The following is a 53058-nucleotide window of genomic DNA, read 5'->3' on the forward strand; positions in this document are numbered from 1 at the left end:
TAAGGCACCAGGTTTTGATCCTGGCATCCCCAGGTTCGAATCCTGGTACCCCAGCCATCTATTATCCTACCAAGTAGTAAAATCACACAGTAAAGAAAATACAATGGCTATGTAGCTCAGTTGGTTAGAGCACAACACTCATAATGTTGGGGTCACAGGTTCGAATCCCGTCGTAGCTACCATTTCTTTTTTGTTGTTGGGGTATCGCCAAGCGGTAAGGCACCAGGTTTTGATCCTGGCATCCCCAGGTTCGAATCCTGGTACCCCAGCCATCCTCTTCTGTATTCATCATCAAAAAACACTCTCAAAACAATTTAAAAAATTAAGTAAATAAACTTAATGCGTTATTTATTTAATGCTTTTTAAAACTATCATCCTGCCTTTAAATTTTCTTTTAACCTTTTAAAAAACATTTAACACATCCCATTTACCTTTACGCAACCTTTATATCGGAAGTGTGATATCAGTCATTTTCATGTAACCAAATAAAGTGGTAATCTTGCGGCGAATTGTAGTTAGATTAGATTAGTAATACGTAAGCCCCCTTTCGTCTTAAATTATCAGTCCAACTTTCCAATCCATCTCTGCTTAGTTGTTTATAAAAACAATGTTCTAAAAAACCAATAATTATAATTGCTCTAACACAATATTTTTACAGAGAAAACTTATGCGAAACATAATAAAACAACCACTATATAAAATTTTATATGTGCAGGTCATTGTCGCCATCACTCTCGGTATTGCTCTTGGGCATTTTTTCCCAGACATCGGAGAGTCATTAAAACCGTTGGGTGATGCGTTTATTAAAATCGTGAAAATGATTATTGCTCCCGTCATTTTCTTAACGGTTGTAACTGGTATTTCAGGCATGACCAACATGAAAGCCGTCGGTAGTGTTGCTGGTAAAGCGATGCTGTACTTCATCACGTTCTCAACCGTCGCCCTGATTATTGGTTTAATCGTCGCCAACATCATCCAGCCTGGTTCTGGACTGAATATCGACCCTGCAACCTTAGATAATGCGAAAGTTGCTGGTTATGTCGAAAAAGCGCACGAATCTTCCATCGTTGGCTTCTTCATGAATATTATTCCTGACACCGTGATTAGCCCATTGGTGAACGGAAACATTCTGCAAGTCCTATTTATTTCGGTGATTTTTGGTTTAGCATTGGCAGCAACCGGTAAACACGGTGAGCCTATCGTTAAACTGCTGCAAAACTTCTCTGAACCAGTATTCAAAATGGTTGCTATGTTGATGAAACTGGCACCTATCGGCGCATTTGGTGCGATGGCATTTACCATTGGTAAATACGGTATTTCGTCTATTGGCAACTTAATGATGCTGATCATGACGTTCTACATCACCTCACTGCTGTTCATTTTGGTGGTGCTGGGCGCAGTGGCAAAATATAACGGCTTCTCGATTATTGAACTGATCAAATACATCAAAGATGAATTATGGTTAGTGCTGGGTACCTCTTCCTCTGAAGCGGCATTACCAAGCTTAATGAGAAAAATGGAACATGCGGGTTGTGAAAAATCCGTCGTTGGATTAGTGATCCCTACCGGTTATTCATTTAACCTCGACGGCACCAATATCTATATGACGATGGCGGCACTGTTTATTGCTCAAGCGACCAATATTGAATTAACACTTTGGGAGCAAATTTCCCTGCTGTTAGTTGCGATGATCAGCTCTAAAGGTGCGGCAGGTGTAACCGGTGCAGGCTTCATTACTTTAGCGGCAACGCTGATGGTGGTGCCAAGCATTCCTGTTGCAGGTATGGCACTGATTCTGGGTATCGACCGCTTTATGTCTGAGTGCCGTGCACTGACCAACTTAGTCGGTAACGCTTGCGCCTGTATCGTGGTTGCACGTTGGGAAAAAGAGTTAGATACCGAAAAACTAGCTCATGCATTCTCATCCAAAGGTGAATCGTTAGATTCAATCATCACGGAAGAAGATGTAGTACAGCCAACGACATCTGTCGATATTGCAAATAATAAGTAATTTATTACCCTTATAACGAAAATAAGCCGCAATCGCGGCTTATTTTTTTACCAAAAAAATTAAAGCTCAGTGACTATTTCATTCAATGGACGGCGCACTTTCGGTAAAGCAGAATTAAAATCATCTTCAGTTTTATAACCCAGCGCAACCACGGTCACCGCATTTAGCCCTTTCTCATTCAAACCAAACTCATCATTAAGAATTGAAAAATCGAGACCTTCCATCGGCAGGGCATCAACCCCTAAAACCGCCGCACCTAATAATAAAGCTCCCATATTCAAGTAAACTTGTTTTTCTATCCAATGCGGCAAATCCTTCAATTCATTCTTATGTAAATTCACAAAAAATGAACGAGCCATATGATTCTGCTCTTTAAATTCGCTTTTCAGATATCGCCCTTCTTCATCTTCGAGATCTAAAAGATGCAGTAAATAATCCTCAGGCAACTCTGTTTTTCCACACATCACAATGACATGAGATGCATTGCGAATTTTTTCCTCATTGAATGAGTACCCGCCAGCCGTCGCATTGATGATTTTTTGTTTTGCTTCAGGGCTACTTACCATCAAGAAATGCCAAGGTTGCACGTTGACACTCGAAGGGCTTAATTGGAGCAACGCTTTTATCTCAGTCAGAGTTTCATCAGAAATCGTTTTATTCGGGTCAAAGCTTTTCGTTGCATAACGGGTATTTAAAACATTAATTAAGTTCATGGGATCCTCTAAGTTAAATAAACTGTATTGAATTTTGAACATCCTAATGTTAAAAGTACAAACAGACAAGTACGCACATTAATGGCATATACTATACAAATGGATACTATCAAAAAAAGACGCTACACAAACTACACCTACGATGGATGCCCTGTAGAAGCCTCATTAGAGCTAATGGGAGGAAAAGGGAAAGGCGTGATCCTGTATCATTTACAGGGAAAAACGCTGCGATTTAATGAAATAAAAAGGAAATTAGTTTTCATTACACCGCGCATGCTGACCAAACAATTACGAGAACTCGAAAATGACGGGCTAATTACTCGTCATGTCTATCCCGAAGTACCGCCTAAAGTTGAGTACTCAATGACCCCTGCGGGTGAATCTTTAAGTGCGGTGATTAATGCACTGCAAGAGTGGGGAGAAAAATATGGGATCCCGCTATTGGATAAGAGAGAGCAAGGCTTAAATACCGAAGAAGATAGTGAATAACGGGAAAGTTACCCAGACAAAACATCTGGGTAACGGATTATGATACAGAAATTAATACCATAAACGGGTTAGGCTACAGCCCAAGCGCATATTTCAGGGCTAATTTCTTCGCCTCGCCTGCACGCTGCGCGGTCATCAAGCCAAAGTTTCTCAGCATTTTCAAACCCGGTAAATTCTCGCTGAACGCCATATAGAAAATATCCATTCCCGCCTGCATCACTAGGTTGTCAGGTAAACGGCGTCGCTGATAGCGCTTAAGCACATCCAAAGACTCCCATGCCTCAACACACTCACGCGCTTGGTAAATGACCTTCAATAACACATCCACATCGCGATAACCGAGGTTTACCCCCTGACCTGCTAACGGGTTGATAGTATGCGCCGCATCACCAATCAGCACCAAACCATCCATCACATAGCGGCTTGCATGGTGGCGAGTTAAAGGAAATGCGCCCGATGCGATGGCTTTTACTGCACCGAGTCGCTCTGGGAACGCTTCCGAGATAGCACCAGTAAGTTGCTCCATAGATAGACTTTGCAAACGGCGAATCTTAGCAGGGCTGTCATACCACACAAGGGATGCCCAGTTATCATACAGCGGTAAAAATGCCCTTGGGCCTGATGGGAAAAACTGTTGCCATGTACGGTCTTGCTGCGGCGTATCCGTTTGGATAGTGATCAGCATACAAGATTGGCGATATTGCCAACCTCGGCTTCCAATACCCGCCATTTTACGCACTTGAGAATTAGCACCATCCGCGCCAACTACCAGTTTGGTTTCCAGAACGCGCCCATCTTCCAAGTCAACCACCCAGTGTTTTTGCCCATGAGGTTGATGTAAATTCACCAACGTCGCAGGGCAGACTAACTCAAGGTTGCTGTACTGTTCGCACTCTCGCCACAATGCCAACTGTAAAACGCGGTTTTCCACCATAAAGCCAAGCTCAGGTAAGCCTAAACTTTTGGCATCAAAAATCACATTGCTGCCCGGCTCTTCCCAAGTTTCTAATTCACGATAAGGCGTGCTGCGCATCGCTTCTACATGTTTCCATGCCCCTAATTGCTTTAGCAATTCAATAGAGGCACTGCTGATGGCCGAGATACGCACATCTGGCGTACTGCTCCCATCAAATTCGGTAGGCTGGGCTTTCTCAAGTAAAGCCACTTTCATCCCTTCTTGGGCGAACCCTAATGCCGCTGCGGCACCGGTCATTCCCGCACCAACCACAACAACATCATAAAATTCAGTTAGTTTATTCATCATGATAGCTACTATTAACTGTTTGATTTATTTAGTATACCGAAAAATTCTTACCCCCGCAGGCAATATCTACGCTCGGGCTCTGGTCACTGATGCCTCAAATGAATACAATACTCGTCAATCTTTAAAACAATAGGCAAATAGCCTGCCCTTAAGTATTTGGTGATGATATTATTTTAGCATGTTATTACTGGGTGATTTTTGCATTTAATCCAATACAGAACGCTGTTCTTAATCAAAATGCGGTGAATTTCCCCATCATCATAGGGTAGGACTTTGGATTTACAACGCGTTTCGAAGTCCCCATTTTAGACCTCGAAAACACCGGATACACGACATGTCGACAAATAAAAAGTTATATATGAAAACTTGGGGCTGCCAGATGAACGAATACGATTCATCTAAAATGGTCTCTTTATTAGAAAGCACCCACGGCTATCAACTGACTGAAATTGCTGAAGAAGCAGATCTGTTGTTATTAAACACTTGTTCGATCCGCGAAAAAGCCCAAGAAAAGGTGTTCCACCAGCTTGGTCGTTGGAAATTCTTCAAAGACAAAAACCCTGACATCATCATTGGTGTCGGTGGCTGCGTCGCATCCCAAGAAGGCGATTTTATTCGCCAGCGCGCACCTTGCGTTGATATCGTTTTCGGCCCGCAAACTCTGCACCGTTTGCCGGAAATGATTAACCAAATTCAAGGTAACCGCAGCCCAATTATTGATATTAGCTTCCCTGAAATTGAAAAATTCGACCGCCTGCCAGAACCTCGCGCTGAAGGCCCAACCGCGTTCGTTTCTATCATGGAAGGCTGCAACAAATACTGTACGTTCTGCGTTGTGCCATACACACGCGGCGAAGAAGTTAGCCGCCCTTGTGACGACATCCTATTTGAAATTGCACAGTTAGCGGCGCAAGGCGTACGTGAAGTGAATTTACTGGGTCAAAACGTTAACGCCTACCGTGGCGAGACGTTCGACGGTGAAATCTGCTCATTTGCCGAATTATTACGTTTAGTGGCCTCTATCGATGGTATTGACCGCGTACGCTTCACCACTAGCCACCCAATTGAATTTACCGATGACATCATCGAAGTGTATCGCGATACCCCTGAGCTAGTAAGTTTCTTACACTTACCAGTCCAAAGTGGCTCTGACCGCGTACTCACCATGATGAAACGTGCGCATACTGCATTGGAATATAAGGCGATTATCCGTAAATTACGTGAAGCGCGCCCGGGTATTCTGATCAGCTCCGACTTTATTGTTGGCTTCCCAGGGGAAACCAACGATGATTTCGAAAAAACCATGAAGCTGATTGCAGACGTGAATTTTGATATGAGCTACAGCTTCGTCTACTCCGCACGTCCAGGTACGCCAGCGGCGGATTTACCGGATGATGTTAGCGAAGACGAGAAAAAACAGCGTCTGTATCTGCTGCAACAGCGCATTAATCAGCAAGCAATGAGCTTCAGCCGTGCCATGCTGGGAACAGTACAACGTATTTTAGTGGAAGGTACTTCACGTAAAAATGTGATGGAGCTTTCAGGTCGTACCGAAAATAACCGCGTAGTGAACTTTGAAGGCACTCCGGACATGATCGGTAAATTTGTTGATGTCGAAATCGTCGATGTTTATACCAACTCTTTACGCGGTAAAGTGATTCGTACCGAAGATCAAATGGATCTGCGTGTTCATGAGTCCCCAGAATCCGTGATTGCACGTACCCGTAAAGAAGATGAACTTGGCGTTGGTAACTTCCAACCCTAAAGATAGGATACTCAGTGACCGATAACAAACCTTTGCAAGTCGCAACACAAGAGATTTTCTTAGAGCCCGCAGATAATCAGCGTTTAATGAGCCTCTGCGGGCCATTTGACGACAATATTAAGCAATTAGAGCGTCGTCTCGGTATTGAAATCAATCGCCGAGACAACCGTTTTAAGCTTTCGGGTAAAGCACTTAATATCCAAGCTGCCAGTAAGATTTTACGCCAGCTGTACGTTGATACCGCGCCAATCCGCGGTGTGATCCCTGACATTGATCCTGAAAATATTCACCTTGCCATTGTCGATAGCCGAGTGCTTGAGCAATCCGCAGAAAGCGTACCTGACTATGGTAAAGCCGTGAATATCAAGACCAAGCGCGGCGTGATCAAACCTCGTACCCCAAATCAAGCGCAGTACATTGCCAATATCTTAGATCACGATATTACATTTGGGATTGGTCCTGCGGGAACGGGTAAAACTTACCTTGCTGTTGCAGCAGCCGTCGATGCATTAGAACGCCAAGAAGTGCGCCGAATTCTACTCACCCGCCCTGCGGTTGAAGCTGGCGAAAAACTGGGTTTCTTGCCGGGTGATTTAAGCCAGAAAGTGGACCCTTATTTACGCCCGCTATACGACGCGCTGTTTGAAATGCTCGGTTTTGAAAAAGTTGAAAAACTGATTGAACGTAATGTGATTGAAGTCGCCCCACTGGCTTACATGCGCGGTCGTACACTGAACGATGCGTTTATCATTTTAGATGAGAGCCAAAACACCACCATCGAACAGATGAAAATGTTTTTAACCCGTATTGGTTTTAACTCTAAAGCCGTCGTCACTGGGGATATTACTCAGGTCGACTTGCCAAGAGGCAGCAAATCCGGTTTAAGACACGCCATCGAAGTGTTGTCGAACGTGGATGATTTAAGCTTTAATTTCTTCCATAGCGAAGACGTGGTGCGTCACCCTGTCGTGGCAAAAGTTGTCATGGCTTATGAAGCATGGGAAGAACAAGACAGCAAACGTCGCCAGCAACTGAAAGAAGAAAAAGAGCAACAACGTGAGCTTGAAAAGCAGGAAAATCACTAAATGAGCGATGTTATTCTCGATTTACAAATAGCGAGCGAAAATACCGACGGTTTACCCTCTGAAGCGATGTTTCAACGCTGGGTCAATGCGGTATTACCCAAGTTTCAAGCTGAAAGTGAAGTCACTATCCGTATTGTTGACGAAGCCGAAAGCCATGAATTAAATCTGACTTACCGTGGAAAAGATAAACCGACTAACGTGCTGTCATTCCCATTTGAAGCGCCACCTGAAGTGGAGCTCCCGTTGTTAGGAGATTTAATTATTTGCCGCCAAGTTGTGGAACAAGAAGCCGCCGAGCAGCAAAAAAGTGAAGAAGAACATTGGGCGCACATGGTGATTCACGGTTGCCTGCATTTACTCGGTTATGATCATATTGAAGATGATGAAGCTGAAGAAATGGAAGGATTAGAAACCGAGATCCTCGCAGAAATGGGTTATGCCGATCCGTATCTTGCGGAAAAAGAGTGAGCTCTCTATAATTTTTAACGTTAACAAGCATTTTTAGACGTAAAACGATGTCTGTAAACGTAAAGAATATGCTTCAACGCTAACCCATAAATTGTTTCGCTAAACAAAATGTTTTAAGCTAAACAATTCATACCTAACTCTATGGGTTAGCGATTTTTCTAATTAACTGAGGAATAATAAATTAAACGCCATGAGCGACGATAACTCTTCGAGTAGTGACAACCCTGGGCCTAAGAAAGGTTTTTTTGCATTGCTAAACCAACTTTTCCATGGTGAACCTAAAAACCGTGATGATTTGGTCGAATTAATTCGTGATTCTGAACAAAACGATTTAATTGACCCGGATACCCGTGAAATGCTGGAAGGCGTCATGGATATTGCTGATCAACGGGTACGTGACATCATGATCCCTCGCTCTCAAATTGTTACCTTAAAACGTAACCAAAGCCTTGATGAGTGCCTCGATGTCATCATCGATTCTGCCCACTCTCGCTTCCCTGTTATCAGCGAAGATAAAGATCATATTGAAGGGCTATTAATGGCAAAAGATTTACTGCCATTTATGCGTACCGATGCAGAACCATTCAGTATTGATAAAGTGTTACGTCAGGCCGTTGTTGTTCCTGAAAGTAAACGAGTAGACCGCTTACTCAAAGAATTCCGTTCCCAGCGTTACCACATGGCCATCGTGATTGATGAGTTCGGCGGTGTCTCTGGTTTAGTGACTATTGAAGATATTTTAGAGCTGATCGTCGGTGAGATTGAAGACGAGTATGACGACCAAGATGATGTGGATATCCGCCAGCTGAGCCGTCATTCGTACTCTGTTCGCGCCTTGACTCAAATCGAAGACTTTAATGACGCCTTTGGCACGCATTTTAGTGATGATGAGGTAGATACCGTTGGGGGCTTAGTCATGCAAGCCTTTGGTCACTTACCATCCCGTGGTGAAACCATAACCATCGATAACTACCAGTTTAAAGTTTCCATGGCGGATAGCCGTCGAATTTTACTGCTTCAAGTGAAAATTCCTGACGATGCCCCAGTGCCTACTTTGGATGAAGAACAGAGTTAATGAACTTATCCTCTACTTATCAAAGCCAGTGGCTACGCCTGCTGCTGGCTTTACTATTCGGAGCCAGTGGTACACTGGCTTTTTCGCCTTTTGACTTCTGGCCTGCCGCTCTCCTTTCTATTTTCTTTCTCCAGCTATTAACCCTACACAGAACCGCCAAGCAAGCTTTTGCTATCGCGTTCGCGTGGGGATTTGGCTTATTTGGCAGCGGTGTCAACTGGGTATATGTCAGTATCGCCGATTTTGGCGGGATGCCGGATGCGGTTAACGTATTTATCGTTATCTTACTGGCTGCCTATCTGTCGCTGTACCCCGGCCTATTTGGTCTGCTGCTCAATAAACTCACCCCCAACGCCAATGTTTGGCGCTTAGTCTTGATGGCGCCTGCACTGTGGCAAGTAACAGAGTTTCTGCGTGGTTGGGTACTGACTGGCTTCCCATGGCTGCAATTTGGTTATACCCAGATTGATGGGCCGATGAAATCATTAGCACCAATTTTTGGTGTTGAGATGATAACCCTGCTGCTATTTAGTATCAGTGGCTTACTCGTTCTGGCAGCCATTCGCCGCCGCTTTATCCCTCTGGCTTGCGCTGCTGCGCTGTTGCTGGTTCCACTGTTAGCTAAAAACGTCCAGTGGTTCACACCTCTGAATGATAAAACCATGGAAGTGGCATTGGTACAGGGAAATATCCCTCAATCGATGAAATGGGAAGCGGGCTTTTTGCAGCAAACCAAAGATCGCTATATCAAGCTTTCCAGCCCTTATATTGGCAAAGCCGATATGATTATTTGGCCTGAATCAGCCATTCCCGTGGTGGAATTGGAAAATCAGCCGTGGCTCAAAGCGCTGGACACATTACTGAATGAAACTAAGACGCGGTTAATTACAGGTACTGTCGATGCTAAACCCGTCAATGGCGATTCGGTATTCTATAACTCCATCATTGTACTGGGAGATAGAAAACCTTACCTTTACCCAACTAAAAATCGCTATAACAAACATCACTTAGTCCCATTCGGTGAGTTCGTCCCATTGGAAGATTTATTGCGTCCACTTGCGCCATTCTTTAATTTACCGATGTCAGGCTTTAGCCGTGGAGACTATCAACAGCCTCAATTAGCGATTGGTAATATTCATCTAACAGCAACCATTTGCTATGAAATTATTCTGGGTACTCAAGTTAGAGATAACTTCAAACCTGACAGTGACTACTTACTGACAATTTCAAATGATGCTTGGTTTGGTGAGTCGATTGGCCCTTGGCAGCATTTCCAAATGGCAAGAATGCGCTCATTAGAGCTTGGTCGCCCGCTATTACGCGCCACCAACAATGGCGTAACGGCGGTCATTAATGCGGATGGTTCCATTCAAGGTATCCTGCCACAATTCCAAGATGCGGTACTGGCTGCAGAAGTCACACCAACAACGGGATTAACCCCTTATGCTCGTTGGAGTAACTGGCCGATGTGGGGTCTGGTCGCTATATTTGGTATTGTCGGATTTACCCTTAATCGTCGTCAAAAACGCCATTAATTAACGCGTTAAACTGATTAAAAATCCCCGACATCTCGATTGATGATTCGGGGATTTTTTTTAATCTAACCAATTAATAACCCCTGCGTTTCTGCTATCCCAATTGAGGCAATACAACCTGCGTTGAAATTCAAATAATCATCTTCAATACCATCGGAAAAAATTACGCCATTTTCAGGCATTAAAGACTCTAATTGTAATGGCGAGGTTTGCTCAATGGTACCAAACACTAATTCTGTTCCTGTCGTTCGGCTGCGAAAAGGTTCCCTTACGCTGAACTGTAACCGTTTTTCATCCCAACCAAATCCCTGCGATAACGGATGAGAGTGAGTCCCTGCTATCGCCTGAGCCCCTGCAATAATAGATTGAAACCATCCCGTTGACCCCAGTCCTGTCGAGACAATAATCCCTGATGACGATTGAAATTCTTGCTGCCCTTGCCATTTCACTCTATAGCGTGCGGATGTATGGCTTTTAGGGCCTATAAATAGGTCGTTAACGGCTAATAGCGTTTGTCCATCGTTGGTTGTAGCTTGCGCAAAAGTAACAGATTTTTGATTCACTTTTCCAGTTAGTGTACGCGTCACCACCTCGGATAACTGTCCAATTTCAAAGGGCAGTAATTTACCATCCCAGCGTGTCGGTTCTGGGTTTATGGCGATCACCGGCTGTCCATTAAGGTATTTGAGGGTATTTGCCACTAAACCATCTTGCCCTATAACTACCACGATATCTCGTGCTGAAAACTGGTAGCTAGGTAACAGTTTTCTTTCCAGTAATTGAAAGCGCCCTATCCCTTTTAGCACCGACTCGGCTTGGATTAACTGCCGCTGATACACATCATGTTCAAGTAGGTAATCACTCACTTCAACATCATTATGTTCAAGGTAAAATTTTGCTTGTGACCAGGTATTGAAACGCTCAATTAACTCCTGCATACGGGTTTTTCGCATCACCAACACAAAACGAACATCATCATGCTGACTCATTGTTTGGCTCCTTTTTTCATCAATTGACCAAATAAATCTGGCGAGAAGTTAATTTCACCAATTTTACCTGCGTTTTGAGCCAAGGATTCAAACGCCATCGCCATCAACTGCTCTGGGTTCATTTTCGCCAATGCCATCGCCTTCAAATTCTCCACCGGCAATTGACTATAGGCTTTCATTTTGGCTTCAATGGCATAAGCATCCGCTTCTGATTGAGTACGTTGGTTTTCAACACTCAGCGCCACCAGCTCGTTACGTTTAGCTTCCAAGTTAACCTGAGCTATCAACTCTTCTTGTTCAATTTCAGCACGTTCACGCAGCAATGTGCGCTCATTATCCAATCGGGCTTCTTCAATTTGCTGCTGCTTAGCTTGTACTGATAAATCTGTTTCTAATTCAGCCTCTTTAATGGTTCTTTCCTGCTCAACGGAGAATTTGCGTCTCGCATAAATCGCATCATCAGCTTCTTTCAAAATCGATTCCCGAGCTTGAGCTTCCAGCGCTTTGAGCGTTTCAGGAGACGGTGTAATAGCTGAAATAGCCACATCCAAAATTTCTATACCTAACAATTCAAGAGCAGGATGCTCAGACAGTTGTTGAGAAACCAACATCACCAATGGTTGCCCCATGAGTAATGCATCTCGCAAATCGGTACTTTGCGTTTTTGCTTGGATGACAGTTTGCGCACTACGAACCACCCTATCACTCAGCTTTAAAGGGTCTTCTGACGCATAAGATTTACCATCTTGAGCAAGGTTAAAATTCAAGACATCCGCTGTTTTTTCTGGGTATTTCACCTGAAATGAAATTTGTCCTTGAATACGTAAGCTTTGGAAATCCGCCGTCTGTAGATTAAAAATAAATGGCGCTTCTTGGGCGCTCAAAGGTAATGCCGCAATGGACGTTTTATCTGCGTTATACCAAAAACTTAATCCTTTACCTTGCTTACGTACTGCCCCATTGATGGATTGAATAATGAATGTCGATGAATCTGATTTGAAGTATTTAAAATTTAACATGTCCTACCCCGCTTAGTGTCTTTGTGAAATCAATTAGTGTCTTTATGACCTTAATTAATTATTGTCCTATAGACATAAATAAGTCAACGCATAAATGTCTTAATGACACTAAATAAATTTTCGCGTATGATTTAACGCAAGACTAAAAACAGGGGAAAGGATCTTAATCACATGACAGAAAAAGAGTTTTTATCGAATTATGATCGGAAAGATTATTTAACTCCTTTGCTCACGGTGGATACCGTATTATTCACTTATCATGAAAACACCTTAAAAGTGCTGCTTGTGGAACGCGCTAATTACCCGCAAAAAGGTCAATGGGGGTTACCGGGTGGGTTTGTTGATGAAAATTGTGATACCACGTTAGACGATACGGTATATCGCAAACTAAAAGAGAAAACGGGGGTTGTTCCTCCTTATATCGAGCAGTTATGTACTGTAGGAAATTCAGAGCGAGATCCTCGCGGCTGGTCCGTAACAGTCTGCTATACTGCACTTATTGCTCACCAAGCCTGCGAAGCGCACATTGAAAGTGTTCATTCCGTTAAATGGGTCTCCATCGAAGAAATTGAAGGCATGACACTGGCTTTCGATCACCGCCAGCTTTATTTACAAGCCCGCGAACGTTTACGCCAGAAATCCCTTTATTCCATTGTGCCGGGATTTGCGCTACCGGAAGTATTCACCTTAGCCGAGCTGCAACATGTTCATGAAGTTTTAATCGGCAAAGCCATACAGAATAAATCCTTCCGCCGCCGTTTAGAGCAAGCTGATTTACTGATTGATACAGGGGAAAAACGCCAAGAACGCGGACGTCCAGCCAATCTTTATCGCTTAAAATCACAATCAGCTGACTATCGGTTTATTCGTAATCTCGAATTTTGATGAGAGAGTTTAAGATTAGATTTTGATAAGAAAAATGCCCTTGATAATCCTACCAAGGGCATCAGACTGCTGACAAACCGGCTAGGTTTGGTGGCAGGTTGAATAGGTTTTGAAAATAACTAGGAAAATCAATTCATTGATTTTCGCCTGATAACACAAAGCAGGAAAAACGACGCTTTTATCCTGCTTTGTCAACAACCTCATGCCCTTGATGCTGATACCAAGGGCATTTCATTAAAACGAAGCTAGCCATAAACGGCTTTTCAGCCCCAGATAACTCGTCCAGCCAGAAGTAAAACTCACCATTTCACCTTTATCGATAATCATAAAGGTCGGTGTTGCTGTCACGCCAACCTGTGCAGCCAACTGACCATTGGTATCATTCACTACAGGAAAATCTAATTCCTTTTTTTCCATTCCGGCTAACAGTCGAGAAGATTCCCCCGAACGCAGTGCTATCGTCACCACCGGAACTCCTGATTTCGCTAAATCAGAAACGGTTGGCGATGTGAAGCGGCAAACACCGCACCATGTTGCCCAGAAATAGACTAAAACTGGCTGTTTTTGGCTGAGTTCAGCGATAGAAACCACCTCACCCGTTGCAAGGGTGAGTGGTTCTAACAATACGGGGGCAAGGCTTTGCGGCTTACGCCAAAAGTCCATCACCGTAAAAGCGATCACCAAAATCACCGCTAATACGAGAAGCTCTTTCGACCACTTTTTGAGTCTCCCCATCACGCCATTATTTCGCTTTGCTGAGCTGTTCTTTCACGATGCGTTCAAATTCTTGTGCATCTACAGCGCCTGGGATCATTTCATCACCCACTAACGTTGCCGGTGTGCCGTTCACACCCAGCATATTAGCTAGCTCAAGGTTTTTACGGATAGCCGCACGGCTCTTATCACTCGCTTTTAACTTACCATTACCGGTTGCCTGTAGCGCTTCTTTGATATTCGAATCCGACAGCATGCCCTGTTTCGCCATCAGTTTTTGGTGCAATGCTAAGAACGCTTTTGGATTTTCTTGCCATAAAGTCATCGCTAATTGCGAAGATTCCAGCGAGGTTTCCCCTTTAAATGGCAGGTACTTGATGACAACTGCAACATCCGGGTTTTTCTTCACAATATCTTCTAACAGTGGGTCAAAACGTTTGCAGTATGGGCAGTTAAAGTCAGTAAAGTTTACCAAGACTAATTTTGCGTCTTTCGAGCCAATACGTGGGCTAGTCGGGTCATTAAACAGGGCATCATGCTGATCTTTTAATACCTGTTTCATTTGCGCTTGCTGTTTCTCGCCTTGCTTCGCTTGTAAAGCCACAATCGCTTCTTCAAGGATCTCTGGATTCTCAACTAATGTATCGCGTACCAACTTACGGACTTGTGCTTCTTGGTCAGCAGTCAGTGGCGCTGCATGTGCTGTGGCCCCTAATACTAGTGAGGAAAATAAAACAGCTAATATCGTCTTTTTCATTTTTCGGCTCCTTTGGCCTCAGTCATAATTGATAATAAAGTTTCACGATCAAGTATTGTTGACAGTATTTTCCCCTCTGTCAGATTAGGGCCATAAATCTGGTTAAACGGCACGGCTACTTGTCCTCGACGTTGCAAAAATGCCGATATTTCCGGTGACGGTTTTGTCCAATCACCCCGTAGCGCGACGACATCCGGTTCACTCAGTAAGTGCTGAATTTCATCATTAAGTAGGACGTTATATTTATTCGCCTTACACGTCACACACCAGTCTGCGGTCACATCAATAAACACACGTTTATTATCTGCCAGCGCTTGTGTGATTGCGTCTTCAGACAGTGTTTGCCATTGAACCTTATCGGAAGCTAGCGTTTGGTGACCTTGTTGTTGGTCTATCGCCATCCAAGCAAACCCAGCACCCAATGCCGAGAATAATAGGAATGGGAAAATTGCCGCACGTATGCCTCGGTTCTTAAGAATAAATAACACTAAGATTAATAAAAACAGTACGGCGATAACGGTGGCGGTCATTGCACCAAAATGGGGAATTAATAAGCTGATTAACCATAAGCAGGAAATCAACATCATTAAGCCCAATACAGCGCGCAATTTCAGCATCCACGTTCCCGGCTTCGGCAACGCTTTCGCAATGACAGGGAACGCTGCAATCAATAGCCACGGAAGGCTCATTCCGATACCTAATGCCGTGAAAATCAGCCACAACTCTGACATTGGTGCCGCCAGTGCGAAGGCGACAGCCGTGCCCAAAAAGGGTGCAGAACACGGTGTTGCTAAGAGTGTCGCGAAGACCCCTTGCCAGAAATGCCCACTATTACCCTGTCCACCAGCAGTGGCTAAGCGCGTATTCGCTTTGCTGCCTAGGTTAATTTCAAACAACCCAAATAAATTCGCGGTAAACAGCGCCGTAATCAGCACCATAAAGCCGATAAACCACGGGCTTTGAAACTGAATTCCCCAACCAACAACCTGCTGACCCCATCGCAAGAATGTCATCAACAAGGCTAATAACCAGAATGAGACCAAGATCCCCGATGAAGAGAGCAAGAATTGCCGACGAATGGTATTTTGTTCACCTTGAGGAACCAATAAGACAGAGCCGAGTTTCATCGCCAGTACAGGCAAGACACACGGCATTAAGTTCAGGATCAGACCGCCAAGTAGCGCAAATAGAACTATCTGCCATAAACCCAGCGCGTGTCCACTGTCATCCCCAGATGCAGAACCGGTATAAGGCACGACATTGCCATGAATTTGCTGAGATAAATCACCGTCCGCTACGACAAATGAAACCGTTTTACCAACAAGATTAGGCGCTTCGCCGCCCCAGTCATCGCTAACATCAATGGTGGCGGTTAATTTGTTGCCAGAATATTTTAGGGATGGAACCCCAAGGCTCGCGCCATCCACAACATCGGTAAACAGATGTGGGTCAATCCACGTATTATCGGCGGCTTTTTGCAACTCTACCGTTAATTTATTGCCAGCAAAGCCAAATTGCGCCTGTTCAACAAGCCCACTAGCCGCAGGCACGCTGCCTTTTGCTTGATTAAATGCCCAGCTAAAATCCGCAGGAACCGGTTCAGTGAGATCTAATTCAAATGGATAGTCAGTTAAAATACAAACATTGCTGCACGTAGATAATGTCAGTGTGCCTGATAATTTATCAAGATGCTCACTGCTGGTGACTGTAATAGGGAAAACCACGTCTCCCATATAACCTTGTGTAGACACGCCAGCGACATCAAAGCGCCCCGGCGTTGGCCATAGCCACTCCACAGTTTTGACGGGTGAAGACCAGCTTATTTCCGGTGCAACGCCCCCTTCTCCCGGTGAGCGCCAATAGGTCTTCCAGCCATCATCGAGTTTTACATCCAGTAAAATATCGACCTTGCCCTCTTTTTGTGCAGAGCTCAGCAAGCGAACCTGTACATGGCTCGGTGTGTTTGCGGTCATAAAACCCGTGTTTGCAGGTTGCAACCAGCCTGTATCCGCAGCCTGTAAGCTGCTAGAAAATACAGTGAATAAAACAATTAACGCATTAATAAAAAAACGCATGATCCCTCCAGAATAAATAACAGCGACGAACAATAAGCCGCGGCTTTCTAATCCCGAAGATTACAGAATTGTAGATGACGCCGAACGCCAGGTGGGGAATGGCTCTCTTCACGGTTTGCTCTATATATAAATAGCCTAGTGCAAAAGATAGCGAATGCCGCTAAAGAAAGAAATATAAAAAAGAGAGGCTCTATCACAGCAGGAACAAGAGTAAGGAGTGATTTGGAACTTAATTCACACGTTGAAAGTTTAACGGGCTTGCTATTTTGTTCATTTATATCAGAAAGATAATGCTCTGAGGAGAGCTGGATTTGATTCGCTACCGCAGACGCCTGTGTCGAAGTAGATGTCAACATTGAGGCGAATAGACGCTCCCCGACGGCTCTTTGATTCATACAAACCAACACCATCAGACAGGCAAACAGCACTAATCCTTTACCTAGCTTCATCGACCTCGTCATGTCTGTCTCAGATTATCTTCCTGAATTCACAATAATTAGCTAATTAAGTTAATAACAGGTTACATCTTACACAGGCAAATAAGCAACACAAGCACCATCATCTAACTTTACAAACAGTTCTCATCTATAAAATTCACTATTTTTTGCATTTTATCTGAAAAGCGGCACAGAACTTGCTACTTACTTAATAAATAGAAAACGAAACTATTTTGCACACTTTCGGTGCACGATAGTCGAGTTTCGGCAGTTTGTCTCTTTATTGGTGTCGCAGTTCACAACTGCCTAAATAATATGCGAGACAGCTCCCGAATTTAAAACAATTCGTTTTCAAAACTCATATTTTTTAATTACTTTTTAACAATAATAAAACATACAGCCGATGATCGTGTCATGATGAAAACCTCACGAAACATCTGCAAACACAACACCACAAAACCAAAATAAATCGAGTAATGTATCGTTAAAACACACACCTCGAAATATGGCGGATTGACACCGATGTTCTAAAGGAGCTGTAATTATGCGTATTAGCAAGCTTGTTTTAACAATGATGCTTTTGGGTGCAACCTGCGCAGTTCAAGCAGAAGAATTAAACGGTACTCTGAAAAAAATCAAAGATAACGGTGTGATTGTCGTGGGTCACCGCGAATCGTCAGTGCCATTTTCTTACTATGATAATAATCAGAAAGTTGTTGGCTACTCACAAGACTATTCCAACCTCATTGTTGATGCAGTGAAAAAGAAACTCAATATGCCTGATTTACAGGTGAAATTGATCCCTATCACCTCGCAAAACCGTATTCCATTACTGCAAAACGGCACATTTGATTTCGAATGTGGCTCCACAACAAATAACCTAGAGAGACAAAAACAAGCAGCCTTCTCTAATACTATTTTCGTGGTCGGAACTCGCCTGCTCGCGAAAAAAGACTCCGGTATCAAAGATTTTGCTGATTTGGCTGGCAAAAACGTGGTTGTAACCTCAGGTACAACGTCAGAAGTGATCCTGAATCAGTTAAATGATCAGAAAAACATGAAGATGCGCATTATCAGTGCTAAAGACCACGGTGACTCATTCCGTACTTTAGAATCTGGTCGTGCGGTTGCCTTTATGATGGATGATGCCCTATTAGCTGGTGAGCGCGCAAAAGCGAAACAACCGGATATCTGGGAAATCGTAGCAAAACCGCAAACTGAAGAAGCTTACGGCTGTATGCTGCGTAAAGATGACCCACAATTCAAAGCATTAGTTGATGAAACTATCTCAACTGCACAAAAATCTGGCGCAGCGGAAAAATCATTCGACCGCTGGTTTAATCAACCAATCCCACCGAAGAACCTGAATCTGAAGTTTACGTTATCTGATGAAATGAAAGCGCTGTTCAAATCACCAAACGATAAAGCATTAAACTAATAAAAAAGACAAACAGGGTGTTACTGAAGTAGGAGTCGCAAGGCGGTCGTTCCCGCCTTGCTTTCTCTTATTGCGGTATTCGGGACAATCAAATTGCCCACAGGAAGTCATATTATGTCAATTAATTGGAACTGGGGGATATTCCTTGAGAATGCCCCATTTGGGAATACCACCTATTTAGGGTGGCTAATATCTGGTTTAGAAGTCACTGTCACGCTATCCATCTGCGCTTGGATCATCGCCTTTCTAGTTGGCTCATTCTTCGGTATTTTACGCACAGTACCTAATCGCTTTTTAGCCTTTTTAGGGACTGCTTACGTTGAATTATTCCGTAACGTTCCGCTGATTGTTCAGTTCTTCACTTGGTATTTAGTGATCCCTGAACTGCTACCTCAATCCATCGGCGATTGGTTTAAAATGGAGTTAGATCCTAACTACCAGTTTTTCCTCTCTTCCATGCTATGCCTTGGCTTGTTTACGGCTGCGCGAATGACCGAGCAAGTTCGTGCTGCGATTCAATCTCTACCAAGAGGGCAACGTAATGCCGCGCTTGCGATGGGGCTAACTCTGCCACAAACCTATCGTTATGTGCTGCTCCCGAATGCTTATCGCGTCATTTTACCGCCGATGACTTCGGAAATGCTGAACTTGGTGAAAAACTCCGCTATCGCATCCACTATCGGGTTAGTGGATATGGCGGCTCAAGCAGGAAAATTACTCGATTACTCCGCCCATGCTTGGGAATCTTTCACAGCAATCACGCTCGCATATGTCGGTATCAACTTGATTATTATGCTGCTAATGAGCTTGCTTGAGCGCAAAGTGCGCTTACCCGGCACACTAGGAGGACGCTAAGATGGCTTATCAATTTGATTGGAGTTCCATTGAGCCAAGCATCCCATTCTTAGTGGATGGCTTTATTATCACAGCCAAAATTACGGCCGCTGCCATTGTGGTTGGGATTTTATGGGGAACCGTACTCGCCGTTATGCGTTTATCCAGCATTAAGCCACTGCGTTGGCTGGCGGCCTTTTACGTCAACACCTTCCGGTCAGTTCCATTAGTTATGGTACTGTTTTGGTTCTATTTAGTTGTGCCTAACATATTACAAAATGTTCTAGGCTTATCACCAAAAAATGATATTCGTTTAATATCCGCAGTGGTAGCCTTCTGTCTTTTTGAAGCGGCTTACTACTCTGAAATTATCCGTGCAGGTATTCAAAGTATCTCGAAAGGTCAGGCAAGCGCCTCCCTCGCTTTAGGTATGACCCAAATGCAAACCATGCGTTTAGTCGTATTACCGCAAGCGTTCAGAGCGATGGTGCCATTATTGCTGACCCAAGGTATTGTATTATTCCAAGATACCTCTTTAGTGTATGTTCTTGGGCTAACCGACTTCTTCAGAACCGCGACCAATATTGGTGAGCGTGACGGTACGCAAGTCGAAATGATACTCTTTGCGGGACTCATCTACTTTATTTTCAGTTTCGGCGCTTCAATGCTGGTGAATTATCTTAAGAAAAGGACTATTTCATGATTACCCTGAAAAATGTATCGAAATGGTATGGCCAATTTCAGGTGCTCACAGATTGCACAACTGAAGTCAAAAAAGGCGAAGTTGTGGTTGTATGCGGGCCGTCTGGTTCTGGTAAATCCACATTAATAAAAACAGTAAATGGGTTGGAGCCAATTCAACAGGGTGAAATTTTCGTTAACGATATCCAAGTTAATAGCAAAAAAACTGACCTTGCGAAGCTGCGCTCAAAAGTCGGCATGGTGTTCCAACACTTTGAACTGTTCCCTCACCTTTCCATTATTGAGAACCTAACATTAGCGCAAGTTAAAGTGTTAAATCGCGACAAAAAAGCCGCTGAAGCTAAAGGCTTAAAATTACTGGAGCGTGTGGGATTGGCGAGCCATGCCAATAAATTCCCTGCACAGCTCTCTGGTGGTCAACAGCAACGTGTCGCCATCGCTCGCGCGCTGTGTATGGATCCGATTGCCATGCTGTTTGATGAGCCAACTTCTGCCCTCGATCCAGAAATGATCAACGAAGTGCTGGATGTTATGGTGGAGTTAGCGAATGAAGGTATGACCATGATGGTGGTAACGCACGAAATGGGCTTTGCGAAAAAAGTGGCTAACCGCGTGATTTTTATGGATGAAGGGAAAATTATCGAAGACAGTAAAAAAGAGGATTTCTTCGCTAATCCGAAATCAGACCGCGCGAAAGATTTTCTGGCAAAAATCTTACATTAATCTCGTTTTAGGTTGCAGAAAGTCCGACAGGGCTTTTTGCAACTTCTCTCTCAGCTTTTCTTACCCACACAAAATTCACCTCGTTTTCTTAATTGGCACTTTTCCGCGCTTGAAATCTCTTAAAAAATTCTCTAACGTGTTCTAAGTTCAAACAAAACCTTGAACAAGGCAAATTCACCCTGAAATAGTTCAAGTTTTAGATAGTAAATTGAATTATGATAGGCGATACGCTTATTATTTTGTGCGCGCTCTTAGTTTCATCAACGTATGGCAATATCAACGTATCGCCAACCACTTTGTAGCACAAAATATAACAAACAGCTGAAACAGCAAGACCAAGTCCCTGTAAATTCATCTAATCGACGATTCATCGTTTTTTACAGACACAATGGCTTTCGGCATTGTTGTTTTCATGTGTGATCCGCTATGCTATGCGGATCCATTTTATAGAAAAGACATTCACCTGCTACAGACTAAACTGTAGCGATTATTCACCATAGGATTATCGGTGCCATGCAAGAACAATATCGTCCAGAAGATATAGAGCCTAAAGTACAGCGTCACTGGGATGAACACCAAACGTTCAAAGTGACAGAAGACAACAGCAAAGAGAAATACTACTGCCTGTCCATGCTACCTTACCCTTCTGGTCGACTACACATGGGCCACGTTCGTAACTACACCATTGGTGACGTGATCTCCCGCTACCAGCGTATGCTGGGTAAAAACGTTCTGCAACCAATTGGTTGGGATGCGTTTGGTCTGCCAGCTGAAGGGGCTGCTGTTAAAAATAACACTGCGCCTGCACCATGGACTTACGCCAATATCGATTACATGAAAGGTCAGCTGAAAATGCTGGGCTTCGGTTACGATTGGAACCGCGAAGTGACCACTTGTACGCCAGAATATTACCGTTGGGAACAGTGGTTCTTCACTAAGCTGTATGAAAAAGGCTTGGTCTACAAAAAAACCTCCGCAGTAAACTGGTGTCCACACGACTTAACCGTTCTCGCAAACGAACAAGTTATCGACGGCTGCTGCTGGCGCTGCGATAGCCAAGTTGAGCGTAAAGAGATCCCTCAGTGGTTTATTAAAATCACCGACTACGCTGAAGAGCTGCTCAATGACTTGGACAAACTGGAAGATTGGCCAGAACAAGTTAAAACCATGCAGCGCAACTGGATTGGTCGCTCAGAAGGTGTGGAAATCACGTTTGATGTTGCCGACCGTGCAGACAAATTAACCGTCTACACGACCCGCCCAGATACCTTTATGGGAGCAACCTATGTCGCGGTTGCAGCAGGTCACCCATTAGCGCAAGAAGCTGCCAAAGCGAATAGCGAATTAGCCGACTTTATCGATGAGTGCCGTAATACAAAAACTGCGGAAGCGGATATGGCAACCATGGAGAAAAAAGGTCTGGCAACAGGTCTGTATGTCGTTCATCCATTAACCCAAGAAAAATTACCAATTTGGGTCGCGAACTTTGTTCTGATGGAATACGGCACAGGCGCAGTGATGGCCGTTCCAGCTCACGACCAACGTGACTGGGAATTTGCTCATAAATACAATCTGCCAATCAAAGCAGTGATTGCAGATGCTGAAGGCAATACGCCTGACTTATCTCAAGAAGCGATGACTGAGAAAAATGCCCTGATCAACTCAGGTGAGTTTACTGGTTTAAGCAACGAAGCGGGCTTCAACGCGATCGCAGATAAACTGGTTTCGCTTGGTGCGGGTCAACGCAAAGTCAATTATCGCTTACGTGACTGGGGTGTTTCCCGTCAACGTTACTGGGGCGCGCCAATTCCAATGGCAACCTTAGAAGATGGTACCGTAGTTCCAGTTCCTGAAGACCAATTACCGGTTATTTTACCGGAAGATGTCACCATGAACGGCATCACTAGCCCGATTAAAGCGGATCCTGAGTGGGCAAAAACCACCATTAATGGTCAACCAGCGCTGCGTGAAACCGATACGTTCGATACCTTTATGGAATCATCTTGGTACTACGCACGTTACACTTGCCCACAATACGATGATGGTATGTTGAACCCAGAAGCAGCAAACTACTGGCTGCCAGTGGATCAATACATCGGCGGTATTGAACACGCCATCATGCACTTAATGTATTTCCGCTTCTTCCACAAATTAATGCGTGATGCAGGTCTGGTGAACTCTGATGAGCCAGCAAAACGTTTACTGTGCCAAGGTATGGTTCTGGCTGATGCCTTCTACTACACCGGTAGCGATGGTCATCGTGTATGGGTTTCTCCTGCGGATGCAATTGTTGAACGTGATGACAAAAACCGCATTACTAAAGCAGTAGACAGCGAAGGCCATGAACTGGTTTATACTGGTATGAGCAAGATGTCTAAATCTAAGAATAACGGTATCGACCCGCAATTAATGGTCGAAAAATACGGTGCTGATACCGTCCGTCTGTTCATGATGTTCGCCGCGCCACCAGAATTAACTCTGGAGTGGCAAGAGTCTAGCGTTGAAGGGGCTAACCGTTTCGTTCGTCGTGTATGGCGTTTAGTTCATGAACACGCACAAAAAGGTGCAACTCAGCCATTAGACATCAGCGCATTAACCGCAGAACAAAAAGATTTACGTCGCGACTTACATAAAACCATCGCGAAAGTGACTGATGATGTGGGTCGTCGTTACGCATTCAACACTGCTATCGCAGCGGTCATGGAATTTATGAACAAGTTAGTTCGTGCTCCGCAAGAAACTGAGCAAGACCGCGCTTTAGTTCAAGAATCTCTGGATGCTATCACGCTGATGTTGTCGCCAATCATTCCACACGCCTGTTTCGAAATGTGGAAAGCATTAGGTCACAATGACGATATCGATTTTGCAAACTGGCCTGTGGCTGATGAACAAGCCATGATCGACGATACCAAACTGGTTGTTGTTCAAGTTAACGGCAAAGTACGCGGTCGTATTACCGTTCCTGCCGATGCTAACCAAGAATTCGTTCTGGAAATGGCATCACAAGAAGGCAGCGTCGCGAAATACCTCGAAGGCGTTAGCATCCGTAAAGTCATTTACGTACCTGGTAAATTACTGAACTTAGTTGTTGGCTGATAAGGAGCCCAAGTGCGCTATCTGATAACTCTATTTCTCAGCCTGTCGGTGCTCGTCACCGCAGGTTGCGGTTTTCGTCTTCAAGGAACCACGCAACTTCCCGAAGAATTGAAAACATTACAGTTAAGTTCTGGCGACCCGTACAGTTACCAAACTCGTGTGGTTAGGGAACAGCTGCGACTCAATAACGTGACTCTGCTCGATTCTGGTCGCGCTGATGTGCCTATTTTGAAAATCGTAGGTTCAACAGAAAGCACCGATACCGTTTCGATTTATCAAGATGGTAAAGCGGCGGAGAAACAACTGACATTGGTCATGAAGGCGCAAGTGTTAATGCCGGATGGCGCGATTTATCCGCTGGAAACAAAAGTTGTGCGGACTTTCTTTGATAACCCGTTAGAAGCGCTCGCAAAAGATGCTGAGAACGAGATTGTGAAGCAAGAGATGCAACAACAAGCAGCACGTAACATCGTGCGCAAACTGCTTCTGGTTCACAGTGCTGAGTTAGAAAAAGCGAAAGCGCAAGCGGCTGAGAAACCTGTTGCCGAATAATGATACGCATTTATCCTGAACAGCTGGCCTCTTCGTTACAAGAGTCTCTAAGAGGCCGCTATCTCATTTGGGGCTCCGAGCCCCTTCTTATTCAAGAAAGCCAAGATGCTATTCGCCAAGTTGCACGCCAGCAAGGTTTTGAAGAGCATTTTACTTTCGCTTTAGAGCAAAATACGGATTGGGATGAAATTTTTAGTCTCTGCCAAGCGCTGAGTCTATTTGCCAGTCGCCAAATGCTCACCCTGTTCTTGCCTGAAAATGGCCCGAATGCCGCGATGGCAGACAAGCTAACGCAGCTTGCAGGTTTACTTCATTCCGATCTGCTATTAGTTCTACGCGGACATAAACTCACCAAAGCGCAAGAAAATAGTGCTTGGTTCAAAGCCATCAGCCAAGATGGTATCTATGTCAGTTGCCTAACCCCTGAATACCAACGTTTGCCGCAGTGGGTCTCTAAACGTGCTAGCCAAATGCGGCTCTCATTAGAAACTGAAGCAAACCAATTACTTTGCTATTGCTATGAAGGTAATTTATTGGGATTAGCGCAAGCGCTGGAGAGACTTTCCCTGCTCTATCCGGATGGAAAGCTCACTTACCCTCGTGTCGAAAGTGCGGTGAATGATTCCGCCCACTTTACGCCCTACCATTGGGTTGATGCGATCCTAGCGGGTAAGCCGCGCCGTTCATGGCATATCCTTGAACAGCTCAAGCAAGAAGATGTTGAACCTGTCATTTTACTGCGAGCTATCCAACGGGAATTAATGTTGCTGATCACGTTAAAACGTCAATCCGCTACCACCTCATTAAAAACGCTATTTGACCAACATAAAGTTTGGCAAAACCGTCGAGGATTGTTAGGCGAGGCACTGCAACGTTTGAGCTTACATCAATTACAATCTGCGTTAATGCTGCTCACCCAAGCTGAAATTCACACTAAGCAGGATTTTTCTCACTCTTCATGGCCGGATTTGCAATCTCTTTCCATGGTGTTATGCGGTAAAACCGATGCTGAACATTTTATTTTGCCGCGATAATAGCCAGTAGCTCAGTAAAACACAGATAAACAAGTCACCTGATATCAAATGGTAATGAATGATGAACGCTAAACCACAAGGTCTACAAGCGCTATTTGGGGGAACTTTTGACCCTATTCATTATGGGCATCTACGCCCTGTTGAAGCATTAGCTAATCAGGTGGGACTGCAAAAAGTGATTTTGCTGCCGAACCATGTTCCACCTCATCGACCTCAACCGGAAGCTAGCCCTACCCAGCGATTAGAAATGGTAAAACTGGCCATTCAAAATAATCCGCTGTTTACTGTTGATACGCGAGAACTCCAGCGAAACACCCCCTCTTTTACAATCGAAACGCTCAGTGAATTGCGTCAAGAGCTTGGTCAGAAACAGCCTCTTGCGTTCATTATTGGTCAAGATTCCCTATTATCCATTAATACCTGGCATGGCTGGACTCAGCTATTGGATAAATGCCATCTGCTGGTCTGTGCGAGACCGGGTTACGCCACACATTTTAGCGATCCTGACATGCAACAGTGGCTGCAACAGCATCAAGTACAAGACCCGCAAATATTGAGCCAAACGCCCTGTGGTTCGATTTTTATTGGTGACACACCACTGGTTAATATTTCAGCAACTGAAATACGTGAACAACTCAGCGAAGGTCAGGCTTGTGAGGATCTACTGCCTCGTGTGGTTTATCACTATATTCAACAGCAACATTTGTATCAAAAATAAGCAATTTTATTTCTATTAACCAAATAGGAATGTCAGCAAATAATTTATTCTCTTTTATTCACTTAATTTCGATTTAATTAATTGCACAACTCAGCGCTTATTCTAGAATATTGATACGCAAGAGATAGGGATATTTTATTTGTAAAGTTACGATAATTGTCTTGCCCAATGGATAAGATATCCCTATAAATTGCCCTCTTACGCCAATAAAAAATAATTTAGCCGATTTTTGTGAAAATCTGGGGTAAAATGGCGGCACTTTGCTAGGGGGATCCCCCTAGAAAGCACAATGATGAATAGTCTTTAACAAGAATAGTGTTTAACAAGAGATTCTCTCAATTTGAATGAAAGGTGAACCTTTTGCAAGGAACTGAACTCCAACAATTTATTATCGATCAACTTGAAGATGCGAAAGCTGAAGATATCATTTCGATCGATGTCCATGGGAAATCAAGTGTTACTGACCAAATGATTATCTGCACAGGGACGTCAACTCGTCACCTGATGTCTGTGGCTGATCGTTTAATTGATGCGTGCCGTAAAAATGGCTTAATGCCTCTCGGTGTTGAAGGCCAAGGCATTTCAGACTGGATTGTTGTCGACCTTGGTGATGCCATCGTCCATATCATGCAAGATGAAAGCCGCCGCATGTACGAACTTGAAAAGCTCTGGAGCTGAGTTTGAAATTACAACTCATCGCTGTCGGAACTAAAATGCCGGACTGGGTACAGACCGGCTTTATGGATTACCTTCACCGTTTTCCCAAAGATATGCCTTTCGAATTAACCGAAATCCCCGCAGGAAAACGTGGAAAAAATGCAGACATCAAACGCATTCTCGAAAAAGAAGGTGAATTGATGCTTGCCGCTGTCGGCAAAGGCAATCGTATCGTCACACTGGATATTCCAGGAGATCGTTGGGATACACCCAAATTAGCCGTACAGTTAGATAAGTGGAAACAAGATGGTCGTAATGTCAGTCTGTTAATTGGTGGGCCTGAAGGACTTGCTCCGGCATGTAAAGATGCCGCAGAACAAAGTTGGTCGCTATCACCACTAACACTACCCCATCCGCTAGTTCGCGTCCTTGTTGCCGAAAGTCTTTATCGGGCATGGAGTATTACGACTAATCACCCATATCATCGGGAATAGTTAGGAATTAATTTGTACACAATGGCAATGGGATGAAACAACAACGCACCCCTTTTCGCGACCATACCGCAGAATCAGTTTTGTTTATTCGCCGAGCATTAATTGCTTTCGGCGTCATTGTCATACTTACTTCAATCCTCGTGACCAATTTGTATCATCTACAAGTCGTCCGTCATGACGATTACCAAACACGCTCAAATGATAACCGCATTAAATTGGTGCCGATTGCGCCTAGCCGCGGCATTATTTATGATCGAAAAGGCACGCAATTAGCCCTCAATAGCACCTTTTATCAGCTAGAAATTGTTCCTGAAAAAGTCGATGACTTACAGGAAACACTCGACAAGCTACGGGATGTTGTTGACCTTACTGACGAAGATATCACCAACTTTGAAAAAGAGCGTAAACGCTCTCGCCGCTTTACCTCTATTGCGCTGAAAACGCAGCTAAATGAAGTTCAAGTTGCCCGCTTTGCCGTTAATCAATATCGCTTTCCCGGCTTAGAAGTGAAAAGTTACCAGCGTCGCTCATACCCGTATGGTTCCGCATTAACCCACGTTATCGGCTACGTCGCAAAAATTAACGATAAAGACGTCGAACGCCTTGATAAAGAAGGGTTATTACCAAACTACGCTGCCAGCCATGATATCGGTAAATTAGGTATTGAGCGTTACTATGAAGATGTTTTACATGGTAAAACGGGCTACGAAGAAGTTGAAGTGAATAGCCGTGGCCGAGTGATCCGCCAATTACACGAGCAGCCGCCACAAGCAGGTCGTGATATTTATTTAACTATCGACCTTGAATTACAAACTTATATTGAGAAAATCCTCACTACCAGCCGTGCTGCGGTTGTCGTCACAGACCCGCGTAATGGTGAGATCCTCGCCTTAGTTTCCACACCAAGTTACGATTCAAACTTGTTTGTGAACGGAATTTCCAACAAAGATTATCAAGACCTGTTAAATAACCCTAATAGACCGTTAATCAACCGAGCGACTCAGGGTTTATATCCACCCGCATCGACGGTGAAACCCTTTATCTCTGTCGCGGCATTAAGCGAAAAAGTAATTACGCCAAACACCACAATCTACGACCCAGGTTGGTGGCAACTCCCCGGCTCAGAAAAACGCTATCGTGACTGGAAACGCTGGGGACACGGTAAACTAAATGTGGTCAAATCTATCATTGAATCCGCGGATACCTTCTTCTACCAAGTCGCTTATGACATGGGGATTGACCGTCTTTCCGAATGGATGACCCGATTTGGTTACGGGGAATATACTGGTATTGACCTTTCCGAAGAGCGTCAAGGGATCATGCCAACCCGTGAATGGAAACAAAAACGCTATAAAAAGCCATGGTACCAAGGGGACACCATCCCAGTCGGGATTGGTCAAGGTTATTGGACATCAACACCAATCCAAATGTCTAAAGCACTGATGACGTTGATTAATGACGGAAAAGTCAAAACACCTCATTTGTTGTATGGAACCAAACTTGGTGATGCCATGGTGCCTTATGAAGACAAAGAAACTCGACAAATTGGCGATATCCATTCTGGATATTGGGAACTGGCCAAAACGGGTATGTACGGCGTAGCCAATGCGCCAAATGGTACCGGTAAGCGTAGTTTCGTTGGGACGCCTTATAAAGTGGCTGCAAAATCAGGAACGGCGCAGGTATTTAGTTATGAAACCTATAACGCCAGCAAATTAGCCGAGCACTTGCGTGACCATAAACTAATGATTGCTTATGCACCTTATGATAAACCCACTATTTCCGTTGCCATTATTTTAGAAAACGGGGGAGCAGGCCCTGCAGTTGGTGATATTGTTCGCCAAATCTTTGACCATGTCCTGTTAGGTGATAACAAAACCCAAGTCGAAAGTACGGGTGCCAGTGCAGAGGAAGATCGTTAATCATGACTGACGATAAGAGAAAATTATCACTATCAACACGTCTGCACATTGATGTGCCTATGTTATTAATCATCATCGCCTTACTCGCTTATAGCGCCTTCATCATGTGGAGCGCTAGCGGGTTAGATCCTGATATGATGGAGCGAAAACTAGGGCAAATTTTTTCCGGTTTTGTCGTGATGATCGTGATGGCGCAAATTCCACCTCGCATGTATGAAAGCCTCGCGCCACACCTGTTTATTTTCTGCGTGATTCTATTAGTCTTCGTTGATGTGTTTGGGCAAATCAGTAAAGGGGCTCAGCGCTGGTTAGATTTGGGCTTTGTACGATTCCAACCGTCAGAGATTGCGAAAATCGCAGTACCGCTCATGGTCGCTCGCTTTATGAACCGCGACTCATGCCCGCCATCCTTTAAAAATACCTGTATTGCTCTCGTGTTTATTTTTGTCCCAACATTACTGGTAGCGGCTCAACCCGATTTGGGTACCTCGATCCTTGTTGCTGCATCAGGGCTATTTGTCCTATTTTTAGCGGGAATGAGCTGGCGTTTAATTGCCGTTGCTGCCGTCGCCGTTGCCGCCTTTATTCCGATGCTCTGGTTCTTCTTAATGCATGACTATCAGAGAGCGCGAGTCATGATGCTACTTGACCCAGAAAGTGACCCGTTAGGTAAAGGCTATCACATCATCCAATCTAAAATTGCGATTGGTTCTGGCGGTTTAATGGGTAAAGGCTGGTTGGAAGGTACTCAGTCTCAGCTAGAATTTTTACCTGAACGTCACACCGACTTTATTTTCGCTGTATTAGCTGAAGAGCTTGGATTGATTGGTGTCTTGATCTTATTGGGTCTTTATATCCTATTGATTATTCGTGGGCTATACATTGCAGCAAATGCGCAAAACACCTTCGGACGAGTCATGGTCGGCGGATTAATCCTAATCCTATTTGTGTATGTGTTTGTTAATATTGGTATGGTGAGTGGTATTCTACCTGTCGTGGGAGTTCCCCTCCCCTTAGTGAGTTATGGGGGCTCAGCCTTAATTGTTTTAATGGCTGGATTCGGTATTATCATGTCTATCCATACCCACAGAAAATTTTTATCTAAGAGTTTATAAAATGAGGCTTAGTATGCGTTTACAATGGATTATGCTCGCCATGGCAACCACATTACTCAGTGGGTGTATTAACGAAAACGTTAAGCAGCAGCCAACAGTCCCCACCAATGTCCCTACACAAGATGTGTTGGGTGCTGAGCCACATTATGAGCCTTATCACCCAACGGCAAATAATGATTACCAGCGTAATGGCAAGCAATACCAAATTGTCCGTGAACCCGCGCAATTTTCCCAAGTGGGCTATGCTTCAATCTATGGTCAAGAAGCTTCCGGCCAATTGACTGCCATTGGTGAACGCGCTAACCCAGTAGAATTAACCGCGGCTCACCCTACACTACCTATTCCTAGTTATGCCCGTATCACCAACATGATGAACGGACGTATGATGGTAGTTCGCATTAATGATCGTGGTCCTTATACTCCCGGTAAAAGTATTGCCGTATCCCGTGCAGTCGCCGATCGTTTAAATCTGATGACGACCACAAAAATTAAAATTGATGCCATCCAAGTTGCTCCAGATGGAAGCTTATCTGGACCTGGAACTGTAGGTTCAAACTTTGTTAAACAAAGTTATGCCCTGCCGGATCGTCCACAATTAGGCTCCGGTCCATTAGGAACACCGGTGATGCAAGAATCCCCAGCGCCAAGTAATGCCTTACCTGTAAAACAGCCTGCGGAACCTATGCAACCAACGATGCCGGATATGAACATCAAGCAACCAGAACCTCAAGTTGCACCGAAAACAACGGCAACAGAATCCGTTCCTGAACGTGGTTTTTTAGTTCAAGCTGGTGCTATCAGTAGCAAAGCCAATGCACAGAGTATGTTGGATAACTTAAAAAATCAGTTTAACGTACCGGGTCGTCTACAGCCTTACAATGGCATCTACCGTGTTCAATTAGGGCCTTTTGCAACGAGACAACAAGCCGTAGAGATACAATCTCGTTTGCAGTCTGAGCGCAATCAACAATCCATGGTTGTTGCCCCTTAATCACTCAATGACCGAATAATTTACGTTGCTGGGGGAAATTATTGATAGCTCCCCCTGCAACTTAAAGTACAACGGGTATAAACTAACGTAAATTTATCTGCACAGCGCAAGAGCTTCTTTTATCTGCCTTCGAACTTTTGCTAAACTGCGCTTTCTTGTGTTAACCGAATGTTGGATGTAATGATACAACCATGAAAAATGTCTCCTCATCACGCAATGTCTTTCTGCCACAAATCGTGCGTCAGACTGCGCTGGCTTCTGCACTGATCGTTTCTACTGTCACTTTTGCAAATGCAAACGAAGCGTTTCCAAATACTTCAGTTCCTGCGGCTCCAGCTATCGATGCTGAAGCGTATATCTTGATTGATTACAATTCAGGTAAAGTGCTTGCCGAAAGTAATGCAGATCAGCGCCGCGACCCTGCTAGCTTGACCAAAATGATGACGAGCTATGTCATCGGCCAAGCCATTAAATCAGGTAAAATTGGCGCGAATGACATGGTCACCGTGGGTGATGATGCATGGGCGACAGGCAACCCAATTTTCAAAGGCTCTTCATTAATGTTCTTAAAGCCTGGGGATCGCGTGAGTGTCTCTCAGCTAACCCGTGGTATTAACTTACAATCCGGTAATGATGCCTGTGTTGCTATGGCTGACTATGTCGCGGGGGACCAAGCTAACTTTGTTAACTTGATGAACACCTACGTGAATAAACTGGGCCTGCAAAATACGCACTTCCAAACCGTTCATGGTCTCGATGCAGAGGGTCAATACAGCTCTGCTCGTGATATGGCGTTGATTGGGCAAGCGCTGATCCGTGATGTGCCGGAAGAGTACGAAATTTATAAAGAAAAAGAATTCACATTTAACAATATCCGCCAAACTAACCGTAATGGTCTGTTATGGGATAAGAGCCTTGCGGTTGATGGGATCAAAACGGGTCACACTGATGCAGCAGGTTATAACTTAGTTGCCTCCGCAAAAGATGGCGATATGCGTCTTATTTCCGTCGTTATGGGTGGAAAGAGCAGCAAAGGTCGTGATGCAGAAAGCAAAAAATTACTGACTTACGGCTTCCGCTTCTATGAAACAGTGAAACCACTGCAAGCTGGCGTCGAATTTGCCACTGCCCCAGTTTGGTTTGGCGATGACAGCGAAATTAAACTAGGTGTGGTTGAAGACCTGTACCTCACGATCCCTCGCGGTCGTTTAAAAGACTTAAAAGCAAGCTACGAATTAACTACCACTGAAATCGAAGCGCCACTGAAAAAAGGCCAGCAAGTGGGAACGATTAGCTTCCAATTAGACGGTAAAACCATCGAACAGCGTCCTTTAGCGGTATTAAAAGATGTTGAAGAAGGTGGTTTCTTCAGCCGTTTAATCGACTACATCAAACTATTATTCCATCGTTGGTTTGGTTAATACTTGAAATTGAAATCAGTTAACCCCATATAGTTTGTATCTGAAAGCCTGTAGTGAAATACAAACCCTGATGGGGAATGAATTGGCTGGCGAAATCTATTTTCTTCCAGCCAATTTTTATGCAGGCGCTAATCAATATTTTAGGAGTGCCCATGAAAACGAAATTAGGTGAACTGCTTGAGTTCCCATGTCCATTGACCTACAAAGTGATGGGCCTAGCGCAGCCAGAATTAGTTGACCAAGTCATTGAAGTGGTTCAACGCCATGCTCCAGGTGATTATGCACCAGACGTTAAACCGAGCAGCAAAGGCAACTACCATTCTGTATCTATTACGATTAACGCTACTCATATTGAGCAAGTTGAAACGCTCTATACTGAGTTAGGCGCATTAGAGTTAGTGAAAGTTGTGCTGTAATTAGCAACAAAAAAACCGAGCCACCGGCTCGGTAAGTTAATGACAAAGAGGGATAAAAGCGTGGTTTTTCCCTCTTTGTGTTATCAGGCGAAAATCAATAAATTGATTTTCCTTGTTAGTTTTACAACCCAAAAGAGCCATTTCCAAACCTGATGGGTTTGTCAATGGTCTGTCCGAGCCTCCGGCTCGGTTTTTTATTATCCGCAATATCAGCTAAAAAATAACAAGTTAATAACAAGACAAACTGGTGGTAACGCGTTCACAGCGTTATACTGCCATTCATCTTTACAGCCTGTGGACACCGAATTTTGTCGAAGAATAGCATCATCATCCGCGACTTAGGTCTGGCTCCCTACGAGAGCACATCTGAGGCAATGCACCAATTTACTGAATCCCGCACCCCTGATACCTGCGACGAAATTTGGCTGGTTCAGCACCCTTCTGTATTTACCCAAGGGCAAGCTGGCAAAGCCGAACACCTTCTCGCGCCAGGAAATATCCCTGTTATCCAAAGCGATCGCGGTGGACAAGTGACTTACCATGGTCCCGGTCAGCAAGTCATGTATGTGATGATAGATCTAAAACGTAGCCACATTGGTGTCCGTGAGCTTGTTAGCGCCCTAGAAAATTGCGTGGTCAATACCCTCGCCCATTTTAATATTAGTGCGTATCCGCGCCCTGATGCACCCGGCGTTTATGTCAACGGAGACAAAATTTGCTCCCTTGGCTTACGTATTCGAAAAGGCTGTTCATTCCATGGATTGGCGCTGAATGTGGATATGGATCTCGAGCCTTTTAATCGCATTAACCCTTGTGGTTATAGTGAATTGAAAATGACACAAGTGAGAGCACTGTCGCCAAACATTACATTAAACGATGTTCAGCCAGTGCTTATTAGTCAGTTCTGTGACACACTTGGATTTCATATTGTTCAATAATAATGCTATAATTTTTTAACATTTTTCAAAAAAATTTTAATGGCAAACAGATAACTGGAACCGGCACATTATGAGTAAACCAATTCAGATCGAGCGTGGAATTAAATACCGTGACGCCGATAAAATGGCACTGATCCCTGTTAAAAACGTGGTGACGGAACGTGAAGAAATTCTACGTAAACCTGACTGGATGAAAATCAGATTGCCAGCTGATTCTACGCGAATTCAAGGCATTAAAGCCGCAATGCGTAAAAATGGCCTGCACTCAGTCTGCGAAGAAGCTTCCTGTCCTAACCTCTCTGAATGTTTTAATCACGGAACCGCCACCTTTATGATCTTAGGTGCGATCTGTACTCGCCGTTGTCCATTCTGTGACGTTGCCCATGGTCGACCAAATGCCCCTGATGCGAATGAACCAGTAAAATTAGCGCAAACCATCAAAGATATGGCACTGCGATATGTGGTTATTACCTCCGTTGACCGTGATGATTTACGTGATGGCGGTGCTCAGCACTTCGCTGACTGTATCAGTGCCATTCGAGAAAAAAGCCCGACCATTAAAATTGAAACTCTCGTCCCTGACTTCCGAGGACGTATGGATCGCGCATTAGAAATTCTCACCGCGACACCACCGGATGTGTTTAACCACAACCTTGAAAACGTACCGCGTATTTACCGCCAAGTTCGCCCGGGTGCTAACTACGAATGGTCTCTGAAATTATTGGAAAAATTCAAAGAAGCGCACCCTGAAATCCCAACAAAATCCGGCCTAATGGTGGGCTTAGGGGAAACCAATGAAGAGATCATTGAAGTGATGCGTGATCTGCGTCGTCATGGCGTAACTATGTTAACGTTGGGGCAATACTTGCAGCCAAGCCGCCACCATTTACCCGTTAAACGCTATGTAAGCCCTGCTGAGTTCGATGAAATGAAAGAGGCAGCGATGGATATGGGCTTCACTCACGCAGCCTGTGGCCCGTTTGTGCGCTCTTCCTATCATGCCGATCTACAAGCAAAAGGCGAAGAAGTTAAATAATATTAATCTTTTCGTCAAAATAGTGATTAAAAGAAACCCCAATTGTGAATGACTACACATTGGGGTTTTTTATTAGTTACCTAATTTATCACCAATAAAAAATATCATTAGGTCAATTTTAACCATAAAAAAACTCGCGCTAGCAAAGCTAGTGCGAGTTCAGTGCTGTTCGTTTCTAAGTATTTAATTACAAAGAGACAACGTTAGCAGCTGATGGACCTTTCGCGCCTTCAGTGATTTCAAATTCAACTTTTTGACCTTCTGCTAAGGTTTTGAAACCGTCGCCAGAAATTGCAGAGAAGTGAACAAAAACATCTTTGCTACCATCTTCTGGAGTGATAAAACCAAAACCTTTGGACTCATTGAACCACTTAACGTTACCTTTAACTTTAGACATCAAATATTACCTTTAAAATAAAATAGACACACCATCTGTATCAAGCTCAGTACATCAAATATATAACTGGCTTGTCTACAACCTAGATCACGAAAATTGATTTAAATGATAAAAAAATATTATTTATCCACCTTTTTCGCCCAGAAAACGGGGATAATTCTTAATAATAGTAATTAATGCAAAGGTAAGTATTACTCATGGTTAATTTTTTAGCGTTTACTTCTCATGAATAAGTAACCAATCTTTAATATCCAATCCTCCCGTGTAACCCACCAGCTTTCCGTCATGTCCTAAAACACGATGGCAAGGCACAATCAAAGATATAGGATTACGAGAATTGGCCATACCGACTGCTCGACAATAGTTAACCGAGCCCAGTTTTAAGGCGAGATCTTTATAACTCCAGCGCTCACCATAAGGAATTTCGCACAAATGCTTCCAGACTTTTTTCTGAAATTCAGTACCTTGTGGATTCAATTTAACCGAAAACACTTTCCGCTTATGATTAAAATATTCTTTTAGTTCTTTCGCACACTGCTTTGAGAATTCGTTTTTCGACTCCTTCTCCGTTTTTTCATCAACAAAATAGATACTCGTCACACCTTCATCATCAGCCGTAATATGGATCCACGGTTTCGGAAAGTTTTCTGGGGCTACTAAATATTGATGGTACATAACATCTCCTCAAAAGTATTCATTTACCTGATTGTATATACAGTTATAAGGTAAATTATTTCTACTTTGCAATGATATTTTTTCTCAGTGTAGCTAACTGAATCATCTCCCCCTGAATTTTTTTATTTCCAATGTTAATAACAGCATAGACAATAATTTGAATGATTATCATTCAAATAAAGAAATCACTATATATTGTATGGTTGAAATATTTTTTATCTATATATAGGATTCAATCATCTTCAACACACCACCATTACGTAACTACCACGTTCTGAAAATGTTAAGGTGAAAAAAATGACTGAGATTACCATTTATAGTAAGCCCAACTGCGTTCAATGTAATGCCACCTACCAAGCGTTTGAACGCAAGCAATTATCGTACACCATTATCGATCTTTCTGAAGACAACCAAGCCATTGAGTTCATAAGAAAACTAGGATATCAGCAGCTTCCTGTCGTCATTGTAGGAGAGCAGCATTGGTCTGGCTTCCGCCCCGATAAAATCAATTCATTGATTGAGTAAGTGAGGTTGAAATGACCACTCAACCGCTAATTTATTTCTCGAGTCGCTCAGGTAATTGCCATCGATTCGTCGAAAAATTGCAATTGCCAGCCACTCGCATTCCCATAGGTCATCTACCTGAAAATGCGCTTCTCGCCTCACAGCCCTATGTACTGTTGCTACCGACTTATGGCGGAGGAACCGCTCATGGAGCCGTGCCTAAAGAAGTGGTGCACTTTCTCAATATCGAGGCAAACCGTGCGTTAATTCGCGGAGTCATCGCCGCGGGCAATACCAACTTTGGCGAGGCTTATGCCATTGCTGGCAACATTGTCGCTCAAAAATGCGCAATCCCCTTCCTCTACCGATTTGAATTATTAGGCACAGAGCGCGATGTGCAATCTGTAAAACAAGGATTAAAAACATTCTGGGCTCACACAAAGGAGCAGATCAATGGATAACCCACAGCAAAATAATAATCATAATAACAATGCGGACTATCACGCGCTCAATGCGATGCTAAACCTTTATGATAATGAAGGCCGATTACAGCTGGATAAAGACAAACAAGCCGCGCATCTCTATTTCCGCCAGCATGTAAATCAAAACACGGTCTTTTTTCATGACCTAAAAGAAAAACTCGATTTCTTAGTCAACGAAAATTACTACGAAGAAGAGGTGCTCGCACAATACGATTTCCCATTTATTAAACAGCTTTTCAAACAAGCCTACGCCCACAAATTTCGCTTCCAAACCTTTTTGGGTGCCTTTAAGTATTACACCAGCTACACCCTAAAAACCTTCGATGGCGAGCGCTATCTTGAACGTTATGAAGACCGCGTTTGTATGGTTGCCCTAGCTTTAGCCCAAGGCTCAAAATTCCTCGCGACTCTCTTAGTGGATGAAATCATTAGCGGACGTTTTCAACCAGCCACTCCCACATTCCTTAATGGCGGCAAAAAGCAACGAGGTGAGCTTATTTCCTGCTTTTTACTGCGCATAGAAGATAATATGGAATCTATCGGGCGCTCCGTGAATTCAGCGTTACAGCTTTCTAAGCGCGGCGGTGGAGTCGCTTTCTTGATGAGTAATTTGCGCGAACAAGGCGCGCCAATTAAACAGATAGAAAACCAATCGTCTGGCGTGGTTCCAGTGATGAAAATGCTGGAAGATGCGTTTTCCTATGCCAATCAGCTAGGAGCAAGACAAGGTGCTGGTGCGGTCTATCTTCATGCTCACCACCCCGATATCCTGCGATTTTTAGATACCAAACGGGAAAATGCGGATGAAAAAATTCGTATTAAAACGCTTTCGCTTGGCGTCGTGATCCCCGACATCACCTTCCAACTCGCTAAAAATAATGAAGATATGTACCTGTTTTCCCCCTATGACATCCAAAAAGTCTATGGGGTACCGATGTCTGAAATCAGCGTGACAGAAAAATATCATGAAATGGTAAATAACAAAGCCATCAAGAAATTCAAAATTAATGCACGAGAGTTTTTCCAGACTATCGCTGAAATTCAATTTGAATCTGGCTATCCCTACATTTTGTTTGAGGATACGGCTAACCGCGCCAATCCCATTGCAGGTCGAATCAATATGAGTAACTTGTGCTCTGAGATTTTACAGGTAAACCAGCCTAGCCTTTATGAAGAGGATTTAAGTTACCAACATATTGGTAAAGATATTAGTTGTAATTTAGGCTCCATGAACATCGCCAAAACCATGGATTCCCCTGATTTTGCACGCTCGATTGATACGGCTGTTCGCGCCCTCACTGCCGTTTCTGATATGAGCAATATTCGCTCTGTTCCATCCATAGCCAAAGGCAACCAACAATCTCACGCCATTGGTTTAGGGCAAATGAATTTGCATGGTTTCTTAGCCCGTGAACATATTCATTATGGTTCTGAAGAAGGGTTAGATTTTACTAATATCTACTTTTACACCGTGGCATACCACGCCTTAAAAACCTCTAACCAATTGGCTATTGAACGTCAACAAACCTTTGATGGTTTTGAAATGTCCACCTACGCCAGTGGCGAGTATTTTGATAAATATATCAACAAAACCTGGTCACCAAAGACCCAAACCGTGCAGGAATTATTCCGACGTTCGGGCATCGAAATACCAACACAGGCGGACTGGCAGACATTAAAACAGTCCGTGATGACCCATGGAATTTACAATCAAAACTTGCAGGCCATTCCGCCAACAGGATCTATCTCTTATATCAATAATGCTACCTCCAGCATTCATCCCGTAGTAGCACCTATTGAAATTCGCAAGGAAGGGAAAATTGGTCGTGTCTATTATCCTGCTCCTTTTATGACGAATGAGAATCTCGAATTCTACCAAGATGCTTATCAAATAGGTCCTGAGAAAATTATTGATACCTATGCCGAGGCCACTCAGCACGTCGATCAAGGTTTATCACTAACCCTATTTTTTGATGGCAATGCCACCACCCGCGATATCAATAAAGCCCAAATATACGCATGGCGAAAAGGGATCAAAACCTTGTATTACATTCGATTACGTCAGACTGCACTTGAAGGCACCGAAGTCGAAGGCTGCGTCTCCTGCTCACTGTAAAAGGAAAAAGATAATGACCACCAGCACGCTCAATCGCCCTGTTCAAGCGATCAACTGGAACCGTATCCAAGATGATAAAGATCTCGAGGTCTGGAATCGACTAACCAGCAACTTTTGGCTACCGGAAAAAATCCCACTGTCCAATGACACAGTTTCTTGGAACACTCTGACACCTGCCGAGCAAAAGCTCACCATACGCGTTTTTACTGGGCTAACCTTGTTGGATACCATCCAAAATACCGTTGGGGCACCGTGTTTAATGGGTGATGCTCAAACACCCCACGAAGAAGCCGTTCTCTCTAATATCAGCTTTATGGAGGCTGTCCACGCACGCTCCTACAGCTCTATCTTTTCAACGCTGTGCTCCACTGCCGATGTTGATGAAGCATACCGTTGGAGTGAAGAAAACAGTGCATTGCAAAATAAAGCCAAAATTATTTTGTCTTACTACTGCGATGAACATCCACTGAAGAAAAAAGTCGCCAGCGTCTTTTTAGAATCTTTTTTGTTTTACTCGGGCTTTTATTTACCCATGTACTGGTCAAGCCGTGGAAAACTCACCAATACCGCTGATTTAATCCGCCTAATCATCCGCGATGAAGCGATTCATGGTTACTATATTGGCTATAAATTTCAAAAAGCTCTTGTCCATTATTCTGAACAGGAACGCAATGAAATTAAGGATTTTACTTTTTCATTATTGTTTGATTTATATGAAAATGAAATCAAATACACCCAAGAGTTGTATGATGGCGTTGGCTGGAGTGAAGATGTAAAAAGCTTCCTTCACTATAATGCGAATAAAGCCTTGATGAATTTGGGCTATGAGGCGCTGTTCCCTGACTCAATAACCCAAGTTAGCCCAGAGATTTTGTCGGCACTTTCGCCTGATGCCAACGAAAACCATGACTTTTTCTCAGGTTCAGGTTCATCCTATGTGATTGGTAAAGCAGTCAGTACTGAAGATGATGATTGGCTTTTTTGAATAACATCAACAAAAATATCTCGCATCAATCTTTTGAAAAAAATAATAAAATCACTTAAATCATTAATACTATAAACGGTCATAGTGGGATAGGCTTACTGCCTACCCACAAGATCATAAAATAACATTCATATCCGAAGCATAATGAGCATGAAAACACCACAAGCGGAACTGACTACGGGCTTAACGCTCTTAATGGCCATCGCCACTGGACTGGTCGTTGCCAGTAACTATTACGCACAGCCCCTGTTAGACACTATCGCACTCCAATTCAACCTAACAACCAACATGGCCGGCTTTATTGTGACCGCCGCCCAATTAGGTTATGCCGTTGGGTTACTCTTCCTTGTTCCTCTTGGTGATCTTTTTGAACGCAAAAAATTGATCATTGTGATGACAACATTGTCAGCCAGTGGCTTATTAATCACTGCACTTTCTGACAATATTTGGCAAATTCTTCTCGGTACCGCCCTCACAGGGTTATTCTCCGTTGTCGCCCAAGTTCTTGTTCCTATGGCAGCTTCTATTGCAAAGCCTCACCAACGGGGCAAAGCGGTGGGCACCATTATGAGTGGATTACTTCTTGGTATCTTACTTGCCCGAACTATCTCTGGTGGCGTGGCAATGATAGGCGGTTGGCGAGCAATTTACTGGGTTGCCTTTGGATTAATGATGCTTCTGATCCTAATTTTGGCACTTAAATTACCGCGCTATCACCAAAAAACGGAGCTTAACTATTTTCAACTTATTGGCTCTATCGGACGCCTGTTTTTTACTACACCAGTCTTAGCGACTCGATCACTACTTGGTGCCCTCACTTTCGCTAACTTTGCACTACTATGGACAGCGATGGCATTCTTATTAGCCAGTCCACCTTTTAATTATTCAGAGGGCACTATCGGGTTATTTGGTCTGGTTGGCGCTGCAGGCGCATTAATGGCAACCCAAGCCGGACGCCTAGTGGATAAAGGTAAAGGCAAATTAGTTACCACCCTAGGGCTAATTCTCTTGTTGCTATCGTGGATCCCGATTGGCCTAGCAAAATATTCACTCATCGCTTTTATTATCGGTATCTTAGTACTTGATTTGGCCATTCAAGGCGTTCATGTGACTAACCAAAGCACGCTTTACCGTATTATGCCTGAAGCACGAAATCGCTTAACTGCCGGTTATATGACCAGTTATTTTATTGGTGGAGCACTTGGCTCATTACTTTCAGGTTATGCCTATGAACATGCAGGCTGGATGGGCGTCGCTATTTCAGGTGTTATTATCACTGGCATCAGTTTAATCATTTGGGCAATCGGCTCTCGATTCGATCCAACAATTACCTCTGAACAGTAATTACTTCATTCATTTATATCTATAGCAGACATCTATTTGGCTGCTATAGAACTCTATACTCATTTAATATTTCATTTATTCTTCATGCGCACATTATTTAGCCTATTATTATGGCACTGTGATAATAATCATCATGTTAAATAGCTAACAATGATAAATAATTGGTTCAAGGTATAATTTACCTAGAAAAAGTTAATAAGTGACACAGTTAAGCAAAAAGTATATCTTTATCAAATGGTATACTTCTTACCCATAAAATATTAATTCGGTATTACTCAATACCCTAGATGTCTTTCTAGGGTATTTACACCAAAAAACAGAAAGATCCTTCTATCTTGTAATTATTGAGTAATAAAAAAAATGGTATTGAGTTAATGCGATGTGATTATATATTGTTTTATATGATTTTATTTGTCGTATAAAACGCAATTATATTTTCATCTATTTACCTACATGATAGTAAGAAAGCAGTGATTGTTAATTGAACTATACTAAATGCGTTAAAACACATTCATAAAATTTATGAATGATGTATCATTGTCAAAATAAAATGGATGAAATTAATTAAGTATAATTGCTAATTCTATCTTTTAATATACCATTCACATGGTTGATTACAGTTGAAATCTTACCAACTGAAACTAATAAGGTATCCAAATAATGGAAAGTTCATTTACACCGACAGAAGAATTACTTAACGCTCGCGTCGCGCAACAAACTTCACTGGAAAATACTATCCCTTACCAAGAAATTTTATTGACGCGCTTATGCATGCACGTTCATGGAAAACTGTTGGAATCACGTAACAATATGCTAAGAGCTCAGGGCGTCAATGAAACGCTATTTATGGCGCTCATGATCCTTGATACCAAAGATTCTCATAGCATTCAGCCATCTGAACTCAGTGCTGCATTAGGCTCTTCACGGACTAACGCGACACGTATTGCCGATGAATTAGAAAAAAATGGCTGGATTGAGCGTAAAGAAAGCCATAACGACCGTCGTTGCTTACATTTGCACTTAACTGAAAAAGGCTCTGAGTTTCTCAGTGGACTATTACCACCACAACATAAAGCATTGATCGATATCTGGTCTTCATTGGATATTGATGAAAAACAGCTGCTCGACAAGCTGATGCGCAAATTATTAGCAAAACTCGATAGCATAAAAGACTGATAACATTGACCACATATAATGCATGGTTAATGTTTTTGAGGCATTCTGTGGCTTAAACTGAAAAAAAAACTTTTCACTCACATATATTTCATTATCCTTTCAGTTATATATTGCGATATCCCATCGAGCAACGAAATCATTTGTCGTCTTAGTTTCCAGTAGTTAACACTAACTGCTGGAAACAGCCGTTATTTTTATCCATTGAATATGGGGAACCACCAGTATGAGCGCACGCGAGGATCTGCCTGAAACGCAAACGCCACCGTTAAACAAAAAAAGACAGCGCAGAAATGCCCTAATGTTCCTAACCGTTATTTTTATCGCGATTGGCATCGGTTGGACTGCATACTGGTATCTCGTCTTACGCCATTACGAATCGACAGACAACGCTTACGTTGCTGGAAATCAAGTTCAAATCCAAGCGCAAATATCCGGTAGTGTCATGACAGTCAATGTCGATAATACCGATTTTGTGAAAAGTGGAACGGTACTGGTGGAGTTAGATCCCAGAGATGCCGAACTTGCCCTAGAAAAAGCCAAAACTGAACTTGCTAACAGTGTTCGACAATCCCAACAGCACATTATCAATAGCCGCCAATTTCAAGCAAATATTGATGTTAAACGCTCTGAACTATCCCGCTTACAAAATGATTTAAAACGCCGCGAAGTCTTAGGTAGCAGCAATTTAATCGGTAAAGAAGAGCTCCAACACGCGAGAGAAGCGGTCATCAGTGCGAAAGGTGCACTTGATGTGGCGATTGAACAGTACAATGCCAATCAAGCTATCGTGCTCAATACGGCTTTAGAAAAACAACCACTGGTTGAACAAGCTGCAACGCAAGTTAGAAATGCATGGCTTGCCCTTCAACGTACTAAAATTGTTAGTCCAGTAGATGGTTATGTTTCTCGCCGCAGTGTGCAAGTCGGTTCACAAATCACGCCAAATACCCCATTAATGGCAATTGTACCATCCAGCGGAATGTGGATTGATGCCAACTTTAAAGAGACACAATTAGCCAGTATGCGTATTGGTCAACCTGCCAAAGTAACTACCGATTTTTACGGCAAGAATGTGGTATTCAACGGCACAGTGATTGGCCTTGATATGGGGACGGGGAGCGCATTCTCGTTATTGCCAGCTCAAAATGCGAGCGGTAACTGGATCAAAGTAGTGCAACGCCTTCCGGTACGTATCGCTCTCGATGAAACTCAGTTGGATGAATATCCATTGCGCATCGGGCTTTCCACGGAAGTCGAAGTGGATACAGCCAATAAAGATGGCAAAGTATTATCCAAAGGTCTGCGCGATACGCCGGCTTATCACACAACCGCTTTAGCGGTTGATATGTCTCCTGCTGACAAAATTGTTGCTGAGATTATTCAAAATAACTCTGGCAAATAAGTAAACGGAGACATTAACGTGACAAATGCACCGTTAACAGGTTCAAAACTGGCTTGGATGACCATTGCGTTATCTTTGGCGACTTTCATGCAAGTTTTGGATTCGACCATTGCTAACGTCGCTATCCCCACAATTGCGGGTAACTTGGGTGCATCTAACTCACAAGGCACATGGGTGATCACATCGTTTGGGGTAGCGAATGCTATCTCCATTCCGATCACTGGCTGGTTAGCGCGTCGTATTGGTGAAGTTCGCCTCTTTTTATGGTCTACTGGGCTTTTCGCCCTAACCTCATGGCTATGTGGGATCTCCAACAGCTTAGAAATGCTGATTTTATTCCGCGTTCTACAAGGTTTGGTTGCTGGCCCACTCATTCCGTTATCTCAGAGTCTATTACTCAATAACTATCCACCAGCCAAACGCAGTATGGCACTTGCATTATGGTCTATGACCATTGTGGTTGCGCCGATTTGCGGGCCTATTCTTGGTGGCTATATTAGTGACAACTACCACTGGGGCTGGATTTTCTTTATCAACGTTCCGTTTAGTATCGCCATTATTTTTGCCATTATGCGAACGCTCAAAGGGCGTGAAACTCAAATCGCTATCAAGCCGATTGATACCGTTGGGCTTGTCTTACTGGTTGTCGGGATTGGTGCCTTGCAGATTATGCTCGACCAAGGGAAAGAGCTCGATTGGTTTAACTCTACTGAGATAATCGTTCTCACCGTTGTCGCCGTTATCGCGATAGCTTTCTTAATTGTTTGGGAACTGACTGATGAGCATCCCGTCATCGACCTTTCCCTCTTTAAAGAGCGTAATTTTACCATCGGTTGTTTGGCGCTTAGTTTGGCGTATATGCTCTATTTCGGTACTATTGTTCTGTTGCCTCAGTTACTGCAAGAAGTGTATGGTTATACGGCAACCTGGGCGGGTTTGGCCTCGGCACCCGTGGGCCTATTGCCGCTGCTGATCACGCCGATTATTGGTCGCTTTGGTAACCGCATCGATATGCGTTATTTAGTGACATTCAGTTTTATTATGTATGCCGTCTGCTATTACTGGCGAGCTTACACCTTTGAACCTGGGATGGGATTTGCCGCCGCCGCGTGGCCTCAGTTCGTTCAAGGTTTAGCGATAGCCTGCTTCTTTATGCCACTCACGACCATTACATTATCGGGTCTACCACCAGAAAGAATGGCATCAGCATCCAGCTTATCTAACTTTACACGAACCTTAGCGGGGGCAATTGGTACCTCCATCACCACCACCTTGTGGACACAGCGTGAAGCGATGCACCATGAAAATCTGACAGAGTTTGTTAACCCGTACAATCCAAATGCCCAACATATGTACAGTGAGTTGGCGCAAATAGGCATGAATGAACAACAAAGTGCCGCGTATATTGCACGTTCAATTACTGAACAAGGGTTAATTATTTCTGCTAATGAAATTTTCTGGATGTCCGCAGGCGTGTTTATTCTATTGATGGTGATAGTCTGGTTTGCCAAACCACCATTCGGAGCCGGTTCAAAAGAGGGTGGTGGGGCTCACTAACCGACATATGCTTCAGACGAAAAAAAACCATACACAATTTTGCGTATGGTTTTTTTTGCTAGCCAAGTCAGTAAGTCATTACTTAGCTTTATTTTGTGACCACCACTGAGAAAGCATAATCCCTGTTGCGACAGAGACGTTCAGGCTTTCAACTTTACCTGTTCCGCCAATGTACAGGCTCATATCGCCTTGATCCCATGTGCTATCACTTAAACCATCACTCTCTTGACCTAACACCAGCACCATTTTCTTCGGTAATTGAACCTTAGCAAGGTCCTGACTACCTTTATGGCTTGATGTGGTGACGATGGTATAGCCTGCTTCACGGAATTTATTCAGTGTTGGCGTGAAACCATCTGCATCAATGGCTTTAATATGCTCAGCGCCACCTTCAGCGGTACGAATTGCCGCACCGGACTCCAGCATTCCTGCATCTTGTAAAATCACACCTTTCACACCAAAGTGAGCGCAGCTACGCATGATCCCACCAAGGTTATGCGGGTTACCAACATCTTCTAACGCTAAAACACAATCGGTATCGACCGCATTTTCTAAATAGGTTTCTGCTGCCATACCACCGCGTTTTTTGATGATAAAGCACACGCCGCCGTGGTGCTCAGTACCAGACGCTTTTGTTAACTCTTCTTCATCAACAACATGGTACGCCTTACGGTTTGCCGCCATCCATTTTAATGCATCACGAAAACGTGGAGTGACTGACTGCAAGAACCACGCACGGACAATACCATCTGGACGGTTTTTAAACATCGCTTGGCAAGCATTTTCGCCGTAAATACGGGTTTCTTCTTGGCGTTGTTTACGCAGTTGCTCAGGATCAATTTGGCTTTTTCCTGAGATACCACCATGATCGTTTTCTAATTCATCACTTCCCGGTTTTGAAACGGTACGCCACGGAGATTGCTCGCCACGTGGTGCGCTATCGCGACGACTTGAGCGTCTATCGTTGTCAGAACGGCGTTCTGAACGCCCCCCCTCTGGACGACCAGAGCGACCTGAACGTTCGTTACGATCATTACGGTCGTTACGTCCACCTGAACGTCTATCGTCGCGCTTATCATCACGACCACCACGGCGTTTATCATTACCTTTATTGTTGTCCTGTTCTTCGCTACGGACATACATCACTTTTACTTTGCCGTTTTTACCACTAAAATCATTCGTGTCGTTCATCGCTATCCCCTACTAAGCTATGGCGCGAAGATTACATGAAGTTGCAAAGCTACGCTACCGATCCGCGCTATTATCTCACCGAAAAGTTATTGAATATACTTCTATCGTAGACAAATCGTTTTGCGTACAATATGCCCCTTATTTTTGTCACAACGAAAAGTGCCCTATCAATCATGAGTCAGAACGCTGTCTATCATCTGCGTCAGCAACGCTTAGCCCTTTCTACAAAACCTTTTAAAGCAAGAGGTTGCCGGGTAAAACGCTGTCAACATTGCCTGCTTCCCGTACCTCAGTGTCTCTGTGAAGAAACGGTTTCAGCGAAAGCAAAAAGCCAATTTTGCCTGATTATGTTTGATGGTGAAGTTTTTAAGCCCAGCAATACCGGAAAGCTGATTGCTGATGTGCTTCCTGATACTCAGGCATATCAGTGGTCAAGAACAGATCCTGACAACCAGCTATTAGCTGCACTGCAAGATAAGACTAGACAACCTTATCTAATTTTCCCAGAAAGCTATGCGCAAACGGGTCGCGTTGTCGTCAATGCTCCAACGCTTTCAGACAAACCTGCACTATTTATTTTGTTAGATGGCACTTGGCCAGAAGCGCGTAAAATGTTCCGCAAGAGCCCTTATTTGGATCAAATTCCAATGCTGTCAATCAATACAAAAGCGAGAACCGACTACCTGCTGCGTATCCCATCGCGTGAAGAGCAGCATTGTACCGCTGAAGTGGCAGCTACTGTGCTAGAGCAAGCTGGCGATATTGATGCATCCCAAGCATTATTTACGCATTTCAATCTGTTTCGCCGTAAATACTTAGAGGGAAAACCGCATCATCCAACCGCTCAAATGCTCTTGTCTCAGCCGCAAGAATAACTCCTTATAGGCATTTTTTACGTTATTTATATGCCTCGCTTTCCAGCAATTTCTATTTTGAAAATCACCTTCACAGCAAAACGTGAGGGTGCTTGTAATATTTAATAAAATTCCCTCGATAAACTGGCGCTTCCCACAATATACGGCACAATATACGACATAGTATTGCTGTATCGTATAGCGTTGCTTACGAACTCAAAATCAATTGAGCGGGTTTTCGCTCACCACAAAAAGGTTTACCGCCATGGGGTTAGTGAGTCAGCTAGAGTCATTGTTTAGACCAAAATCTATCGTTGTTGTGGGCGCTTCAGAAGATCCTAGCCGAGCAGGATCAGTGATGATGAAAAACTTACTCAGCAGCGGTTTCAAAGGCCCTATTCTGCCCGTTAACCCGAATAGGAGCTCCATTCTTGGCGTCCTTGCTTATCCCTCTATTGATAAACTCCCACTCAAGCCTGATCTTGCGGTGATCTGCACTCACTATTCTCGTAATGTTGAATGTCTCCGGCAGCTTGGGGAGGCTGGCTGTAATGTCGTCATTATCTTATCGTCCCCTTCGATTCAATTTAATGAACTGAAAAAGGTGGCTCAACAATACCAAATTCGTTTATTGGGTCCGAACAGTTTAGGCTTCTTTGCACCATGGCAAGGGCTAAATGCCAGCTTTTCCCCAACCCCTATTTTGAAAGGTAAACTGGCATTTATTTCACAATCTGCCGCAGTCTCAAATACAGTCTTAGATTGGGCGCGCCATCGCGATATCGGCTTTTCCTATTTTATTGCCCTTGGCGATAGCATTGATATCGATATTGATGACCTACTGGACTATCTTGCACGAGACAGTAAAACCAGTGCCATCTTGCTTTATTTAGAAAATATTAGTGATGCTAGACGCTTTTTATCATCTTCCCGTAGTGCATCGCGTAACAAACCGATCCTCGTTATCAAAAGTGGACGAACACGCAAAGCACAAAAGCTTCTCGGTGAAAAACCGAGTTTAGATGCCGCTTATGATGCTGCGATTCAACGGGCAGGTTTACTGCGAGTCCAAGATACCCACGAAATGTTCTCTGCGGTGGAGACACTAAGTTATATGACTCCGCTACGAGGTGAACGTTTATCGATTATGAGCAATGGCTCAGCACCTGCCGCAATGGCGCTCGATGAGTTACTGCTACGTAATGGGAAGCTTGCAAAACTCAGTGTAGAAACTGAAAACGAACTAAGCTCTCTATTGCCATTAGATTTATCTACCCAAAACCCGATTGACCTCGGCGACGATGCTACCGTGGATAGATATCTCAACGTATTAAACAAAATGCTCGATAGCCACGATCATGATGCGTTACTTTTGATCCACACACCAAGCGCCATTACACAAAGTAAATCCATGGCAGAAAAAGTGATCAAAGCCATTAAGCAGCATCCTCGAGGTAAATGGTTAACCATTCTCACTAACTGGTGCGGGGAATATTCATCTCAAGAAGCGAGAAGGCTCTTCAGCGAAGCTGGGATCCCAACTTACCGAACACCTGAAGGTGCAATCACCGCCTATATGCATATGGTGGAATATCGCCGTAACCAAAAACAATTAAAAGAAACCCCTGCGCTTCCTGTAGGAATAACTGCAAATACTCAACAAGCGCATACCTGTATCATGCAAGCCATTGAAAATAACAAGCTGCATCTAGATACCCATGAAGTTCAACCAATCTTAAAAGCTTATGGCTTAAACAGTTTACCAACATGGATTGCTCATTCCAGCGAACAGGCCGTTGAAATTGCAGAAAAGATTGGCTATCCCGTCGCACTAAAATTACGTTCTCCTGATATTGTGCATAAATCAGAAGTTCAGGGCGTTATGCTCTATTTAAGAAATGCCAAAGAAGTTGCAGAAGCCGCCAATGCCATCATTGAGCGGGTCTCGACCAATTACCCACAAGCACGGATTGAAGGCTTATTAGTACAAAGCATGGCGAATCGCGCTGGCGCTCAGGAGCTGCGAATTGCTGTTGAGCTTGATCCTGTTTTTGGTTTATTGATCATGCTTGGCGAAGGGGGCGTAGAGTGGCAACAAGAGAGCCAGGCAGCCGTAGCCCTTCCCCCACTAAATTTAGCGCTAGCACGTTATTTGGTCATTAATGCAATCAAAGGACATAAAATTAAAGCCCGTAGTGCTCTAGAACCATTAGATATTCCAGGGCTAGCCAGCTTATTAGTTCGTGTCTCTAACTTAATCATTGATTGTCCTAACATCAGCCGATTAGATATACATCCACTACTTGCCGCTGGTGATGAATTTACATTACTTGATGTTTCAATGACATTGAACCCAGCGAATGACAATTCAAATACTCGGCTTGCCATTCGTCCTTACCCTAATGAACTCGAAGAGACCATTAACCTAAAAGATGACCTAACTTGCTTGTTAAGGCCCATTCTTCCTGAAGATGAACCACTTTTAAAATCCTTTATTGAACAAGTCACTAAAGAAGATCTTTATTACCGTTATTTCAGTGAAATCAGTGAATTCACTCATGATGATCTCGCGAATATGACGCAAATCGATTACGACCGAGAAATGGCGTTTGTCGCTATTAAAAATAGTGATACACAACCTGAAATTATTGGTGTAACTCGTGCAATGGCGGATCCTGATAACCAGGAAGCTGAGTTTGCCGTTCTAGTTCGCTCAGATATGAAAGGACAGACGCTCGGTTATCAATTAATGCAAAAGCTACTCAACTACACCCGTGCGCATGGCATTAAAAAACTGACAGCGATCACCATGCCGGAAAACCGTAATATGATCAGCTTGGCAAAAAAATTAGGGTTCCAAATTGATGTTCAATTCGAGGATGGTGTCGTAAATCTCACCCTGCATCTATAATTAGCGTTAGGAATAAACCGTAATCTGTATAGTAAATAAACCAATGGTCAATTTATTCCTAATGAATGGTGTAAATATGATATCATCGACAGATCATTCGCTTAAATATTTGTATAAAGCGATTTGCTATTAGACTAACAAGAGAAAATTCACACTGTGATGTTGTCAAAATTAAAACAAGCAAAACATCAACAACACTTGGCAAACATGCCTAAATTGTCTCAGTCGGTTGATGATGTTAAAACGCTCTATAAGACGGAAGATTTTCGTGGTGCTCTGCTTGAACAGATCTCGCAAGCTAAAAATACAGTCTACATTACGGCTCTGTATTTAGAAAAAGATGATGCGGGTAAAGACATCCTTCATGCTCTGTATGCCGCTAAACAAGCAAATCCTAATCTAGATATTAAAATTCTAGTTGATTGGCACCGAGCTCAGCGCGGCCGAATTGGCGCAGCTGCTAATCTGACGAATGCCGATTGGTATTATGAAGTTTCTCAGCAATACCCTGATGTTGAGATCCCTGTTTTCGGGATCCCCGTAAACACACGTGAAGCTTTAGGGGTACTACACTTAAAAGGTTTCTTATTTGATGAAACGCTTCTATATAGCGGAGCAAGCATCAATGATGTCTATCTGCATCGTCATGAAAAATACCGCTATGATAGATATCATCTCATCAAAAATAGTCAGCTCACGGCGACGATGAAAAAATTTATTGATGATTCTCTTTTATCATCGGATGCTATTCATCTACTCAATACGCCTGATAGGCCAAAAACAGCGGAATTTAAAGGGTTAATCAAACAATTTCGTTTGTCATTAAGAGGCGTTAATTACCAATTTCCAGGTAATGCTTCTAATGATGAGCTCGCCGTTACTCCATTTGTTGGCCTAGGTAAAAAGAACGAATTAAATCGTACTATCACCCACTTGATGAGCTCAACAGCTGAAAAGCTCACTATCTGTACGCCGTATTTTAATTTACCTGCAGTTTTGGTGAGAATTATCAGTAAGTTAATGCGTGATGGAAAAAAAGTTGAAATCATTATTGGTGATAAAACTGCTAACGACTTCTATATTCCACCTGAAGAACCTTTTAAAATTATTGGCGCTTTACCCTATCTCTATGAAATAAACTTACGTAAGTTTGTTAGCCGTTTGCAGCGCTTTATTGATAGTGAACAACTGACAGTTCGTTTATGGAAAGATGGTGACAACACTTATCACCTGAAAGGAATGTGGGTTGATAATCAATGGCAGCTGATTACAGGTAATAACCTGAATCCACGAGCTTGGGGATTAGACTTGGAAAATGCGGTATTGATCCACGATCCAAAACAGCAACTCCAAGAACAACGCCAACATGAACTCGATTGTATTCGAGTCCATACCAAAGTTGTTCATCACTATCGCGAGCTAGATAGCATTCAAACCTACCCTGTTAAAGTAAAAAAACTGATCCGTCGATTGCGACGTATCCGAGTTGATCGTCTCATTAGTCGAATACTTTAATTATTGACTCTCTAAAGCGCCGCTCATGTGGCGCTTTTTATTATCTAACGAACTCTAACTTATCAGTTGCTGTAGAGGCTCAAGATACATGTCAAATTTCTCTTATAAAACATTAGCTTTAAGTTGCTCGTTAATAGTCATGACAGGCTGTTCAGGCTTCCATTGGTCAAATGATAATTGGAAAGGAAAGGATAAGGCTCAGCACTTTGCTTTTTCTGCTGCAATGGCTGCCGCTGGTAATGCGTATGCGGATAAACAGAACATGCAACATCGGCAAGCAGCACAATTCGGTATGTTATTTTCGATTTCGCTAGGTGCTTCGAAAGAACTTTATGATAGCCGACCAGCCGGTACTGGCTGGAGTTGGCATGATTTTGCTTATGATGTAGCGGGTGCAGTGGCAGGTTATACTCTATATCAAAACTTTAAATAGAACTTGCTAGCGCATAATAAACAAAAAATCTTGAAGGATCGCTATAGCAGAGTGAACTTGGTAATGATAGGGAGAAAATAGAGTTCGAAATTACTTTGTCGTAAAAAACAAAAACCCCGTGATTTTCATCACGGGGCTTGCTATAAGT

The 53058-nt window shown here is 43.5% G+C and carries 48 protein-coding genes and 2 tRNA genes; 39 read left to right on the forward strand and 11 right to left on the reverse strand.

Annotated elements, in window-relative coordinates; translation table 11 throughout:
* Positions 1 to 105: 105 nt before the first annotated feature.
* From PR799_RS04225 to PR799_RS04235, 3 genes are all read left to right on the forward strand, one after another.
* Positions 106 to 182: transfer RNA gene (locus PR799_RS04225), tRNA-Met, on the forward strand.
* 15 nt (positions 183 to 197) lie between these two features.
* A tRNA-Gln gene (locus PR799_RS04230) sits at positions 198 to 272 on the forward strand.
* A 395-nt stretch (positions 273 to 667) separates the two neighbouring features.
* Positions 668 to 2011 (forward strand): dicarboxylate/amino acid:cation symporter, encoded by a 1344-nt coding sequence (locus PR799_RS04235; RefSeq protein WP_272521328.1) that lies wholly within the window; start codon positions 668 to 670, stop codon positions 2009 to 2011.
* Positions 2012 to 2070: 59 nt separating this feature from the next.
* On the opposite strand, the gene nfsB is transcribed toward PR799_RS04235, so the two are convergent.
* The gene (nfsB, locus tag PR799_RS04240) at positions 2071 to 2724 is read right to left on the reverse strand and encodes an oxygen-insensitive NAD(P)H nitroreductase (RefSeq protein ID WP_272521329.1); all 654 of its coding nucleotides are present in this window, start codon (positions 2722 to 2724) and stop codon (positions 2071 to 2073) included.
* A 99-nt stretch (positions 2725 to 2823) separates the two neighbouring features.
* Here nfsB and PR799_RS04245 point away from each other — a divergent pair, with 99 nt between their 5' ends.
* On the forward strand, positions 2824 to 3213 hold the full coding sequence (locus PR799_RS04245) for a winged helix-turn-helix transcriptional regulator (protein WP_272521330.1): 390 nt from the start codon (positions 2824 to 2826) through the stop codon (positions 3211 to 3213).
* Between the two features lie 73 nt (positions 3214 to 3286).
* Here the strand turns inward: PR799_RS04245 and ubiF are convergent, their stop codons facing one another.
* Positions 3287 to 4474: a 3-demethoxyubiquinol 3-hydroxylase gene (gene ubiF, locus PR799_RS04250; RefSeq protein WP_272521350.1), complete on the reverse strand. Its 1188-nt coding sequence runs from the start codon at positions 4472 to 4474 to the stop codon at positions 3287 to 3289.
* A gap of 337 nt (positions 4475 to 4811) precedes the next feature.
* Here ubiF and miaB point away from each other — a divergent pair, with 337 nt between their 5' ends.
* The 5 genes from miaB to lnt all read left to right on the forward strand — a co-directional run bounded on the left by miaB (position 4812) and on the right by lnt (position 10405).
* Positions 4812 to 6242, forward strand: coding sequence for a tRNA (N6-isopentenyl adenosine(37)-C2)-methylthiotransferase MiaB (gene miaB, locus PR799_RS04255; RefSeq protein ID WP_154628702.1), 1431 nt, complete (start codon positions 4812 to 4814; stop codon positions 6240 to 6242).
* 86 nt (positions 6243 to 6328) lie between these two features.
* Positions 6329 to 7327: a PhoH family protein gene (locus PR799_RS04260; RefSeq protein ID WP_225577265.1), complete on the forward strand. Its 999-nt coding sequence runs from the start codon at positions 6329 to 6331 to the stop codon at positions 7325 to 7327.
* Positions 7328 to 7795: an rRNA maturation RNase YbeY gene (gene ybeY, locus PR799_RS04265; RefSeq protein WP_154628703.1), complete on the forward strand. Its 468-nt coding sequence runs from the start codon at positions 7328 to 7330 to the stop codon at positions 7793 to 7795.
* Positions 7796 to 7985: 190 nt separating this feature from the next.
* Positions 7986 to 8870, forward strand: coding sequence for a CNNM family magnesium/cobalt transport protein CorC (corC, locus tag PR799_RS04270; RefSeq protein WP_272521331.1), 885 nt, complete (start codon positions 7986 to 7988; stop codon positions 8868 to 8870).
* Positions 8870 to 10405 carry an apolipoprotein N-acyltransferase gene (gene lnt, locus PR799_RS04275; protein WP_272521332.1) on the forward strand — a complete coding sequence of 512 codons (1536 nt, stop codon included), beginning with the start codon at positions 8870 to 8872 and terminating at the stop codon, positions 10403 to 10405. The genes corC and lnt overlap by 1 nt, the downstream gene beginning before the upstream one ends.
* A gap of 65 nt (positions 10406 to 10470) precedes the next feature.
* Here lnt and PR799_RS04280 read toward each other — a convergent pair whose 3' ends face one another.
* Both PR799_RS04280 and PR799_RS04285 read right to left on the reverse strand, forming a co-directional pair.
* Positions 10471 to 11394: a sugar kinase gene (locus PR799_RS04280; RefSeq protein WP_154628706.1), complete on the reverse strand. Its 924-nt coding sequence runs from the start codon at positions 11392 to 11394 to the stop codon at positions 10471 to 10473.
* Complete coding sequence (locus tag PR799_RS04285) at positions 11391 to 12413, reverse strand: SPFH domain-containing protein (RefSeq protein ID WP_272521333.1); 1023 nt, start codon at positions 12411 to 12413, stop codon at positions 11391 to 11393. The genes PR799_RS04280 and PR799_RS04285 overlap by 4 nt, the downstream gene beginning before the upstream one ends.
* A gap of 171 nt (positions 12414 to 12584) precedes the next feature.
* Between PR799_RS04285 and PR799_RS04290 the strand changes: the two genes are divergently transcribed.
* On the forward strand, positions 12585 to 13298 hold the full coding sequence (locus PR799_RS04290) for an NUDIX domain-containing protein (protein ID WP_272521334.1): 714 nt from the start codon (positions 12585 to 12587) through the stop codon (positions 13296 to 13298).
* A gap of 234 nt (positions 13299 to 13532) precedes the next feature.
* Here PR799_RS04290 and PR799_RS04295 read toward each other — a convergent pair whose 3' ends face one another.
* From PR799_RS04295 to PR799_RS17655, 4 genes are read right to left on the reverse strand one after another with little or no spacing between them, the layout of a single operon-like run.
* Positions 13533 to 14033, reverse strand: coding sequence for a protein disulfide oxidoreductase (locus PR799_RS04295; protein ID WP_272521335.1), 501 nt, complete (start codon positions 14031 to 14033; stop codon positions 13533 to 13535).
* A 7-nt stretch (positions 14034 to 14040) separates the two neighbouring features.
* Entirely contained in the window at positions 14041 to 14769 is a 729-nt protein-coding gene (locus PR799_RS04300; protein ID WP_154604619.1) for a DsbA family protein, read from the reverse strand.
* Positions 14766 to 16844: a protein-disulfide reductase DsbD family protein gene (locus PR799_RS04305; RefSeq protein ID WP_272521336.1), complete on the reverse strand. Its 2079-nt coding sequence runs from the start codon at positions 16842 to 16844 to the stop codon at positions 14766 to 14768. The genes PR799_RS04300 and PR799_RS04305 overlap by 4 nt, the downstream gene beginning before the upstream one ends.
* Positions 16845 to 16891: 47 nt before the next feature.
* Positions 16892 to 17305: a metal resistance protein gene (locus PR799_RS17655; RefSeq protein ID WP_442959387.1), complete on the reverse strand. Its 414-nt coding sequence runs from the start codon at positions 17303 to 17305 to the stop codon at positions 16892 to 16894.
* Positions 17306 to 17825: 520 nt separating this feature from the next.
* Here PR799_RS17655 and PR799_RS04310 point away from each other — a divergent pair.
* The 17 genes from PR799_RS04310 to lipA all read left to right on the forward strand — a co-directional run bounded on the left by PR799_RS04310 (position 17826) and on the right by lipA (position 35368).
* Positions 17826 to 18719 (forward strand): amino acid ABC transporter substrate-binding protein, encoded by an 894-nt coding sequence (locus PR799_RS04310; protein WP_154628710.1) that lies wholly within the window; start codon positions 17826 to 17828, stop codon positions 18717 to 18719.
* Positions 18720 to 18833: 114 nt separating this feature from the next.
* Positions 18834 to 19574, forward strand: a complete 741-nt coding sequence (locus tag PR799_RS04315; RefSeq protein ID WP_006662330.1) for an amino acid ABC transporter permease — start codon at positions 18834 to 18836, stop codon at positions 19572 to 19574.
* Between the two features lies 1 nt (position 19575).
* A complete protein-coding gene (gene gltK / locus PR799_RS04320; RefSeq protein ID WP_154628712.1) occupies positions 19576 to 20256 on the forward strand; it encodes a glutamate/aspartate ABC transporter permease GltK in 681 nt (226 codons plus the stop codon).
* A complete protein-coding gene (locus tag PR799_RS04325; protein WP_036947670.1) occupies positions 20253 to 20978 on the forward strand; it encodes an amino acid ABC transporter ATP-binding protein in 726 nt (241 codons plus the stop codon). Before gltK ends, PR799_RS04325 begins: the two co-directional genes overlap by 4 nt.
* 513 nt (positions 20979 to 21491) lie before the next feature.
* Positions 21492 to 24074 (forward strand): leucine--tRNA ligase, encoded by a 2583-nt coding sequence (leuS, locus tag PR799_RS04330; protein WP_272521337.1) that lies wholly within the window; start codon positions 21492 to 21494, stop codon positions 24072 to 24074.
* Between the two features lie 12 nt (positions 24075 to 24086).
* A complete protein-coding gene (gene lptE, locus PR799_RS04335; protein ID WP_272521338.1) occupies positions 24087 to 24626 on the forward strand; it encodes an LPS assembly lipoprotein LptE in 540 nt (179 codons plus the stop codon).
* Entirely contained in the window at positions 24626 to 25660 is a 1035-nt protein-coding gene (gene holA / locus PR799_RS04340) for a DNA polymerase III subunit delta (protein WP_154628713.1), read from the forward strand. Before lptE ends, holA begins: the two co-directional genes overlap by 1 nt.
* Positions 25661 to 25721: 61 nt before the next feature.
* Entirely contained in the window at positions 25722 to 26378 is a 657-nt protein-coding gene (gene nadD, locus PR799_RS04345) for a nicotinate-nucleotide adenylyltransferase (RefSeq protein WP_154628773.1), read from the forward strand.
* Between the two features lie 351 nt (positions 26379 to 26729).
* Positions 26730 to 27056, forward strand: a complete 327-nt coding sequence (gene rsfS / locus PR799_RS04350; protein ID WP_080675589.1) for a ribosome silencing factor — start codon at positions 26730 to 26732, stop codon at positions 27054 to 27056.
* Between the two features lie 2 nt (positions 27057 to 27058).
* Positions 27059 to 27529 carry a 23S rRNA (pseudouridine(1915)-N(3))-methyltransferase RlmH gene (rlmH, locus tag PR799_RS04355; RefSeq protein WP_006660942.1) on the forward strand — a complete coding sequence of 157 codons (471 nt, stop codon included), beginning with the start codon at positions 27059 to 27061 and terminating at the stop codon, positions 27527 to 27529.
* 32 nt (positions 27530 to 27561) lie between these two features.
* On the forward strand, positions 27562 to 29451 hold the full coding sequence (gene mrdA / locus PR799_RS04360; protein WP_272521339.1) for a peptidoglycan DD-transpeptidase MrdA: 1890 nt from the start codon (positions 27562 to 27564) through the stop codon (positions 29449 to 29451).
* Positions 29452 to 29453: 2 nt separating this feature from the next.
* On the forward strand, positions 29454 to 30566 hold the full coding sequence (gene mrdB, locus PR799_RS04365) for a peptidoglycan glycosyltransferase MrdB (protein ID WP_272521340.1): 1113 nt from the start codon (positions 29454 to 29456) through the stop codon (positions 30564 to 30566).
* 13 nt (positions 30567 to 30579) lie between these two features.
* Positions 30580 to 31557, forward strand: coding sequence for an endolytic peptidoglycan transglycosylase RlpA (gene rlpA / locus PR799_RS04370; protein WP_154628717.1), 978 nt, complete (start codon positions 30580 to 30582; stop codon positions 31555 to 31557).
* A 191-nt stretch (positions 31558 to 31748) separates the two neighbouring features.
* Positions 31749 to 32978 (forward strand): D-alanyl-D-alanine carboxypeptidase DacA, encoded by a 1230-nt coding sequence (dacA, locus tag PR799_RS04375; protein WP_154628718.1) that lies wholly within the window; start codon positions 31749 to 31751, stop codon positions 32976 to 32978.
* A 152-nt stretch (positions 32979 to 33130) separates the two neighbouring features.
* Positions 33131 to 33394, forward strand: coding sequence for a DUF493 family protein YbeD (gene ybeD, locus PR799_RS04380; protein ID WP_006662335.1), 264 nt, complete (start codon positions 33131 to 33133; stop codon positions 33392 to 33394).
* Positions 33395 to 33768: 374 nt separating this feature from the next.
* The gene (gene lipB / locus PR799_RS04385) at positions 33769 to 34332 is read left to right on the forward strand and encodes a lipoyl(octanoyl) transferase LipB (RefSeq protein ID WP_230086623.1); all 564 of its coding nucleotides are present in this window, start codon (positions 33769 to 33771) and stop codon (positions 34330 to 34332) included.
* Positions 34333 to 34402: 70 nt separating this feature from the next.
* The gene (lipA, locus tag PR799_RS04390; RefSeq protein ID WP_154604609.1) at positions 34403 to 35368 is read left to right on the forward strand and encodes a lipoyl synthase; all 966 of its coding nucleotides are present in this window, start codon (positions 34403 to 34405) and stop codon (positions 35366 to 35368) included.
* 187 nt (positions 35369 to 35555) lie between these two features.
* Here lipA and cspE read toward each other — a convergent pair whose 3' ends face one another.
* Entirely contained in the window at positions 35556 to 35765 is a 210-nt protein-coding gene (gene cspE / locus PR799_RS04395; protein WP_006662336.1) for a transcription antiterminator/RNA stability regulator CspE, read from the reverse strand.
* Between the two features lie 216 nt (positions 35766 to 35981).
* The gene (locus tag PR799_RS04400) at positions 35982 to 36440 is read right to left on the reverse strand and encodes a methylated-DNA--[protein]-cysteine S-methyltransferase (RefSeq protein ID WP_154604608.1); all 459 of its coding nucleotides are present in this window, start codon (positions 36438 to 36440) and stop codon (positions 35982 to 35984) included.
* A gap of 297 nt (positions 36441 to 36737) precedes the next feature.
* Here PR799_RS04400 and nrdH point away from each other — a divergent pair, with 297 nt between their 5' ends.
* The 8 genes from nrdH (at position 36738) to emrB (ending at position 46006) form a co-directional block, all read left to right on the forward strand.
* Positions 36738 to 36965 carry a glutaredoxin-like protein NrdH gene (nrdH, locus tag PR799_RS04405; protein ID WP_154628721.1) on the forward strand — a complete coding sequence of 76 codons (228 nt, stop codon included), beginning with the start codon at positions 36738 to 36740 and terminating at the stop codon, positions 36963 to 36965.
* A gap of 11 nt (positions 36966 to 36976) precedes the next feature.
* A complete protein-coding gene (gene nrdI, locus PR799_RS04410) occupies positions 36977 to 37405 on the forward strand; it encodes a class Ib ribonucleoside-diphosphate reductase assembly flavoprotein NrdI (protein ID WP_272521341.1) in 429 nt (142 codons plus the stop codon).
* The gene (gene nrdE / locus PR799_RS04415) at positions 37398 to 39542 is read left to right on the forward strand and encodes a class 1b ribonucleoside-diphosphate reductase subunit alpha (protein ID WP_272521342.1); all 2145 of its coding nucleotides are present in this window, start codon (positions 37398 to 37400) and stop codon (positions 39540 to 39542) included. Before nrdI ends, nrdE begins: the two co-directional genes overlap by 8 nt.
* A gap of 13 nt (positions 39543 to 39555) precedes the next feature.
* Entirely contained in the window at positions 39556 to 40527 is a 972-nt protein-coding gene (nrdF, locus tag PR799_RS04420; RefSeq protein WP_154628724.1) for a class 1b ribonucleoside-diphosphate reductase subunit beta, read from the forward strand.
* Positions 40528 to 40671: 144 nt separating this feature from the next.
* Entirely contained in the window at positions 40672 to 41871 is a 1200-nt protein-coding gene (locus PR799_RS04425) for an MFS transporter (RefSeq protein ID WP_272521343.1), read from the forward strand.
* Between the two features lie 660 nt (positions 41872 to 42531).
* A complete protein-coding gene (gene mprA, locus PR799_RS04430; protein ID WP_154604602.1) occupies positions 42532 to 43047 on the forward strand; it encodes a transcriptional repressor MprA in 516 nt (171 codons plus the stop codon).
* Between the two features lie 223 nt (positions 43048 to 43270).
* The gene (gene emrA / locus PR799_RS04435) at positions 43271 to 44449 is read left to right on the forward strand and encodes a multidrug efflux MFS transporter periplasmic adaptor subunit EmrA (RefSeq protein WP_154628726.1); all 1179 of its coding nucleotides are present in this window, start codon (positions 43271 to 43273) and stop codon (positions 44447 to 44449) included.
* 18 nt (positions 44450 to 44467) lie between these two features.
* Positions 44468 to 46006 carry a multidrug efflux MFS transporter permease subunit EmrB gene (gene emrB, locus PR799_RS04440; protein ID WP_272521344.1) on the forward strand — a complete coding sequence of 513 codons (1539 nt, stop codon included), beginning with the start codon at positions 44468 to 44470 and terminating at the stop codon, positions 46004 to 46006.
* 78 nt (positions 46007 to 46084) lie between these two features.
* On the opposite strand, the gene PR799_RS04445 is transcribed toward emrB, so the two are convergent.
* Complete coding sequence (locus tag PR799_RS04445; RefSeq protein ID WP_272521345.1) at positions 46085 to 47197, reverse strand: tRNA/rRNA methyltransferase; 1113 nt, start codon at positions 47195 to 47197, stop codon at positions 46085 to 46087.
* Between the two features lie 173 nt (positions 47198 to 47370).
* On the opposite strand from PR799_RS04445, the gene PR799_RS04450 reads away from it, so the two are divergent.
* The 4 genes from PR799_RS04450 to PR799_RS04465 all read left to right on the forward strand — a co-directional run bounded on the left by PR799_RS04450 (position 47371) and on the right by PR799_RS04465 (position 52910).
* Complete coding sequence (locus PR799_RS04450) at positions 47371 to 48072, forward strand: tRNA-uridine aminocarboxypropyltransferase (protein WP_272521346.1); 702 nt, start codon at positions 47371 to 47373, stop codon at positions 48070 to 48072.
* A gap of 244 nt (positions 48073 to 48316) precedes the next feature.
* On the forward strand, positions 48317 to 50962 hold the full coding sequence (locus tag PR799_RS04455; protein ID WP_272521347.1) for a bifunctional acetate--CoA ligase family protein/GNAT family N-acetyltransferase: 2646 nt from the start codon (positions 48317 to 48319) through the stop codon (positions 50960 to 50962).
* 159 nt (positions 50963 to 51121) lie between these two features.
* Positions 51122 to 52477, forward strand: coding sequence for a CDP-diacylglycerol--serine O-phosphatidyltransferase (gene pssA / locus PR799_RS04460; RefSeq protein WP_272521348.1), 1356 nt, complete (start codon positions 51122 to 51124; stop codon positions 52475 to 52477).
* A gap of 88 nt (positions 52478 to 52565) precedes the next feature.
* The gene (locus PR799_RS04465) at positions 52566 to 52910 is read left to right on the forward strand and encodes a YfiM family lipoprotein (RefSeq protein WP_272521349.1); all 345 of its coding nucleotides are present in this window, start codon (positions 52566 to 52568) and stop codon (positions 52908 to 52910) included.
* The last annotated feature ends 148 nt before the right edge of the window (positions 52911 to 53058 follow it).

The sequence above is a fragment of the Providencia sp. PROV202 genome (genome assembly GCF_028479565.1).
In the GTDB taxonomy this organism is placed as follows: Bacteria; Pseudomonadota; Gammaproteobacteria; order Enterobacterales; family Enterobacteriaceae; genus Providencia; species Providencia zhijiangensis.

Bases quoted from the DNA above. Each gene is read 5' to 3' on its own strand.
- ybeD (WP_006662335.1), top strand. From the start codon at position 33,131: ATGAAAACGAAATTAGGTGAACTGCTTGAGTTCCCATGTCCATTGACC.
- PR799_RS04260 (WP_225577265.1), top strand. From the start codon at position 6,329: ATGAGCCTCTGCGGGCCATTTGACGACAATATTAAGCAATTAGAGCGT.
- dacA (WP_154628718.1), top strand. From the start codon at position 31,749: ATGAAAAATGTCTCCTCATCACGCAATGTCTTTCTGCCACAAATCGTG.
- gltK (WP_154628712.1), top strand. From the start codon at position 19,576: ATGGCTTATCAATTTGATTGGAGTTCCATTGAGCCAAGCATCCCATTC.
- PR799_RS04445 (WP_272521345.1), bottom strand. From the start codon at position 47,197: ATGAACGACACGAATGATTTTAGTGGTAAAAACGGCAAAGTAAAAGTG.
- miaB (WP_154628702.1), top strand. From the start codon at position 4,812: ATGTCGACAAATAAAAAGTTATATATGAAAACTTGGGGCTGCCAGATG.
- nfsB (WP_272521329.1), bottom strand. From the start codon at position 2,724: ATGAACTTAATTAATGTTTTAAATACCCGTTATGCAACGAAAAGCTTT.
- PR799_RS04310 (WP_154628710.1), top strand. From the start codon at position 17,826: ATGCGTATTAGCAAGCTTGTTTTAACAATGATGCTTTTGGGTGCAACC.
- PR799_RS04425 (WP_272521343.1), top strand. From the start codon at position 40,672: ATGAGCATGAAAACACCACAAGCGGAACTGACTACGGGCTTAACGCTC.
- PR799_RS04245 (WP_272521330.1), top strand. From the start codon at position 2,824: ATGGATACTATCAAAAAAAGACGCTACACAAACTACACCTACGATGGA.
- PR799_RS04285 (WP_272521333.1), bottom strand. From the start codon at position 12,413: ATGTTAAATTTTAAATACTTCAAATCAGATTCATCGACATTCATTATT.
- PR799_RS04235 (WP_272521328.1), top strand. From the start codon at position 668: ATGCGAAACATAATAAAACAACCACTATATAAAATTTTATATGTGCAG.
- lnt (WP_272521332.1), top strand. From the start codon at position 8,870: ATGAACTTATCCTCTACTTATCAAAGCCAGTGGCTACGCCTGCTGCTG.
- lipB (WP_230086623.1), top strand. From the start codon at position 33,769: ATGCACCAATTTACTGAATCCCGCACCCCTGATACCTGCGACGAAATT.
- corC (WP_272521331.1), top strand. From the start codon at position 7,986: ATGAGCGACGATAACTCTTCGAGTAGTGACAACCCTGGGCCTAAGAAA.
- nrdE (WP_272521342.1), top strand. From the start codon at position 37,398: ATGGATAACCCACAGCAAAATAATAATCATAATAACAATGCGGACTAT.
- holA (WP_154628713.1), top strand. From the start codon at position 24,626: ATGATACGCATTTATCCTGAACAGCTGGCCTCTTCGTTACAAGAGTCT.
- PR799_RS04295 (WP_272521335.1), bottom strand. From the start codon at position 14,033: ATGGGGAGACTCAAAAAGTGGTCGAAAGAGCTTCTCGTATTAGCGGTG.
- ybeY (WP_154628703.1), top strand. From the start codon at position 7,328: ATGAGCGATGTTATTCTCGATTTACAAATAGCGAGCGAAAATACCGAC.
- rlpA (WP_154628717.1), top strand. From the start codon at position 30,580: ATGCGTTTACAATGGATTATGCTCGCCATGGCAACCACATTACTCAGT.
- lipA (WP_154604609.1), top strand. From the start codon at position 34,403: ATGAGTAAACCAATTCAGATCGAGCGTGGAATTAAATACCGTGACGCC.
- PR799_RS04305 (WP_272521336.1), bottom strand. From the start codon at position 16,844: ATGCGTTTTTTTATTAATGCGTTAATTGTTTTATTCACTGTATTTTCT.
- PR799_RS04325 (WP_036947670.1), top strand. From the start codon at position 20,253: ATGATTACCCTGAAAAATGTATCGAAATGGTATGGCCAATTTCAGGTG.
- ubiF (WP_272521350.1), bottom strand. From the start codon at position 4,474: ATGAATAAACTAACTGAATTTTATGATGTTGTTGTGGTTGGTGCGGGA.
- PR799_RS04400 (WP_154604608.1), bottom strand. From the start codon at position 36,440: ATGTACCATCAATATTTAGTAGCCCCAGAAAACTTTCCGAAACCGTGG.
- nrdI (WP_272521341.1), top strand. From the start codon at position 36,977: ATGACCACTCAACCGCTAATTTATTTCTCGAGTCGCTCAGGTAATTGC.
- PR799_RS04315 (WP_006662330.1), top strand. From the start codon at position 18,834: ATGTCAATTAATTGGAACTGGGGGATATTCCTTGAGAATGCCCCATTT.
- PR799_RS04465 (WP_272521349.1), top strand. From the start codon at position 52,566: ATGTCAAATTTCTCTTATAAAACATTAGCTTTAAGTTGCTCGTTAATA.
- nrdF (WP_154628724.1), top strand. From the start codon at position 39,556: ATGACCACCAGCACGCTCAATCGCCCTGTTCAAGCGATCAACTGGAAC.
- emrA (WP_154628726.1), top strand. From the start codon at position 43,271: ATGAGCGCACGCGAGGATCTGCCTGAAACGCAAACGCCACCGTTAAAC.
- nrdH (WP_154628721.1), top strand. From the start codon at position 36,738: ATGACTGAGATTACCATTTATAGTAAGCCCAACTGCGTTCAATGTAAT.
- mrdB (WP_272521340.1), top strand. From the start codon at position 29,454: ATGACTGACGATAAGAGAAAATTATCACTATCAACACGTCTGCACATT.
- PR799_RS04280 (WP_154628706.1), bottom strand. From the start codon at position 11,394: ATGAGTCAGCATGATGATGTTCGTTTTGTGTTGGTGATGCGAAAAACC.
- PR799_RS17655 (WP_442959387.1), bottom strand. From the start codon at position 17,305: ATGACGAGGTCGATGAAGCTAGGTAAAGGATTAGTGCTGTTTGCCTGT.
- mprA (WP_154604602.1), top strand. From the start codon at position 42,532: ATGGAAAGTTCATTTACACCGACAGAAGAATTACTTAACGCTCGCGTC.
- cspE (WP_006662336.1), bottom strand. From the start codon at position 35,765: ATGTCTAAAGTTAAAGGTAACGTTAAGTGGTTCAATGAGTCCAAAGGT.
- nadD (WP_154628773.1), top strand. From the start codon at position 25,722: ATGAACGCTAAACCACAAGGTCTACAAGCGCTATTTGGGGGAACTTTT.
- leuS (WP_272521337.1), top strand. From the start codon at position 21,492: ATGCAAGAACAATATCGTCCAGAAGATATAGAGCCTAAAGTACAGCGT.
- mrdA (WP_272521339.1), top strand. From the start codon at position 27,562: ATGAAACAACAACGCACCCCTTTTCGCGACCATACCGCAGAATCAGTT.
- pssA (WP_272521348.1), top strand. From the start codon at position 51,122: ATGTTGTCAAAATTAAAACAAGCAAAACATCAACAACACTTGGCAAAC.
- PR799_RS04290 (WP_272521334.1), top strand. From the start codon at position 12,585: ATGACAGAAAAAGAGTTTTTATCGAATTATGATCGGAAAGATTATTTA.
- PR799_RS04455 (WP_272521347.1), top strand. From the start codon at position 48,317: ATGGGGTTAGTGAGTCAGCTAGAGTCATTGTTTAGACCAAAATCTATC.
- PR799_RS04450 (WP_272521346.1), top strand. From the start codon at position 47,371: ATGAGTCAGAACGCTGTCTATCATCTGCGTCAGCAACGCTTAGCCCTT.
- PR799_RS04300 (WP_154604619.1), bottom strand. From the start codon at position 14,769: ATGAAAAAGACGATATTAGCTGTTTTATTTTCCTCACTAGTATTAGGG.